This window comes from Acidovorax sp. GW821-FHT11A03 (assembly GCF_058809075.1).
Map to the genome: position 1 here is coordinate 562556 of NZ_JBXASG010000001.1, position 53947 is coordinate 616502.

56 protein-coding genes and 3 pseudogenes (2 of these 59 cut by a window edge) are annotated in these 53947 nt (G+C 63.6%); 15 read left to right on the forward strand and 44 right to left on the reverse strand.

Going from position 1 to position 53947, the window contains the following annotated elements; all coding sequences use genetic code 11:
• The 4 genes from AC1RVY_RS02545 to AC1RVY_RS02560 all read right to left on the reverse strand — a co-directional run.
• A protein-coding gene (locus AC1RVY_RS02545; RefSeq protein WP_492805161.1) for a DNA methyltransferase crosses the window boundary here: on the reverse strand, positions 1–84 show its start. It extends 2700 nt beyond the left edge of the window; the window shows 84 of its 2784 coding nt (coding positions 1–84); its start codon is at positions 82–84; its stop codon lies off the left edge, out of view.
• Positions 85–198: 114 nt separating this feature from the next.
• Positions 199–420, reverse strand: a complete 222-nt coding sequence (locus tag AC1RVY_RS02550; protein ID WP_492805163.1) for a hypothetical protein — start codon at positions 418–420, stop codon at positions 199–201.
• A 102-nt stretch (positions 421–522) separates the two neighbouring features.
• Positions 523–1422, reverse strand: coding sequence for a DUF72 domain-containing protein (locus tag AC1RVY_RS02555; RefSeq protein ID WP_492805164.1), 900 nt, complete (start codon positions 1420–1422; stop codon positions 523–525).
• Positions 1423–1586: 164 nt separating this feature from the next.
• On the reverse strand, positions 1587–2519 hold the full coding sequence (locus AC1RVY_RS02560; RefSeq protein WP_492805166.1) for a hypothetical protein: 933 nt from the start codon (positions 2517–2519) through the stop codon (positions 1587–1589).
• Between the two features lie 223 nt (positions 2520–2742).
• On the opposite strand from AC1RVY_RS02560, the gene AC1RVY_RS02565 reads away from it, so the two are divergent.
• Entirely contained in the window at positions 2743–3060 is a 318-nt protein-coding gene (locus AC1RVY_RS02565) for a helix-turn-helix domain-containing protein (RefSeq protein ID WP_492805168.1), read from the forward strand.
• Positions 3057–4403 (forward strand): HipA domain-containing protein, encoded by a 1347-nt coding sequence (locus AC1RVY_RS02570; RefSeq protein WP_492805169.1) that lies wholly within the window; start codon positions 3057–3059, stop codon positions 4401–4403. Before AC1RVY_RS02565 ends, AC1RVY_RS02570 begins: the two co-directional genes overlap by 4 nt.
• A gap of 556 nt (positions 4404–4959) precedes the next feature.
• On the opposite strand, the gene AC1RVY_RS02575 is transcribed toward AC1RVY_RS02570, so the two are convergent.
• The 6 genes and pseudogenes from AC1RVY_RS02575 to AC1RVY_RS02600 form a co-directional block, all read right to left on the reverse strand.
• A complete protein-coding gene (locus AC1RVY_RS02575; RefSeq protein WP_492805171.1) occupies positions 4960–5241 on the reverse strand; it encodes a hypothetical protein in 282 nt (93 codons plus the stop codon).
• 156 nt (positions 5242–5397) lie between these two features.
• Positions 5398–6294 (reverse strand): IS21-like element helper ATPase IstB, encoded by an 897-nt coding sequence (istB, locus tag AC1RVY_RS02580; protein ID WP_492805173.1) that lies wholly within the window; start codon positions 6292–6294, stop codon positions 5398–5400.
• Positions 6287–7819: pseudogene (gene istA, locus AC1RVY_RS02585) on the reverse strand (IS21 family transposase). The gene istB and the pseudogene istA overlap by 8 nt, the downstream one beginning before the upstream one ends.
• Before the next feature lie 206 nt (positions 7820–8025).
• Positions 8026–8247, reverse strand: a complete 222-nt coding sequence (locus tag AC1RVY_RS02590; RefSeq protein ID WP_492805174.1) for a hypothetical protein — start codon at positions 8245–8247, stop codon at positions 8026–8028.
• Positions 8248–8273: 26 nt separating this feature from the next.
• Positions 8274–8582, reverse strand: a complete 309-nt coding sequence (locus AC1RVY_RS02595) for a hypothetical protein (protein ID WP_492805176.1) — start codon at positions 8580–8582, stop codon at positions 8274–8276.
• 344 nt (positions 8583–8926) lie between these two features.
• A complete protein-coding gene (locus AC1RVY_RS02600; RefSeq protein ID WP_492805178.1) occupies positions 8927–9379 on the reverse strand; it encodes an HAD domain-containing protein in 453 nt (150 codons plus the stop codon).
• A 113-nt stretch (positions 9380–9492) separates the two neighbouring features.
• On the opposite strand from AC1RVY_RS02600, the gene AC1RVY_RS02605 reads away from it, so the two are divergent.
• Complete coding sequence (locus tag AC1RVY_RS02605) at positions 9493–9795, forward strand: helix-turn-helix domain-containing protein (protein WP_492805180.1); 303 nt, start codon at positions 9493–9495, stop codon at positions 9793–9795.
• On the opposite strand, the gene AC1RVY_RS02610 is transcribed toward AC1RVY_RS02605, so the two are convergent.
• Positions 9792–10232 (reverse strand): hypothetical protein, encoded by a 441-nt coding sequence (locus AC1RVY_RS02610; RefSeq protein ID WP_492805182.1) that lies wholly within the window; start codon positions 10230–10232, stop codon positions 9792–9794. The genes AC1RVY_RS02605 and AC1RVY_RS02610 overlap by 4 nt on opposite strands.
• 206 nt (positions 10233–10438) lie before the next feature.
• Here AC1RVY_RS02610 and AC1RVY_RS02615 point away from each other — a divergent pair, with 206 nt between their 5' ends.
• Positions 10439–10849 (forward strand): helix-turn-helix domain-containing protein, encoded by a 411-nt coding sequence (locus AC1RVY_RS02615; RefSeq protein ID WP_492805184.1) that lies wholly within the window; start codon positions 10439–10441, stop codon positions 10847–10849.
• A gap of 212 nt (positions 10850–11061) precedes the next feature.
• Here AC1RVY_RS02615 and AC1RVY_RS02620 read toward each other — a convergent pair.
• The 6 genes and pseudogenes from AC1RVY_RS02620 to AC1RVY_RS02645 form a co-directional block, all read right to left on the reverse strand.
• A pseudogene (locus AC1RVY_RS02620) lies at positions 11062–12212 on the reverse strand (IS3 family transposase).
• Positions 12213–12423: 211 nt separating this feature from the next.
• On the reverse strand, positions 12424–14196 hold the full coding sequence (locus tag AC1RVY_RS02625) for an alkaline phosphatase D family protein (protein ID WP_492805186.1): 1773 nt from the start codon (positions 14194–14196) through the stop codon (positions 12424–12426).
• Positions 14197–14232: 36 nt separating this feature from the next.
• Entirely contained in the window at positions 14233–14406 is a 174-nt protein-coding gene (locus tag AC1RVY_RS02630) for a hypothetical protein (protein ID WP_492805187.1), read from the reverse strand.
• A gap of 34 nt (positions 14407–14440) precedes the next feature.
• The gene (locus tag AC1RVY_RS02635) at positions 14441–14929 is read right to left on the reverse strand and encodes a Pycsar system effector family protein (RefSeq protein ID WP_492805188.1); all 489 of its coding nucleotides are present in this window, start codon (positions 14927–14929) and stop codon (positions 14441–14443) included.
• An 8-nt stretch (positions 14930–14937) separates the two neighbouring features.
• Positions 14938–15717, reverse strand: coding sequence for an E2 domain-associated cysteine-rich protein (locus AC1RVY_RS02640; RefSeq protein ID WP_492805189.1), 780 nt, complete (start codon positions 15715–15717; stop codon positions 14938–14940).
• A 2-nt stretch (positions 15718–15719) separates the two neighbouring features.
• A complete protein-coding gene (locus AC1RVY_RS02645) occupies positions 15720–17258 on the reverse strand; it encodes a nucleotidyl cyclase domain-containing protein (RefSeq protein ID WP_492805190.1) in 1539 nt (512 codons plus the stop codon).
• 100 nt (positions 17259–17358) lie between these two features.
• On the opposite strand from AC1RVY_RS02645, the gene AC1RVY_RS02650 reads away from it, so the two are divergent.
• On the forward strand, positions 17359–18228 hold the full coding sequence (locus tag AC1RVY_RS02650; protein ID WP_492805192.1) for a BrxR family helix-turn-helix transcriptional regulator: 870 nt from the start codon (positions 17359–17361) through the stop codon (positions 18226–18228).
• A gap of 19 nt (positions 18229–18247) precedes the next feature.
• Positions 18248–19159 carry a TIR domain-containing protein gene (locus AC1RVY_RS02655; protein WP_492805194.1) on the forward strand — a complete coding sequence of 304 codons (912 nt, stop codon included), beginning with the start codon at positions 18248–18250 and terminating at the stop codon, positions 19157–19159.
• A gap of 159 nt (positions 19160–19318) precedes the next feature.
• Here the strand turns inward: AC1RVY_RS02655 and AC1RVY_RS02660 are convergent, their stop codons facing one another.
• Positions 19319–20371: a site-specific integrase gene (locus tag AC1RVY_RS02660; protein WP_492805196.1), complete on the reverse strand. Its 1053-nt coding sequence runs from the start codon at positions 20369–20371 to the stop codon at positions 19319–19321.
• A gap of 46 nt (positions 20372–20417) precedes the next feature.
• Between AC1RVY_RS02660 and AC1RVY_RS02665 the strand changes: the two genes are divergently transcribed.
• Positions 20418–21512 carry a DNA-binding protein gene (locus AC1RVY_RS02665; RefSeq protein WP_492805198.1) on the forward strand — a complete coding sequence of 365 codons (1095 nt, stop codon included), beginning with the start codon at positions 20418–20420 and terminating at the stop codon, positions 21510–21512.
• An 82-nt stretch (positions 21513–21594) separates the two neighbouring features.
• Here AC1RVY_RS02665 and AC1RVY_RS02670 read toward each other — a convergent pair whose 3' ends face one another.
• Positions 21595–21945 carry a hypothetical protein gene (locus tag AC1RVY_RS02670; protein WP_492805200.1) on the reverse strand — a complete coding sequence of 117 codons (351 nt, stop codon included), beginning with the start codon at positions 21943–21945 and terminating at the stop codon, positions 21595–21597.
• 478 nt (positions 21946–22423) lie between these two features.
• Here AC1RVY_RS02670 and AC1RVY_RS02675 point away from each other — a divergent pair, with 478 nt between their 5' ends.
• Entirely contained in the window at positions 22424–23227 is an 804-nt protein-coding gene (locus AC1RVY_RS02675; RefSeq protein ID WP_492805201.1) for an SDR family NAD(P)-dependent oxidoreductase, read from the forward strand.
• A gap of 75 nt (positions 23228–23302) precedes the next feature.
• Here the strand turns inward: AC1RVY_RS02675 and AC1RVY_RS02680 are convergent, their stop codons facing one another.
• Genes AC1RVY_RS02680 through AC1RVY_RS02695 form a run of 4 tightly spaced genes read right to left on the reverse strand, consistent with a single transcriptional unit; the run spans position 23303 to position 27062 of the window.
• Complete coding sequence (locus tag AC1RVY_RS02680; protein ID WP_218338578.1) at positions 23303–24727, reverse strand: MATE family efflux transporter; 1425 nt, start codon at positions 24725–24727, stop codon at positions 23303–23305.
• A complete protein-coding gene (locus AC1RVY_RS02685) occupies positions 24711–25217 on the reverse strand; it encodes a MaoC family dehydratase (RefSeq protein WP_218338579.1) in 507 nt (168 codons plus the stop codon). Before AC1RVY_RS02685 ends, AC1RVY_RS02680 begins: the two co-directional genes overlap by 17 nt.
• A 47-nt stretch (positions 25218–25264) precedes the next feature.
• On the reverse strand, positions 25265–26581 hold the full coding sequence (locus AC1RVY_RS02690) for an MFS transporter (RefSeq protein ID WP_492805203.1): 1317 nt from the start codon (positions 26579–26581) through the stop codon (positions 25265–25267).
• Positions 26571–27062, reverse strand: a complete 492-nt coding sequence (locus tag AC1RVY_RS02695) for a MarR family winged helix-turn-helix transcriptional regulator (protein WP_218295013.1) — start codon at positions 27060–27062, stop codon at positions 26571–26573. Before AC1RVY_RS02695 ends, AC1RVY_RS02690 begins: the two co-directional genes overlap by 11 nt.
• A 79-nt stretch (positions 27063–27141) precedes the next feature.
• On the opposite strand from AC1RVY_RS02695, the gene AC1RVY_RS02700 reads away from it, so the two are divergent.
• Together AC1RVY_RS02700 and gloA are read left to right on the forward strand one after the other, a co-directional pair.
• Positions 27142–27693 (forward strand): PaaI family thioesterase, encoded by a 552-nt coding sequence (locus tag AC1RVY_RS02700; protein ID WP_218295014.1) that lies wholly within the window; start codon positions 27142–27144, stop codon positions 27691–27693.
• Positions 27690–28103, forward strand: a complete 414-nt coding sequence (gloA, locus tag AC1RVY_RS02705) for a lactoylglutathione lyase (protein ID WP_010458830.1) — start codon at positions 27690–27692, stop codon at positions 28101–28103. Before AC1RVY_RS02700 ends, gloA begins: the two co-directional genes overlap by 4 nt.
• A 131-nt stretch (positions 28104–28234) precedes the next feature.
• Here gloA and AC1RVY_RS02710 read toward each other — a convergent pair whose 3' ends face one another.
• Positions 28235–28753, reverse strand: a complete 519-nt coding sequence (locus tag AC1RVY_RS02710) for an OmpA family protein (protein WP_218338581.1) — start codon at positions 28751–28753, stop codon at positions 28235–28237.
• 105 nt (positions 28754–28858) lie between these two features.
• On the opposite strand from AC1RVY_RS02710, the gene AC1RVY_RS02715 reads away from it, so the two are divergent.
• Complete coding sequence (locus AC1RVY_RS02715; RefSeq protein WP_218295016.1) at positions 28859–29446, forward strand: gamma-glutamylcyclotransferase; 588 nt, start codon at positions 28859–28861, stop codon at positions 29444–29446.
• Between the two features lie 95 nt (positions 29447–29541).
• On the forward strand, positions 29542–30072 hold the full coding sequence (locus AC1RVY_RS02720; RefSeq protein ID WP_492805205.1) for a superoxide dismutase family protein: 531 nt from the start codon (positions 29542–29544) through the stop codon (positions 30070–30072).
• 100 nt (positions 30073–30172) lie between these two features.
• On the opposite strand, the gene AC1RVY_RS02725 is transcribed toward AC1RVY_RS02720, so the two are convergent.
• The 5 genes from AC1RVY_RS02725 to AC1RVY_RS02745 form a co-directional block, all read right to left on the reverse strand.
• A complete protein-coding gene (locus tag AC1RVY_RS02725; RefSeq protein WP_492805206.1) occupies positions 30173–30769 on the reverse strand; it encodes a nucleotidyltransferase family protein in 597 nt (198 codons plus the stop codon).
• A 36-nt stretch (positions 30770–30805) separates the two neighbouring features.
• Positions 30806–30964 carry a hypothetical protein gene (locus AC1RVY_RS02730; RefSeq protein WP_492805207.1) on the reverse strand — a complete coding sequence of 53 codons (159 nt, stop codon included), beginning with the start codon at positions 30962–30964 and terminating at the stop codon, positions 30806–30808.
• A gap of 38 nt (positions 30965–31002) precedes the next feature.
• Positions 31003–33297, reverse strand: a complete 2295-nt coding sequence (locus AC1RVY_RS02735; RefSeq protein WP_218338583.1) for a xanthine dehydrogenase family protein molybdopterin-binding subunit — start codon at positions 33295–33297, stop codon at positions 31003–31005.
• Between the two features lie 15 nt (positions 33298–33312).
• Positions 33313–33774 (reverse strand): (2Fe-2S)-binding protein, encoded by a 462-nt coding sequence (locus tag AC1RVY_RS02740; RefSeq protein ID WP_218338584.1) that lies wholly within the window; start codon positions 33772–33774, stop codon positions 33313–33315.
• Positions 33775–33956: 182 nt separating this feature from the next.
• The gene (locus AC1RVY_RS02745; RefSeq protein ID WP_192425053.1) at positions 33957–34529 is read right to left on the reverse strand and encodes a TetR/AcrR family transcriptional regulator; all 573 of its coding nucleotides are present in this window, start codon (positions 34527–34529) and stop codon (positions 33957–33959) included.
• 93 nt (positions 34530–34622) lie between these two features.
• On the opposite strand from AC1RVY_RS02745, the gene pdxH reads away from it, so the two are divergent.
• A complete protein-coding gene (gene pdxH / locus AC1RVY_RS02750) occupies positions 34623–35261 on the forward strand; it encodes a pyridoxamine 5'-phosphate oxidase (protein WP_218338585.1) in 639 nt (212 codons plus the stop codon).
• A 41-nt stretch (positions 35262–35302) separates the two neighbouring features.
• Positions 35303–35698: a VOC family protein gene (locus AC1RVY_RS02755; RefSeq protein ID WP_218295022.1), complete on the forward strand. Its 396-nt coding sequence runs from the start codon at positions 35303–35305 to the stop codon at positions 35696–35698.
• 33 nt (positions 35699–35731) lie between these two features.
• Here the strand turns inward: AC1RVY_RS02755 and AC1RVY_RS02760 are convergent, their stop codons facing one another.
• Positions 35732–36703, reverse strand: coding sequence for an AEC family transporter (locus AC1RVY_RS02760; RefSeq protein WP_218338586.1), 972 nt, complete (start codon positions 36701–36703; stop codon positions 35732–35734).
• A gap of 228 nt (positions 36704–36931) precedes the next feature.
• Between AC1RVY_RS02760 and AC1RVY_RS02765 the strand changes: the two genes are divergently transcribed.
• Positions 36932–37474 (forward strand): DUF1697 domain-containing protein, encoded by a 543-nt coding sequence (locus AC1RVY_RS02765; RefSeq protein ID WP_218295024.1) that lies wholly within the window; start codon positions 36932–36934, stop codon positions 37472–37474.
• 25 nt (positions 37475–37499) lie between these two features.
• Here AC1RVY_RS02765 and AC1RVY_RS02770 read toward each other — a convergent pair whose 3' ends face one another.
• From AC1RVY_RS02770 to AC1RVY_RS02835, 14 genes and pseudogenes are all read right to left on the reverse strand, one after another.
• Positions 37500–38192 (reverse strand): HAD family hydrolase, encoded by a 693-nt coding sequence (locus tag AC1RVY_RS02770; protein ID WP_218338587.1) that lies wholly within the window; start codon positions 38190–38192, stop codon positions 37500–37502.
• A gap of 7 nt (positions 38193–38199) precedes the next feature.
• On the reverse strand, positions 38200–39273 hold the full coding sequence (locus tag AC1RVY_RS02775; RefSeq protein ID WP_218338588.1) for an ABC transporter ATP-binding protein: 1074 nt from the start codon (positions 39271–39273) through the stop codon (positions 38200–38202).
• Between the two features lie 139 nt (positions 39274–39412).
• Positions 39413–40783 carry a sensor histidine kinase gene (locus AC1RVY_RS02780; protein ID WP_492805212.1) on the reverse strand — a complete coding sequence of 457 codons (1371 nt, stop codon included), beginning with the start codon at positions 40781–40783 and terminating at the stop codon, positions 39413–39415.
• A complete protein-coding gene (locus AC1RVY_RS02785; RefSeq protein WP_218295027.1) occupies positions 40780–41496 on the reverse strand; it encodes a response regulator transcription factor in 717 nt (238 codons plus the stop codon). Before AC1RVY_RS02785 ends, AC1RVY_RS02780 begins: the two co-directional genes overlap by 4 nt.
• Positions 41497–41667: 171 nt before the next feature.
• The gene (locus AC1RVY_RS02790) at positions 41668–42066 is read right to left on the reverse strand and encodes a hypothetical protein (protein ID WP_492805213.1); all 399 of its coding nucleotides are present in this window, start codon (positions 42064–42066) and stop codon (positions 41668–41670) included.
• 77 nt (positions 42067–42143) lie between these two features.
• On the reverse strand, positions 42144–42845 hold the full coding sequence (locus tag AC1RVY_RS02795) for an IPTL-CTERM sorting domain-containing protein (RefSeq protein ID WP_218338590.1): 702 nt from the start codon (positions 42843–42845) through the stop codon (positions 42144–42146).
• A gap of 585 nt (positions 42846–43430) precedes the next feature.
• Positions 43431–45053 (reverse strand): PAS domain-containing protein, encoded by a 1623-nt coding sequence (locus tag AC1RVY_RS02800; protein ID WP_369642450.1) that lies wholly within the window; start codon positions 45051–45053, stop codon positions 43431–43433.
• 340 nt (positions 45054–45393) lie between these two features.
• Positions 45394–45516: pseudogene (locus tag AC1RVY_RS02805) on the reverse strand (IS481 family transposase); the annotation flags it as partial.
• Positions 45517–45614: 98 nt separating this feature from the next.
• Positions 45615–46919 carry a DUF3526 domain-containing protein gene (locus AC1RVY_RS02810; RefSeq protein WP_369642449.1) on the reverse strand — a complete coding sequence of 435 codons (1305 nt, stop codon included), beginning with the start codon at positions 46917–46919 and terminating at the stop codon, positions 45615–45617.
• Between the two features lie 35 nt (positions 46920–46954).
• Positions 46955–48358 (reverse strand): DUF3526 domain-containing protein, encoded by a 1404-nt coding sequence (locus AC1RVY_RS02815; RefSeq protein ID WP_369642448.1) that lies wholly within the window; start codon positions 48356–48358, stop codon positions 46955–46957.
• Positions 48355–49092 (reverse strand): ABC transporter ATP-binding protein, encoded by a 738-nt coding sequence (locus tag AC1RVY_RS02820; RefSeq protein ID WP_218338594.1) that lies wholly within the window; start codon positions 49090–49092, stop codon positions 48355–48357. Before AC1RVY_RS02820 ends, AC1RVY_RS02815 begins: the two co-directional genes overlap by 4 nt.
• On the reverse strand, positions 49092–51275 hold the full coding sequence (locus AC1RVY_RS02825) for a TonB-dependent receptor (protein WP_369642447.1): 2184 nt from the start codon (positions 51273–51275) through the stop codon (positions 49092–49094). The genes AC1RVY_RS02820 and AC1RVY_RS02825 overlap by 1 nt, the downstream gene beginning before the upstream one ends.
• A gap of 160 nt (positions 51276–51435) precedes the next feature.
• On the reverse strand, positions 51436–53565 hold the full coding sequence (locus AC1RVY_RS02830) for a TonB-dependent receptor domain-containing protein (protein ID WP_492805214.1): 2130 nt from the start codon (positions 53563–53565) through the stop codon (positions 51436–51438).
• Positions 53566–53824: 259 nt separating this feature from the next.
• A protein-coding gene (locus AC1RVY_RS02835; protein WP_492805215.1) for a hypothetical protein crosses the window boundary here: on the reverse strand, positions 53825–53947 show its final stretch. The gene runs 387 nt beyond the window's last position; the window shows 123 of its 510 coding nt (coding positions 388–510); its start codon lies beyond the right edge, outside the window — the gene reads right to left on this strand; its stop codon occupies positions 53825–53827.

Below are 53947 nucleotides of genomic sequence, written 5' to 3' on the forward strand. Positions count from 1 at the left end.
GGCCTTTTCGCTGCTTGCTCCGGCCCATTGGTGCGCAAAGGCAGAAAGTCGCTTGCGTAGTTCGTTCGTCGTGATCTTCGCCATCAGTTTCCCTCGTGTCCGGTGAGACGTTCGTTAGTGCATCGAATCGTGCACCATTCTCGCCCACGGATGAGGGGTCAATGACTCCCAGCGACTTTGTAACTGCCTGCCGGTCAATCAAGAGGGAAGCATGGCTCGAATGTGCTCGGCGGGACTTTCCTCAGCGTCGTTCGCTGGGTAGGCATCGGCGATGGATGCGCACTGTTCGACTACGGCCTGGGTATAGGCAAGGAGCTGGGGGCTCATTGTCTGCCCGACTGCAAGGAGGCCCGTGGCGCGTGCCATCTCTTCGAGATCTTCAAACCCCACGGCTTCAGTCCTGTGTATCCAATCTTTCACGGGTGTCTCCTTGTTTCGACGGTGTTTCGCATTGTGCTTGGAGGGACCTTTGGCGGCTACCAGCACCTGGTAGGTCAACCCGCCGCTCTTCGGTCCAGTGGCTCAAGCCTCACTGAGTAGACGCATCAGAGTCAGTGCATTGCGTTGGCCCTGATCTTCATGGTTCACGTTGAACACCACATGCATCACATCAACCTTCTCTGCGATGCTGTGGATCTGGGGCACCAGAGCGCGCAATTCATCGTCGGAGTAGTCGTAGTTGAAGCGATCTGACGCAGCCTCGCTTTTGATGTTCCAGGTCTCTTCGTTGCGCCCGTGGAGGCGAAGCACCGCCAATCTGGTGCTGGTGACATCCCACACCGGTTCGACGCTGTTGGAGGTGTGCGTAGGGCTGTCCACGATGACATTGGCAACCCCCATCTCGCGTTCGAATTCCAGGGTCGCACTGCGGTGCTGCCCCTCGAACCAAGTCTTGTTGCGAAACTCGACCGCGAGCAGATGGTCCCCCATGCGATCTACACACTCCCGGACGTGGGCCTGGCCATCGCGGTTGTTGATCACCCATGGCGCGAACTGGAAGTGGACCGCCGCAAGCTTTCCTGCACCAGCCAGGGGCTCCAATGACTGTTTGAATCGGCGCCACAGCTCATCGAGCACCGGTATAGGCAAATCCTTGTAGTAGAGGTTCTTCTTGCCTGCCAGCGCCTCAGGCAGAGCCGTGCGTATGTCCGAGTGCAGGACCTTTGGCTGGGTGGCATGGCCGGTGAACAGGCGAAAGGACTTCACATTGAAAACGAAGTCTGCGGGCGTGCGTTCGGCCCAGAGCTGAGCCGTGGAAGCGCTGGGCATCGCGTAGTAGGAGGAATCGACCTCCACCATGGGGAAGAGGCTTGCGTAGTGCCGCAAGCGCGCCTCGGGCGACTTCGCTTCTGGGGGGTAGAACTTGCCGGAGTCGATCAGCGATTTATCTGTCCACGAAGCGGTGCCGACGAGGATTTTCACGGGGGCTCCTTTTCTGGCGACGGCCAAGGGTGCTTGGGCTGGCACAACCTCATGTCTGTGGTTGCGCCCGCATCATGCCCTTACGAGATGCCTCATCGTAGGTGACTGCCTGCCGCCAACGATGTAGGAGTTGAGCGCAGCCTACTCCGCCATCGTGCTTTATTTCAGGCGCCCGCGAACTTCACCCTTGAGGCAGCAAGCTCGGAAAGGAGATCGCTCCGCGTGCATGCCTTCGTTGCGGGGTCAACGAAAAACACCAGCGAATTGGGCTCCTCGGCCTCTCTGCATGGATTCGCAGTAATGAAGCTGGCGTGGAAGACCCCGAACAGTACAACGTGGCTGACCATCATCCCGGCGAGCGGTACACAGGCGAGGGTATGGCCATTGTGGTGAGGGTTAGCGAACTGGATTGGGTGCCTTGGCGGGTCCAGGAAGAGCCCCCCAATCCCGATTTCAATGAGGGTGTCGCGCGTCAGACCTACGGTGTTGATCGCGCGCCGGTACTGCTCCCCACTCTGCGAGGTGATGGCCGTGTCTCCCAGCGTGGCCACCGTCATCAGGTAGGCCGTGCGACACATGAACCGCAGCAAGAGGTTCAGATCCATTTCCAAGCTGATTTTCATGGCACTGTCTATCGGTTGGGGCTCCGAGGCCTGGACTTTCAAGCCTCGCTTCTCCATGCCCTTGAGCACCTTGTCTGCAAGCTCTTTCGCGTCGGGCCCGAAGCCTTTGACGCCTGTCACCAAGCCGCTGGTGGGGTCCTTCTCGACAGGGTAGGGAAGGGAGAACTCAGCGCTACCCGGCGCCAACCTCACTCGGGCAGTATCGCCAGTGGGCAGCGCGCCAGTAAGCACCACATGGTCTTTATCTGAGCGGGATACAACCCCAGCGGAAACGGCCAATAGCTGCAGCATTTCAGAGCGAAGCATGGGCACGTCCAACTCGATGTTTAGCCTCTGGTTCTCTGATGCGTCAGCGTCGATCTTGAAGGATTCGGGTGTGCCCAGTGCGCTTGCCAAGATGTGTTCGCCGTTGACCGATTTGCACTCGCTCAAGGGTATGGCCAAGTATGGGCAGAGGGTATGGGTGGATTCCATGCGCGAGATCATAGGCAGTACGGACGCTTGCCGATGAATCGCAACGCTCGCTTCGAAGACAAGCTTTATCGATGTGTTGAAGGTCAGAATCGAATCGTGCGCTTAGTTTTAAGCCTCAAACCCACTGGTGAGGGTCAAAAACGAATAGATCGTTGCGTTTGACTACTTCCAGGGTCCATAATGGCTTAAACCTAAGCGATCATTGAGATTCAGGAGCGTGTACATGCAGATACAGGTAACGTCAGTTGAGAGCGTCGGTGTGGCCATCCGCGCTATGCGCAAGGTCAACAGTATTCGTCAGGAGGATGTGCCTGGAGTAAGCCATGTGTTCCTGCGCGACCTGGAGAAGGGCAAGGACACCATTCAGTTCGGGCGCGTGCTCAAGGTGCTCGATGAGCTTGGTATCCGGGTGCTGTTGGAGGTGCCTGATTCGCAGGCATTGGCTATGGCACAGGCCTTTGATCATTTTTTGCCCAAAACAAACATGGTTCTCCTTTCCAGCACCGAGAACAAAATGATCATCAAAAAGGTGCGTGAATGACAACCCGCACGCTCCAAGTCCTCATCAACGGCGCCCTGGTGGGCACGCTGCGCGATGCCGACAACATCTGGGCGTTCCAGTATGCCGGCACCTGGTTGGAAAGCCCCGGCGCATTCCCTCTGGCCCCGTCTCTTCCGTTATCCACCGACTGGCAGGTGGACGGCTCATCGTCGCGGCCCGTGCAATGGTTCTTTGACAACCTGCTGCCCGAGGAGCTGATGCGCCAGGTGCTGGCAAAAGAGGTGAACGTGGAATCCGCGGATGCCTTCGGCATGCTGGAGCGCATGGGCATGGAGTCGGCTGGGGCCCTGGTGCTGCAGGCTGAGGGCGCACCGCAGCCCGAAAAAGGCATGCAGCCGCTCACTTGGGAAGACCTGTCTCAACGCATCCGCAACCTGCCGAGGGCGTCTCTGAACAAGGATGCCCCCAAGCGCATGTCGCTGGCCGGGGCTCAGCACAAGATGGTGGTTCTCTTTGATCCGAAGAGCCAGGAATTGAGCGAGCCCCTGAAAGGCACGCCATCCACCCACATCCTCAAGCCGAATTCGACGGCCGAGGGCTATCCGCACTCGGTGATCAACGAAACGTTCACCATGCTGCTGGCTGCTCGGTTGGGGCTCACCGTGCCCAGTGTCTGGCACTTGTACCTCCCGGAGCCTGTGTTCATCATCGAGCGTTTCGACCGAACGCCTGGGCATATCGAACCCGACCGCGTGCATGCGCTCGACGGCATCCAACTGCTCAATGAGCCTGCATTCAACAAGTACACGAGCGCCACCCTCCCCAAGCTCAATGAACTTATCGACCAGTGTCGCAACAAGGTGGTGGCGCGCTTGGAGGTGTACCGCTGGATCATCTTCAACACGATGGTGGGCAACTCGGACTCGCACCTGAAGAACATCTCGTTTTTGGTGGATCAGGAGGGTAAGCGAGTGGCCCCCTTCTACGACCTCCTGTGCACGGCGGTCTATCACACGCGGGTCTACAGCGACGGCGATGCTGTCTGGCCCAACGAAAAGCTGGCCACTCCCGTTGCTGGAGCGACCTTCTTTGCTGAAGTGACCTTCGAAAAGCTCCTTGCAACCGGGATGGAGCTGGGGCTCAACAAGGTCACTGCCGCGCGCGAGATCGCCAAAATCGTGACCAAGTTGGATAAGGCCGCAGAAGACATTGCCGACAAGCTGGAAGCCACTATGCTCGACGGCGCAGGGCCAAACGGCACGCCAACCCGCGAGACCATCGGCGCACAAAGCCATCTCCTGCGCTCCATCCGCATGATTGTGATTGCGGACATGCTCAGGCTGGTCCATTTGCCTGTTCCGGCATCAAAGGAGCCCCAATGATCAAAGGTCTCAGCAATAGCGTAGCCGTGCCGAAACCGAGTCGGCGCAATCCTTTTAAGGCAGGTGGTAAGGCTGCAAGCCAGTTCGATCACATGCTCAAACTCTATGCTGAAGGGCACCGCGACCTACTACGGACGGGGCCGGTACGGTGCATGGGGTCAACACTAGCCTCTCGCCATCGCGGCGGATGGACAGCTCACGGACGGAATCGGCAAACCTGAATCCGGGCGGCAACACTACCGTCTGGGAGCCATTGCTCCAGCCGATGCGGGCTGTCAGCAAAGGGTTGGTGGTGTGCTTTTTCGGCATGTCATCCTCCAGGAAAAAGACTCCTTCTGCGAACAACTGCCCCCTTAGGCAGATCTTCATCGGCCACTGCCTGAAGCACCGATATCTGCGCAGGAGACAGCGGCCCATCGTCGGGCTCGTAGCTCTGGGCCACTCTCGTTGCGGACCTGCGTCGTTGATCATCAACCCGCGTGGGCCCGGGTGCAATGTGGCGACTATCGGACCATGGGTTGGTCATGACGATCCGATCAATAACCAGTCCGGGTCATCAGGTCGCCAGAGCGCTATCACCCACAGTCCACTGCAGCTCATCCACCACCCTGCGCATGATCCACACGCACTGCGCATCGGTGCACCACCGCTTGGCCAGCAGCCCCTTCAACGCAGCCTTCACTGTCTCCTCCTGGTTGCCTTCGTAGGTGGCGAGTTTTCTCTGGCAGTACGCGACCATCTGCGAGACCAGATCGTCACACATCTGGAAGGCCGCCATGACCTCGCCTGGCGAAGTGCCAGGGGCATAGAACTTCCCACCTTCCTCAATCAGGTTCATCTTGGGCTGAGCACCCGCAACGGCAGACGGTACTGCGGTCACCGGAAAGTCTTCCGGCACCCCGGGTGTTAGTGCCAGTGCAATCGTGATCAGCAGTGCCAGTCGAACATTGACCAGGGGCTAGAGCTGGTTCCATTTGAAGCCAACTGTGGATAACTATAGGGTGGATGCTTCGGTAGGTCCTCCTTTTTTTGAACTCTTGGTTGGTATTGCCGAGCCGTCAGGCGAGGCCCCTTCCTCCGCGGTCTCGCTAACCTGGGCCGCTGCTGCCTTCCTGGTCTGCTCACGGGTCTTGATGCGCCCTTTGGCTTCGTGCGTGCTGTGGCGGAAGCGGTAGGACTCGTTGCCCGTCTCGATGATGTGGCAGTGATGGGTCAAGCGATCCAGCAACGCAGTGGTCATCTTGGCATCGCCGAACACCGTGGACCACTCCGCGAACGTCAGGTTGGTGGTGATCATCACGCTGGTGTGCTCGTACAGCTTGGACAGCAGGTGGAACAACAAGGCGCCACCGGCCTGGCTGAAGGGTAGGTAGCCCAACTCGTCGAGCACGACCAGGTCCATGCGCACCAGACTCATGGCGATGCGTCCGGCACGGCCCTGGCTCTTCTCATGCTCCAGGGCATTGACCAGATCAACCGTGGAGTAGAACCGCACTCGCTTGGCGTGCCGAGTGAGCCCAGCAATTCCCAGCGCCGTGGCCAAGTGGGTTTTGCCGGTGCCTGGGCCGCCGACTAGCACCACGTTCTGCGCATCCTGCGTGAACGAGAGGTCCGCCAGTTTCTGGATCAACGCGCGGTCGACCGGCGCGACGGTGAAGTCGAACCCAGCCAGGTCGCGGTGCATCGGGAAGCGTGCCGCCTTCATCTGGTGGGCGATGGAACGCATCGCCCGATCAGCATCTTCAGCCTGCAGCAGGTGCTCCACCAGCCAGCGTGATGCGGCCAGGGTCGTATCGCCGCCTTGCTCCGTCAGATCGGCCCAGGCCGTGGCCATGCCGTTGAGCCGCAGCGCCTTCAGTTGGGCCTGCACATCGATGGAGGTCTCACGCATGGCCCACCTCCTGCCCGTCTAGATGATCCTGGTGGGTGGGGCGCAGCCGGTCATAACGCGCGGTGTCGGCCTTGGGCGCCTGGGTGAGTTGCAAGGACGTCTGCGCCTGCGCCGGCGTGGCCGGGTTGTTCAAGCGGGCCAGCACGTTGCGCACGTGCTCCACGCTGATACTGCCGCTGGGGGCCCTGCCTTCGAGTACCAACTCGATGGCCACCAGCACCGCTTCCAGCCCGGCCTGCGGCACCACGGCCAGCACCTGTGCCATGACCCGGTCTCCTCCAGGGTGCCTGAGCAGAGACTGGCGCAAACGCAGCAACGGCGCCGGAAGGTCCAGGAACGGCGTGCCATTGCGCAATGCGCCCGGTTTGCGCTGCACCAGGTCGATGTAGTGCTGCCAGTCGTAGCTGGTCTGGCCACTGCCCGGCAGCCGGGCATGGCTGGCTACGACGGCATCTGCGGCCGCCACATCGATTCGTTCGGGATAGACGCGGGTGCTGACGATGTGGCCGGCCCACTCGCACGGCACGGAGTAACGGTTGCGCGCGGCGGCCACCAGGCAGGTGCTGCTGACCCGGGCCAGCCGCTCGACATAGCCGTTGAAGGGGGCCGGCATGGACATGAGGTGAGGCTTCTCCAACTCCCACATCTCGGCCACGGTGAACTGTCGGTGGATCGGATGCGTGGTGTCGCTCCACACCGAACGACACCGCTCGCTCAGCCAGGCATTGAGTTCGATGAACGAGCCGAAGCGACGGGTCGCGGCTTCGATCCAGATGCGCCTGCGGCTGTCCTGCACGTTCTTCTCCACCACCCCCTTCTCCCAGCCCGAGGCGACGTTGCAGAAGTCGGGGTCGAACGGGTAGTGGCTGCACATGGCTGCGAAGCGCGCGTTGACCGTGCGCTGCTTGCCGCGTTGCACCTTGTCCACGGCGGTGCGCATGTTGTCGTAGATGCCGCGCCGGGTGACGCCGCCAAGTGCCTGGAACGAGCGAGTGTGGGCATCGAACAGCATCTCATGGCCCTGGCTGGGGTAGGCCACCAGCCAGAAGGCACGGCTGGCGCACAGCTTCAGGTGCGCCACTTGCACGTTGTAGAACACGCCGCCGACGACCATGGCTTCGACGCTCCAGTCGAACTGGAAGGCCTCGCCCAGCTAGAAGCTCATCGGAACGAACGCCTTGGACGGACTGGCTGCCGACTCCACCCGCCAGCGACGGATGTAGTCGGTGACGGCGCTGTAGCCGCCGCGGTAGCCCTGGGCCTGTATCTGAGCAAACAAGGCACGGCCGCTGCGCCGTCCCTGCTTGGGGCGATGGCTGTCGGTTGTGAGCGCTTGATGCAGGATCGGCTCGAACGCAGTTAGCTTGCCATCGAGCTTCACCCGCTCGTACTTCGGGGCAACATCGCCGGGCGCCTTGAGCCACTTCTTGACCGTGTTGCGCGACAGGCCCGTGCGCCTTGCGATCTCGCTGAGGGAGAGTTGGTCGCGCAGCCTCATGCGCCTGACCTTGCCAATCATGTCCATGGTGATCACCTTGAATCCCTGCTGAAATTCTCAGCAGGTCAGTGGAACACCCTGGTCAATATTGGATTGGCACTTTGCGGTTTAGCTGGTCAAGTTTGCATCGGCACCAACACCCCGGGATAGTTGGCACGATCCATCGACATATCGACTCCTTGCTGGCTGATGCACCTTACAACCGCAAGCCGGTGCGGTGCAATCGAATTGCTTCAAAACGGCGCAGGCGACTCCACCAGCTCCACAGGCCCGGACCCCTCATACAGCACCTCTCCAGACTGCTTCACCGTCACCCGCCAGATCTCACCCTCCTGCGTGACCGCATACGCCTCAGCCTCCAGCGGCAATATGGTCTCTGCCGGGAACACACCACCGGCTGTGCCCGGTGGTGTGCACATCAGCGTTGGGTAGTTCCAGGGCGCGTTGATCGGCATGGCGTGTCCTCAGTGGATCACCACCCTCACACCAGCCGCACTTCAAAGTACGCCCCTTCCCCTTCGCCCAGGTCCCGGAACCCCGCCTGCTTGGCCGCCGCACTGGCCTTGCCCCAGGCCTTGAGCAAAGTGAGATCGCCAGGAGACACCACCTCGGGCTGCGACTCTTCCAGGCTGTGCATGGTGTCCAGGGCGGCGGCGACTTGCTCGGGACCACCGAGCTGCTTTTCCAGGGCTTGGGCATACCGGGTTTCTGCGGCAATCCGCTCCTTGGCAGGGATCTCTTCGGGGTAGTCGCGCAGGGTGACGACATAGGTGGATTCGATGACTTGCATGGCGCTGCTTCTCCTGTGGTTGAATACTGGATAAATATACAGCTTTTGCCGCAAAAGCGCATGTAGGATGAACCCAAGGAGGCCTCCCCATGGAGCACTCTTTTGCCCCCACAGTCCTGGCTTCAATCCCTTGGTCGGACAAGAGCCTGCTCAAAGCGCGCGAGTTTTTACAGGTCTTGAAGGCGAGCGGAAGGATGGGCAAAGGCGCGGAGAGGGTCGGCCGGGATTCCTTCGAAAGTAGGAGGGTGATCTCACCTTCGGTGTAGACCACCCGGCTAGGAGGTTTGGGTTAACTTTAGAATTCTTCGATCTAAGGTCATGCTGTCTACCCCCTGGCTGTCTTTTCAAAGAAGGCTCTGAAGACGCGCTGCAAGTTGCGAACCGGTAACCTGCGTAAGCCCCGTTCGGCCATCGACCAAAAACAACGACTTGCAAAACGGCCGATAGAGCCAAGAACGGTCATCCACGGCCACCCAGCTGCGATGCGGCACGTTGTTCGCCCAAAGCCAGGCATGGCACTCCGCCTCCCGCTCGTACCCTACCAGCGTATTCGGGACGTTCGTTAGATCGCGATATCTGGGGGTGACGCCCTCGACCATGGCGGCAATGTCCGGAGAGAACCTTTCCAATAGATCCTCATAGGCCTGTTCCAGGCGCCAGGTGCTGGTGATCACGATCTGGCACTCGGGCACCTGTCGTAACGCTTCTTCCAAGATAGGTAGGCAACAGAAGTGCCTCGACTCATGACAATGCTCTGGGTGTAGGACCCCATCAAAATCCAAAAAGAGTATGGGCACAGTGCTAATTCAGAAACAGATTTCCAACAGGGATGAAATTTCTACAGAGTTAGCCTGCCAATGAGACTAGTTGGTCGTGGTCTTTTTAGTCTCGTTGGACGGAAATCGGGTGGATGTCTTCCCGAAAGCGTGTCCCACCCCAAGCCGACTTTGGTCGGGCGCTGCAGCAATTGCGCGCGGCACGCGGCTTGGTGCAGGAAGACATGCTCTTGGCCACCAGTCGCCGGCACATCAGTCGTATCGAGCAAGGGCACCAAGTTCCCAGTGTCCGCACCATCGAGGTGTTGGCCGAGCAGATGCAGATCCACCCTTTGACGCTCGTTGCAGCAGCTTACTGCTCGGAGTTGGACGCGACTTCAGTCAGTGAGCTCCTTAAGGTTGTCAAAGCCGACTTCAAGAGCATCGTCTCAGATTAGGCGTGGCATTCCGAGTCAGCTTGTTCCTGGGCATGCTGAACCAGCATTTGAAGTCCTTGTATCAGTCCAGTACCAATCGGTGTGGCGTCCTGGCGTTGCAGCATCCGATTGACGATCTCCCGATCAACGGCGGTACTGAGCAAGCACAGTGCTTCCTGCAGAGTTTCGAGACCGACTTCCAAACTGTCGCCTGAACGTTTGGCCCCCGCCTTAGAAAGAAGCAACAGCGTGATTGGTAAGGCCGCACGTGCAGGGTCGTGGTCCCCATTGCAGCCAACGCCAGACAGAAGGTCTCGAAACTGGTCTGACACCAACAATAGGTGGTTGTCATCCAGCGCATCCGGCAAGATGGATTCCCATCCCCGTGATGTGATCAGACCCATCATGTCCTGTGCACCAAATTTTCCGAGAGTCGCTTTTTCCAAACGCAGCATCATTCGCCATTCAAGTTGATTAGAGACTATTTGGTCCCGTTCGAGACCGTGGTGTGCGAAGATATCCCAGTGGGAATGCCGTTTTTGAGTCCCAAGTGCGCCCGCCTCTCAATGGAAATAAACAGGTTGCCCGAATGTGTTTGGAGAGGCAACCAGCCTGTTGCCCAATCCTTTTTGCCCTCTTGAAAAACCGTCTGGATCTCACCCGTTTGACCGAACTTGACCGGCAGTTTTGCGACTACGCGAAGCTGCAGCGCAATGCCACGCCCAGATGCGGGTGGACGAAGACGATTCGGTTGGCACTGGGAATGAGTTCCAAAGCGCTTGGAGAGCGTTTGGGTATGACCGCCCAGGGCGCACGCAAACTGGAACAGGCCGAGGCGAACGGGACTATCACGCTGAACACTCTTGCGCGCCTGGCGCATGGCCTGGATTGCGAAGTGCACTACGTTTTCGTTCCGCGAACCAGTTTGGTGGAACAGGTGCTCAGGCGTACCCATGAAGTTGCAGGGTTTCCGATGCCACCAGCGCTCGCTGTGACCGATGTTCTGGCGGAGGCACAAAGACTGGCAGCCTTGTCCACCGTGCTTGCCCAAGTGAACAAGCGAGGTCTTTGGTGAGCCAGACGTACCTCGACGCGCGAGATTGAACTAACACGCGCATGTTATCGATCATGCGCGTGGTACGTTGACAGACCGCCCAGGCCACCTTGACACAGGAAACCCTCGAACAAACGCCTTGGGCGAAGGGGTTCAGGGAGGACGCCCCTGTCAGCTGTGCCAGTGTCATCCGCTATGCCGTGGAAGACAGACAGTGAATCGCCCCGGATTCCCTAGACACTTTTGAGCCGTTGGAAATGGTGTCTTTCGAACTCTACCGGTGAAGTATCTCCGGCAGTGCCGTGGCGTCGCTTAGGGTTGTAGAACATCTCGATGTAGTTAAAGACATCGGCTCTGGCTTGATCGCGGGTTGGGTAGATTTGGCGACGGATTCGCTCTCGTTTCAAAAGTTGAAAGAAGCTTTCGGCCACGGCGTTGTCATGGCAATTGCCCCGACGGCTCATGCTGCAAACCAGGTTGTGAGCGCGCAGGAAGTCTTGCCATGCATGCCCAGTGAACTGACTGCCCTGATCAGAGTGGACGGTGACAGCAGCTTTGGGTTGTCGGCGCCACAATGCCATCAGCAGAGCGTTGAGCACTAACTCAGTGTCGATGCGGTGCCCCATGGATCAGCCGATCACCTGCCTGGAGAACAGGTCGATGACGGCACTCAGGTACAACCAGCCTTCATGGGTGCGGATGTAGGTGATGTCGGTCACCCATGACTGATTGGGCTCGCTGACATTGAACTGGCGCTGCAGATGGTTTGGTGCCACCACCGCTGGCTTGGCGCCACGCGGGCCAGGTCGGCGTCGATAGCCAGTCTGTGAACGCAGGCCTTCAAGCTTGAGCAATCGGGCCACGCGGTGCTTGCCGCAGCGCTCTCCCAGGTCGCGCATGTCCATCGTGAGCTTGCGATAGCCATAGACGCCGCCACTCTCCAGTCACGCGTGCTTGAGCAGGTCCAACAAGCGTTGATCGTCCTTGCCACGAGAACTCACCGGATCACACTTCCAGGCGTAGTAGCCGCTGGGGTGCACGGTCATGAGCTTGCACATGCGGCGAACGCTGTGCTGGTGTTCATGCCGCTCGATGAATGCGTACCTCACCCGGACTGCTTGGCAAAGTACGCTGCGGCCTTTTTTAGGATGTCGCGCTCCTCGGTCACACGTTTGAGCTCGGCCTTCAGTTTGCGCAGCTCATCCGCCTGTGACCCCTGCGCTTGCCGTTGTGCCGCGGGCATTCGATGGGCCTTGATCCACTGATACAGGCTGTGCTGGCTAACACCAAGCCTGGCGGATACGTCGACCACCTTGTGGCCACGCTCGGTGATCTGTTTGACCGCTTCGGTCTTGAATTCTTCGGGGTATCTTTGCTTACTCATGGCACCTCCTATTGGGCCTCAGGTTTGAGGCTCAGAGGTGTCTAGAAAACCCGGGGCGATTCATTCCATGGATTGCCAGCAATAACTCAGTTAGGCGCATGAGAGAGATTCGATCGTTCCAGGGCTTCCGAGTAGATGGCTTGCTGTTTCGTCCTTATCGACCTTCCACGCGCGGACGTAATAATGGGATTCCCCTTGGGGCAATGCCGCCTCATTGCATCACCGTTGGTTCCACAGCCATCAGGTGATTCGACACCCCATCTTTCGTTTCGCACCGCCAGGTTGCCCAGAGCTTGGAGCCAGCGGCATTGGCCCCACCAATATCCAGCTCGAGAGCAAGCCAGTTTCGGGCAGCCAAGACCCTCCGGTTCGACTGCGGAAAGATCAGCATCTCTGCACTGGTGTTTACGTCCAAGTTCTGCGTGATCCTGCCCACGTTGTCCAGGACGTGAAAGAATAATCGCTCGGGAACAGATACCAGCGACGGGTGAACCACAGCTGTCGAAGTGAACTGCTGAATCTGCGCCCAGTTGTCTTGCGGACCTACGTCTTTGCGATAAGCAACCCCATGTGCCGCTACGTGCACGTCTCCTGAGACGATGGCCACTCTGAGTTGCTTTGCCTTTGCGGTCGCGAACAGGGTTTCGAGCAGGCGCAGACGTTCGCCCTCATGGTCGTCGTGGGTCCAGTGATCTTTTAGATCATCGGCACTGCTATCAAGAACATGGTCGGAGCCGAAGTTGTCCAGGAATGCCTCCGCCAGTGACAACTTCGGGTGTACGACCGGGACGGAGGACATAAATAGCAAGTGCTGGCAACCTTCTCCTGGGTGCTTGCGCCCGTTCTCTGGAATCTGCTTGAGCCAGTCTTTCAGAGCGCTCCATGTGTCCGGTCCCAGCACCTGCTCGTGAGAGCGTTCTGTTCGCAGGTCGGCTACCAGCAGCTGCACGGGGCCGATAGCGTGCGCGAAACTGAAACCGGGTTGTAAATCCAGTAGAGGCAACGCGAGGGCATCGCCTTTGAGTGCTTTTGACCACTCAATCTTCTTGAAGAGCGGGTCATTCGCTCTGACTTGCACGTCGTCTCTTCGCGTCAACTCAGGGAGGCTCTCAGCCGCATGCTGCATCTGGAACACCCAGAATGCTCGTCGTGCATGATGGAAGAGTCGTTGAAACAGCGGACTGTGCTGCATCTCGCAGCTGTAGGAACCCCAGCCATCGAAGATATCGTGGTCATCCCACATCATGACCGTGGGAGTTCGCGCCATGGCCTGCGCTGCATCAAGCGGCTTAGCCTTGGTATCCCAATCGCCTCGTTCTTTGGGTAGCCATCTGTCGGCGTACAGGTTGAGGTAGTAGTCCTCAATCCTCGCCTCCAGCTCGGGGCCGACGGGGAATACCAACTGCTGCTCTCTGGGTAGGCCAATCCACCCCTTGAGTTCCTTGACGTCTTCCCAGATAGAGTCAAAGTAGATCTGATCTCCTCCCATCAGCAGCAAGTGGAAACGCTGCAGATTCTTGTCTTGGGTCCTCGATTCATGCCAAAGCTGCTCCTTGTCGAGCATGTAGCCCGCAGGGCGCACCTGCTTGTCGTGGTTGCACAGCAGATCCGCCCAGACGGCGTTTTCACCCTTGATCAACTTGCGGATGCTGCTGGGGTCCGAAAAGCCATTGCATGACACATAGGCCATGCGAGGTGCATAGGCCTTCCCTGACACAGTGAAGTGCCATACCTCGTCGACCCCTCCAATCGTGTACTCAACCTTGCGCTCTTGATCACCTTGGTGTGTCGTCAGGTCGTAGCGAAGGTATTGGCGTCCGCCGTGCTTGAGCAACACCTTGCTTTTTGGCGCTGGCTTTCCATCAACGGTAAATTTAGGTGCTTTTTCGTCCTCATCAATGCCGATCAGCGCACTGACTTTCCACTTTCCTTTTGAGGCCCCCCGAAACGAAAGCACGGGCCCAAGCAGAATTTTTGTTGCCATTGAAGTGATCCCTCCGTGGTTATTGTTGAATTTCTTTCAAGCCTTCTTACACTGCCCTTGAGCAATGGCTTTGACGATCCGCGCTCGTGCCTGCGCACGCTCGGCCAGATACTTGCCTTCGCCTGACTGTTCCAGCCAATCCAGGAATCGCTGTACGGCGTGACGCGTCTGACTTGGATCCCGGCAGTTCGCCAAAAAGACGAACTGCATTTTCTGGATCTCGTCAGCTACATAGATATACGTACTAAGCTTTAACGAGAAGGCCAATAGTTGCAACCCAGGGAAGTACTGCAAAGAGTGACCAGCCCAGGCACTTCTTTACCCATGCATGCTTGGCGTTGGCAATCTCGGCGTTCCTATGGATTTGTTGGCTAAAGTCAGCTAACAGTTGATCATGAGTTGCCCGATGCAACTCATTGCAGTAGTCGACTGCAGTCATTGAGGCGATGGGGCAGAAAAACAGCAACGACGAGCTGGGGCCAGAAAGCCTTGGCGAAAGCACCATCGCGGTGCAGGTGAGTGCAATCAGCAATGCGCCTGCAGCGGAGACACCGAAAAGAATCGCCCAAGGTGACTTGGAAGGGTCAACGCTGAAGAATGCGCCTAAGGCAGCGAGCATCGCGATGTCAACGGCCGTGATTGCTCCAACCTTAATCTCGGCTGCCGCTACCCATCCGAGGTTGCGCTCCAAAATCCATTGCGCAGTGACTAATCGCTCATTCGGGGTGCTCATGATCTTTCCTACTCGGCTTTCGGGGTACTTGGGGATTTCAGAGGGCAGTCATCGCAACTATTGCAACAGGCTTTCCCTTCAAACGACTTCCAGAACGATGCCTCCTCAACTTCCCAACCAACCAACGCTATGGCCAGAGTCGAAGCTGCGGCTGCATGCTCGCCACAACGGCGAATCCTCTTCGGCCGCTTTCTCCCACTTGACCCGCAGAAGCAGCGTTGCTTTTGATTGACTACTTTCTTCGACGCACACCACACACTGAAGATGTGCACACCATCCATGTAGAGTTTGTAAATCTTCCTGCGCCGAACGACGTGGAGTCGCTTCTCTTTGAGCGCAGTTGCGAAGTCGACGCTCAATACAGCGGCGGAGGTCTCCGCGGCAAACTGATACTGGGCCGCGAGACCATGAGCCCACTCGCTATCGTTGGGCCACCGCCTGACCTTCTGAGCTCGCACCTGCAAAGTTAGGTATTTCCAAAGGGTGTCCCACCACTCAGCCGCAGTGGCTTCGTCGACGACGTCAAGTGTGGCAGCGCCCCGCCAGTACAGGCAGAACGAGCCATCGTAGTTAATGTGACGCTGAGGGCAAAACGACGGAAGATTGGTAGGCGTGAGCTCTCTGGCAGACACCACCAAACCATTCTCAATGGCTTTGATAACGTATGGAACAGTCCGGCCATCGCTCAGACTGAGTGAGAACCTGAGGATGACGCCGGCGGCAATGCGTTCAACCGCAGCGTTGTACTGGGGTGCCAGCGCCGCGATGAAGTCCACCGCCGAACTCATCATCAGGCCTCCGTTGTGCCGCAGTAAGGGCGCACGACCTTCTCTTGCGCCCTCGCGATTGCCGGTGTCCTCGCGGGCGTTCCGAGGGCGCGCGCACTGCTGGCAGACTTGTCGCCGCTGTCCGCAAGGGCTTCCGTGACTTCAAGGTAGTCAAGGTTTGCCGCCATGCGCTTGTTACCGAAAATCTTCTTCACGGGGTCAGACGCCTCGTCATATGCGCTCTGGCCAATGGCTGTTTCCGACCCATTACACCGGACCTGCTCATCTTCGGACGCCAGCACACCGCGGCTTACAGAGCACCGCACACGTGTGCCTTTGACTCCAAGACGCGTCACGGTCATCGGGCCGTACTCAAATCCAATAGCTAGGCCAAGCTCGCCGGAGAAGTACCCCTTTTCCTTCAACAGTTCGAGCGCAAGGTCGAAGCTGCTGCGAAAGCCCCCAGCCAGCCGCGTGGCTTCGGAGATGGTTTCTTGGATGTCGGTGATAGCCGCGGTTCCTTCGCAAATCAAGCCATGGACGCAATCGCCAATAAAGCGGACACGCCGGCCTTCAAACTCGGTCGTGAGCACGCGTTCAAGTTCGGCCCTGAGTACGTGCAGTACTCGGACCACATCTTCAGCATTCGACTCGATGTTGTCCGCCACGTAAGCAGTGAATCCATCGATGTCTGCGTAGATGCTCACGGCTTCCTGGCGACGAGAGTTTCCCGGCGTAAGTGACGCGATATCCATCGTCGAGAAGGGCGGCGTGTGGCGCTTGAACTCGAAGGAACCGAGAGGATTGTTCTTGAGGTCCTCGCGCCACTCCTTCACGATTGTCTCAGCGGTGACGTCAAGCGCTGCCGCGTCTTGGCATGCTTGAATTTCATCCTTCGTGAGTGCGACCTTCTCAGGTGCGTCCTCCTCATCTAAGCCAAGCACTTTGCGTGCTGCATTCGTGAGGTAGATGCCCTTGGTCGACAGGTTGCTGGCCAGCTTCGCAGCGTGGTTCGCAGCATCTCCCAGAAACAGCGGCTCACGATAGCCATTGCGCCCATTGTTCACAGCCAACGTCTCGCCAGTATCAATGCCCACGCGCACAACTGCGCCAGGCAGCTTCGCATCGTCGTCTTTCGTCTCCGCGAGAACGTCAATCATCAGTTGCGCCGTGGCTACGGCTCGCTGAACGCGCTTTTTTTCGGCACCTGTTTCAGAGTTATAGGGCTTCGTAAAGAGGCTGTGCAGTCGCTGATTGTGGAAGTCCACGCGGCGGGCATCCACGCGCTTGAAAATGCGGCTGACAGCCCGGTAGTGTTGGTCCAGGAAGCGCAAGGTGCGCTTGTGGCAGTCAGTGCCCTCGACCGCCGTTTCGTTCAGCATGGCTTTCAGATTCAGGATGTCGGCGTACATGTGCACCCCATCCACACGATATGCGGTGTTGGTCGGTATCGACTCCAAGGACATGTCGCGGCCGTACTTCTTGATGTTTACCGTCTCCACGTCGTCCATCTTTTTCTCGATGTGGGCTTTGGCTCGGTCACTGTTCCAGGTGTGGCTCATGGTCGTCTCCTCGTGTAACCCGCGTGGACAAAGGTGGGTCCGATGCGTATAGTTAGATTATGGGTCTACATTCCCAACCCGTCAAGTAACTATTCTCATCATGCCGTCTGCTGAAAAAATTCGCTGGGGTGCCGAGCGGCGCCTGGAGTTCATCGAGTTCCGTCTCTACTGGGAGGGAGGCATCCGCCGCGCGGACATCACTGAAAAATTCGGGGTGTCTGTCCCACAGGCCTCGGCGGACATCGGTGCATACCAGCTAACGGCTCCTTCAAACTTGGTGTACGACGCCAGTGAGAAGCGGTATGTGAGTACGCCGGATTTTCGCCCGGTGTTTTTGGATTTAAGCGCTGAGAGCTATTTGGTCCATCTGCGCGATGCAGCTGAAGACAGAGTGCGATTGGTCGATTCATGGCTGGGGAGCACGCCGAGTGTTGCAGTAATGCCCCTTCCCTCAAGGCGCGTCAAATCTGACGTTCTGCGAAGTCTCGTAACTGCTATACGTGAAACCCGCTCGGTGGAGGTTCTCTATCAATCCATGAATAAGGAAAACACAGAAAAAACTTGGCGGAGGTTATCGCCTCATTCGCTGGTTAATGATGGAGCAAGGTGGCACGTCAGGGCATACTGCAGCAAAGCCAGTGCATACCGAGATTTCTTACTATCCCGGTGTGAGGAAGCCAAAAACATTGGACCCGCCGAAGGCCTTGTCGTGGATGACAAGTCTTGGAATGAATTGTTTGAAGTCTTGATATGTCCGAACCCGAAATTGACAGAATTTCAGAAGAAGGGAATTGCAGAAGACTATGGAATGATTGACGGAAAAATGTCAATACGCGTACGGAAAGCGCTACTTTTCTACTTTGAGAAAATCCTAAGATTGGATGTACCTGAAATTGAAGGAAAGCCTGCGGCTACACCACTGCGCATGATAAATGGGGAGGAATTCAGGAAGGCATTGCAGGACGTATAGTTATATAGGAGAAGGAAATATGATTGAAAAATTAAAGGGTGAGCAAGGCCGCCGTCTTCGTGTCGAATTGCTTAAGCGACAGCGCATGGTCGCGGGCAATGAGCAGCTTGCAGAGAGACTTGCTGATATCGCCGTCCCAATGGAGTTCCAGGCCGGCGACACCATTATCGAGCAGGATGCGGAAGATAATGACTTGTACTTCATTCTGCATGGTGCTTGCGACATCATCATAAACCACAAAAAGATTCGTTCACGGGTCGCTGGTGATTCAGTGGGTGAAATGGCCGCGGTGGAGCCACTTCAAAAGCGCTCTGCAACCGTTAGGGCAACTGAGTCGACAGTTGTCGCCAAGCTGACCGAGCCGCAACTAACTGAGGTTGCCAAAGACTTCCCAGATATCTGGAGAACCATGGCGCAAGTGCTCTCCAAGCGTCTTTTGGAGCGCAACATGATGGTTGCAGACGCGCGCGATAAAATACGGTTGTTTGTTATATCGACATCCGAAAATATAAAAATTGTACGTGCTCTACAAGCGCAGTTCGAACATGATGATTTCAATACCATCCCATGGCACCAAGGCGTTTTCAAAATTGCAAACTACACCATTGACGACCTAGTTTCGGAACTCGATCAATGCGATTTTGCTGTTGCCATCGCTCACGGGGAGGACCGAGTGGAGAGTAGAGACCAAGATTGGCCAGCGCCGAGGGACAACGTGATATTCGAGCTCGGCTTATTTATGGGTCGTCTTGGGAGAAATCGGGCTATATTGATGGAGCCAAAGGGTGTCCGCATAAAGTTACCCAGCGATCTTGCTGGACTAACGACAATTCGATACGACTTCGACGAATCGTCACCACACAAGTTTGGACCTGCTTGCGATAAATTGCGAGAACACATTCAAAAGCTCGGCAGTATTGGGCGTGACTAATATTTTGAAAATTTGCCACTCAAGTAAAATTAAAAATCAAACTACTTAAGCCCGGCAATTAAAAAATAGATGCGTTTAAAGGACTTAGCAATGCGTCAGGGATCTGAGGGAGGCCGTGCTGCAACTGAACTTCGTTCGGGGAAAAATTCTGCCAACAAGCTAAAGTAATTTGGTTGCCGGATTGTCTTTCGACGGACGGTAGTACCCGACGACGCTAGCCACACTTCGATGTCCTGTCATTGCCATGGTGTCCGCCAACGGCACCTTCTGAACAGCAGCCTCGGTCACAAATCCAGACCGCAGCGAATGTGCAGAAAACACCTCCGGTAGCCCGGCTAGTTTTGCGCGCTCGCGAACAATATCTCGCACGGCGGCAGGGGAGAGGGGTTCTCCAAGGTGACCGCCTTTCCTGACCTGCCTGAATATTGCACCGTCCACGATGCCCGAAGCTGTCAACCAAGCTTGCAGAGCTTCGCCCGCAATGCCCTCCAGCGGTTTCACGTTCTCCGGACGATCCGCTGCAGTCTGGTTGCTTTTGGAATAGGCGAGGGTGTAGGTGAAGCTGCTCGGCCCCACGCGGTGAAGATTCTTCATCGTCGCTCCCGTCACTTCGGACCGGCGGCGCCCGCCCGATGCCCAGGCAAAGAGGAGGAGGGCGCGGTCACGGATCCCCTTGAGTGAATCATCACAGGTGTCCAGGATGGCCATCAATGGGTCCTTGGTCAGCGCGTCCTTCTTCTGAGGAAGGTCGCCGCGTTTACCGTAGGCCCGGCGAGTCTTGGCCAACAATTCGCGGACTTTGGGATCCTGGCAAGGGTTTTTCAGCTCTCGGAGCTGATGCGCCTTGGACAGCACGGCAATCCGATGGATCAAGGTATTGAGCGCCATTGGGCCTGGCTTGCCTTTGAATCCCGCATCCACCAGAGCTTGGTCAATTGCTGGCGGTAGCTCGTGAGCCAGGCCATCGGCGGTCGTCCGCTGTGCGTGATCCACGATGAACTGCAGGACGGCGTTCGCAGGCAGTGGCAGCGTGATGCCTTGCCCGTACCGAACGCCAAACCAGGCAGCCCAATAGCGCAACGCAGAGCGATAGCTGGCCAGCGTGTTCACTGACTCGCCCTCGCGCATCAATTCCTCAACAGCCTTTGCGGTCACTTGCGACAGTGAAGAGGGCTCCAGCGAGGGGCTATTTCTCAGGGACGGCAGGCGCATGGTTGAAACCGAGGTTGTAGACGCGAAATTTCCATAGACGCTACATATGATGTATTGTTTACAACAAATTTTGTTGATGGATCACGATAAGCATCGATTATCGTTGGTAAAAATTAGATGGAGTAGGGTGATGCAGTCAAAAATTGTTCGCGGCCCGCGCGGTGTGCAAATGGAAGAGGTTTGGGCTGCCGCCGACACCGTCCTAGGCCTGGGCGAGCGGCCTACGATTGAGCGCGTGCGACAACAACTCGGCCGTGGCTCCCCCAATACCGTGGGGCCGATGCTTGATGTTTGGTATGGCTCGCTGGCCAGGCGGCTGCAGTCGCCGGTGGATGCAGTGGAGCAAGATGGCGGCGCTGAAGTCCCCTTGCCCGCGCCGGTTGTCAGGGCTGCAAAAGCCATGTGGGGCAGGGCCCTTCAGCATGCGGACGAGCGTACAACGGCTCAATTCACCGAAGCTCGCAAAGAGCTGAGTGTGCAGGCCGAGACGTTACGCCAGGCGCAAGATCTTCTAGCGCAGGAAACACAGCGGCTAGCCGACCGCAGCGAAGCCTATGACATGGCTATGCAGGCCAAGGATGCGCAGATCGCCGAAATGGGCCGTCTGGTTCAGGAACTGCAGCAGCAGCTTGCGGGAAGCCAGGAAATGCTGGCCACATCACGGTCAGAGTGCACGCAACTTCGCTTGGCAGCGGATGCATTGCGACAGCGCCAGGAGGAAATGGAGGTTGACCGCCGTGGTGAACGCGCGCGTCTGGAGGAGCGAGCTCAGGCTCAGGAACGTAGACTCAATGCAGAAGTGGACCGAGCGCGCCAAGAGTCGAAGCGGCTGGCGCTCAAATTGGAGGGCGACACCCGGGAATTTGCAAAGTCCATGTCTGCCTCGCAGGAAAAAGTTCGGGCACTGGAGGCCCATGTAGGCGCACTGCAGGCGGAGAGAACAAGTTTGGTCAAAGGCTTGCAGGCCGCCAGACACGAGACGAAAGACTTGCAATCAACACTTGAGCAGCGCAGCACTGAAATGTTCGCCGTCCTCAACGAACTGCGCGATCGATTGCCGTCGATACCAACTAGCGATCCGGGGAGACCCACCGTGAAAACTCGCAAGGTAAATGCTAGAGCTAGCAGTCGCTCTAGTTAAGCTGTGCAATCCAGTGAGTACGTGGAATCTATCTACCGGCTGCCGGAATTGACTCGATGCAGTGACGAGGTAAGGGGATAGATCAATGAGCCTCAGCCGTTGCCAGTGCCAGGATGTGGTGCGCTTCCACACCTTGTTCAAGCGCAGCCCGCGGCGTCTGTCCACCTAAGACCAGCGCTCGTGTCTCTAAGAAGACCAGCAATTGCCAGCTATCAGTCGCGGAAAGAGCTGACGGCAGAGACTGCAGCACATTCCACACGCTAGGCTCAAATTGCCACCGAGGCAACTTGTACCGATGGCACCGATTGAATACAGCAATGCAGCGATGCGACTTGATCCAACTCTCAATCTCACTCGGAGTTGTGTGAGCTAGCTCGGCCGCTTCCTCAACCGAGATCATGTCGGCGGCGTCCATGCGGTCGTGGCGATACATGGCGCCAGCGCGCAGACGACCGGCCGACTGTTCCGCAGACGCGTAACAAGACGACGAGCGATTTCTATCGGTCAAGGAGTTATCTTGCGGAGACGTCATTCTGCTGACATTACACGACGGGCTAAACGTGGCTGCAACTTCTCCGGTAATTAGCATTAAGGGGCGAACTCTTTTACCGCGCCGCAAGATATCGCGACAAGATGTGGGTCCCAAGCCGCGTCCGAGAGTGACACGAAAGAGGTTCAACTACAGGAGAGCAGCCTCAAACCCAAATAGTGGCGTTCCGCAGAAGGAACAAAGTTTGTGAACAAATTTAAGATAAAAGTACGAACAACTTTAAGATACTCAACGACAGCTTCAAACTCAAGCGCGCTCAATGATATTTGTTATTTAACATAATATACATCGTATAAAGTCATAGGGGAACCACCAAACCCCGCCAGATCCGTGCCGCCATCAGCCGCTACCATCCCTCTCCATGACCCTCCCCACCACGACCCCATCCACTCCGTCTTCTTCCATCCACTTCGGCCACCAGGGCCGTGTCTGCATCGTCACTGGCGGCGCCCAGGGCATTGGCGAGGCCTGCGTGCGGCGGTTTGCCGCCGAGGGCGCCAAAACGGTCGTCGCGGATGTGGACGATGCGCGCGGCCAGGCGCTGGCGCAGGAACTGGACGCGCTGTATGTGCGCTGCGATGTGGGCGACAAGACGCAGGTGGATGCGCTCGTGGCCCGGACCCTGGCGGCCCACGGGCGCATCGACGTGCTGGTGAACAACGCGGGCATCTTTCGCGCGGCGGATTTTCTGGACGTGACCGAGGCCGATTTCGATGCCGTGCTGCGGGTCAACCTGAAAGGCTCGTTTCTTGTCGCACAGGCCGTCGCGCGCGCCATGGTGGTCTCGGGCGGCGGCGCCATCGTCAACATGAGCTCGGTCAACGGCGTGCTCACCATCCCCAATATCGCCAGCTACAACGTGAGCAAAGGCGGCGTGAACCAGCTCACGCGCGTGATGGCCCTGGCGCTGGCTGACAAGAACATTCGCGTGAACGCCGTCGCCCCCGGCACGATCGCCACCGAGTTGGCCGCCAAGGCCGTGCTGACCAGCGACGAGGCCAAGCAGAAGATCATGAGCCGCACCCCCATGAAGCGGCTGGGCGAGCCGTCGGAGATTGCCGATGTGGTGGCCTGGCTGGCCAGCGATGCCGCCAGCTATGTGACCGGCGAGATCGTGACCGTGGATGGCGGGCGCATGACGCTGAACTACACCGTTCCGGTCTGACGCGCCGAATTACTATTGAATTGATAGCTGTCAGCGCTTGACGTATATGCGCTGGTGGCAATTTTTATTCAATTTTCAAGCCTGCGGCATGCGCCGCAGCAGGCCCGCCATGCTGCGCGGCCAGCCGACCGGGCCGAACCAGGCGCCGCCTGCAATCGCCCAGGCGTTGACCACGCCATACAGCACCAGCGCCACGCCCTGTGCGGCAAACACCGCCGCCAAGCCGCCGCCCCAGCGCAGCGCCAGCCAGCCGCCCGTCACCGCCACCGCCAGGCGCGTGATGTTGCCGATGACGGGCCAGAGCAGGCGCCCTGCCCCTTGCGAGGCAAAGTACAGCACCAGGCCCAGGCCGAAAAAGCCGTACACCGGGCCGACGGTGCGCAGATACAGCGCGCCGGCCTCCAGCATGGCCTGATCGCTGTTGAACAAGGACAGCCACGCGTTGGGAAACGCAGCCGCCCACAAGCCAATCGCCTCGGCCATCACAAATGCCATGCCGGCACCGATCCAGGTGGCGCGCAAGGCCCGCTCACGCTGGCCCGCGCCAATGCAGGTGCCCACCATGGCCACCAGCGGCGCACCCAGGCCGAAGACCAAGGGCACCAGCAGGTATTCCAGGCGCGACGCGGTGCCGTAGCCCGCGATGGCCGCCGTGCCGAAGCCGCCCACCAGCGCCGTGGTGACGCCGATCGCCAGGTTGGTGGCGACGGTGGAGACGGTGCCCACCAGCCCGACCCGCAGGATGTCCTTGAACAGAGTCCAGCGGAACCGGATGTGCGCCAACGATGGCCGCAGCAGGCTGCGCGGCGACCACAGGTAGGCTGCCAGCACCGCGCTGCCAATCAGGTAGTACGCCATCAGCGCGATGGCCCCGCCAGCGATGCCCAGGCCGGGCATGGGGCCCCAGCCAAAGATGAACAGTGGCGACAACGGCACCAGCACGAAGGCGCCCAGCACCGTGACATAGGCCGGCACGGCCATGTTGCCGGTACCCCGGATCACGGCCGACAGGGTGTTGAACAGCCACACCAGAAACGCGCCCGCGAACACCCAGTTGGAATAGACCAGCGCGGCATCCAGCGCGCCGCCCGTGCCGCCCATGCGGGTGTAGAGCCAGCGCCCTCCTCCCACCACGCCCACGGTAAAGACCAGCGAAAACACCGCCGCAATGGCGAGCGCATGCAGCACCAGCGCATCGGCATCGTCCCGCCGCCGGGCGCCCAGGGCGCGGGCGATGGCCGACGCGATGCCGCCGCCCATGGCGCCGGCCGAGGTCATCTGCATCAGCATGACCACCGGGAACACCAGGGCCATGCCCGCCAGCGCATCGGTGCCCAGCTTGCCGACAAAGTAGGTCTCGATCAGCCCGACGCCCGCCTGCGCCAGCATGACCAGCACATTGGGCGCCGCCAGCCGCAGCAGCGTGGGCGCGATCGGCGCCTCCAGCAGCATGCGGGTGCGTGGGTTCAGGGGTTCGGTCACATCAGGCCCCTGCCCCATCGGCCGCAGGCCTGCGCGGCACCACGATGCGCACGGTGGACAGCTGCAGCACATCGCCGTGCTGGTTGCGGGTTTCGCTGCGCACGGTGACCATGCCACGGTCGGGCCTGGATTTGGAGGGCTGGATCTCCAGCACCTCGCTCACCACGTGTAGCACGTCGGTGGCGCGCGTGGGCCGGGGCCAGCTCACCTCGGCGCCCGCGCCGATGATGCCGCCCGCGATCGGCAGGCCGGTGGTGACCTGCAGGCGCATGGTCACGGACGCCGTATGCCAGCCGCTTGCGGCCAGACCGCCGAACAGCGTGGCGCGGGCGGCGGCATCGTCCATGTGAAAGGGCTGCGGGTCGAACTGGGCGGCAAAGGCCTTGATCTGCGCCTCGTCCATGGCGTGTTCGCCGCTTCTGAACTGGTCGCCCACGGCCAGATCGTCCAGGTACACGGGCTGCATTCCGGTGGGGGCGGATGCGGTGGAAACAGGGTGAGCGGTCATGGCAACAAATGGGGAGATGAGGGGATGGCGGGTGGATGTTGTCGTGGTCAGGCTGCGGCGGGCGCGGGGCGCACCAGGCGGGCTTCGCGGATCGGCAGGTTGACCAGGGCCGCGCCCACGGCCAGCACGATGTCGATGTACCAGACCCAGTCATAGCTGCCGGTGGCCTGGAAGACGGTACCGCCCAGATAGGCACCGAAGAATCCGCCAATCTGGTGCGCCAGCATCACGATGCCAAACAGCATGGCCATGTTGGCCGTGCCGAACATCTTGGCCACCAGCCCCACCGTGGGGGGCACGGTGGAGAGAAACGTCACACCCATCACGGCGGCAAAGACCAGCACCACGGCGGGCGTCTTGGGCGCCAGCAAAAAGATCAGCACCGCCAGGCCGCGCGTGGCATACAGCAGCGACAGCAACGACTTCATGCGCCAGCGCTCCACGGCCCAGCCCATGGCCAGGCTGCCGACAATGTTGAACAAGCCGATCATGGCCAGCGACCACCCGCCGATCTCAGGCGGCAGGCCACATGCGGCGATGACGCCCGGCAGGTGCGTGGCCAGGAACGCCACGTGAAAGCCGCACACCAGAAAGCCCGCCGCCAGATACCGGTAGCTCGGCGTGGCCAGCGCCTGGGCAATGGCCTGGCGCGCCGTCAGCGCCTTCTGGCCGGATGCGGCGGCGGCCTGTGCGGCCAATGCGTTCGAATTGCCCCGGAGCACCCACACCGCAGGCAGCGCCAGCAGCACCAGCACACCCAGCCACTGCATGGCACTGGCCCAGCCTACCGCGGCGGTCAGGCCAATGGCAATGGGCGCCATCACGAACTGCCCGAACGACCCGCCCGCGTTGACGATGCCGCTGGCCAGCCCGCGCTTGTGGGCGGGTACCAGCCGCGCGGTGGCCGCCATCAGCACCGACGGCCCGGCCATGCCCGCGCCGCCGGCGGCCAACACGCCAATCGCAAAAATCAACCCGGCCGTGGTGGTCATGTAGGGCGTGATGAAGGTGCCCAGCGCCACCAGCGCCACGCCCAGCAGGATCACGCGGCCCGTGCCGATGCGGTCGGCCACGGCGCCCGCAAACGGCTGGGTCAGGCCCCACCAGAGCTGGCCGAACGCAAAGGCCAGGCTGATGCTGCCAATGCCCAGCGCGGTGGACGTGTTGAGCGCCGACAGGAACAGGCCCATGGTCTGGCGCGTGCCCATGGTGAGGGCGAACGCGCCCGCAGCGGCCAGCAGCACGAGCCACAGCGCGATCGGTGTGCCCCGTGCGCCCGGTGAGCCCGGGGTGGCAGGAGCGGCGGGCGCCGCGAACACGTTGCCGCCGCCCAGGTTGCGGGAAGGTTGGGTGTCATTCGTCATCGCCGTGCTCCTGCTTTTCCTGCATGCTGGCCAGCAAAGCCAGGGAGTCGTCCACCAGCGCATGCAGGGCGTTCACGCGCTCCGCGCCCAGGGTGTCGTTGAGGGACAGCTGCGCCACTTTCCAGCAGCGCTGGGCCTGCGCACGCTTGTCGCGCCCCGCGTCGGTGATGTGCACCAGCCGGCTGCGCGCATCGGCCCCCGCCTCCAGCGTGACCCAGCCGGCATCCACCAGGGGCCGCAGGTTGCGGGTGAGCGTGGAGGCATCCATCTTCATTTCCACCGCGAGGTCGCCCGGACGGATGGGCCCGAGCTTGAGCACGTGCGACAGCAGCGAGTACTGCGTGGTCTTGAGCCCGCACCGGGCCATCTCGGTGTCATAGTGGTGCGCCACGCGCCGCATCAGCTGGCGCAGCTTGAAGTTGGTGCAGCCCTGGGGCGGCACGGCGGCAGGCGCGTTTGCGGGGGTGATTTCAGCTTGCATGCGATCAATTGTATCTGCAATAATTGCATATGCAACTAGACGGCTGGCCTATCAACCCCATTCCCTTCCGAGGTATCGCATGACCCAGAACAACCAACTCGAGCAATGGCTCGCGCAAGAGCGTGAAATCGCAGCCCGCCTGGAGGCCGGCGTGGGTGCGGGGGTCTCGCGCCCCGACCAGGTCGCCGGCCTGAACGGCCTGCAGATGATGCAGGCCATGCTGCGCGGTGAACTGCCCTACCCTCCCATCGCCCGCACGCTGGACTTCCAGCTGATGGAGGTGGGCGAAGGCCTGGCCATCTTCCAGGGAACCCCTGGCGCGGCCCACCTGAACCCCATGGGCACCGTACACGGGGGCTGGTTCGCCACCCTGCTCGACTCGGCCCTGGGCTGCGCCGTGCACACGCGCATGCAGCCGGGGCGCGGCTACACCACGGCCGAGCTGGGCGTGAACCTCGTCAAGGCGCTCACGCCCAAGGTGCAGCGCGTGCGCGCCGAAGGCCGCGTGATCCACTGCGGGCGCCAGCTGGCCACGGCCGAGGCCCGCCTGGTGGGGCCCGACGGCACGCTGTATGCCCACGCCACCACCACCTGCCTGGTTTTTGACATGCCTGCACAATCGAAGGGATGAAATTCCTCCACACGATGCTGCGCGTTGGCAACCTTCAACGCTCGATTGATTTCTATACCCAGGTGCTCGGCATGCAACTGCTGCGCCAGTCCGAGAACCCCGAGTACAAGTACTCGCTGGCCTTCCTGGGCTTTGACGGCGGCAACCCCGGCCAGGCCGAGATCGAGCTGACCTACAACTGGGGCACCGAGAGCTACGAGATGGGCACCGCCTATGGCCACATCGCGCTGGGCGTGCCCGATGCGTACGCCGCGTGCGAGAAGATCAAGGCCTCGGGCGGCAACGTCACGCGCGAAGCGGGTCCCGTCAAAGGCGGCACCACGGTCATCGCGTTTGTGACGGATCCCGATGGCTACAAGATTGAATTGATACAGCGCGCCGAGGGGACTGGTGGCGCAGGCTTGCGCTAATAATAACTATCAAATATATAGCTGCTGGCGCATGATGGATAAGCGCTAGAGGCAAATTTGAACCCATAAAAAAAACCCGGCACTGCCGGGTTTTTTCATGGGGCGACCTGCTGGAGGTCACTGCACAGGGACTAGGCGCCCAGGGCCACTTCCACGCGGCGCGCTTCGGCGTTGCTGCCGGTGGCGGTGGTTTCTTCGGGCTTCTTCAGCTCGATCTTGTCTTCCGCCACGCCCAGGCCCTTGAGCGCATCGCGCACTGCAAAGGCGCGTTGCTTGGCCAGCTCGGCATTCAGGGCGGCGTCGCCCGTGGCGTCGTGAAAGCCCGAGATCACGGCCTTCTTGCCTTCGGCCACGCCCTTGACCACGTCGGCCAGGGCTTCGTTGGCGCCTGCGGCAAGGTCGGCCTTGGCGCTGGCAAAGTAGAACTTCACCACGCCGTTTTCCACCCGGACGCTGGCCACGTCAGCGGCGGCGACCACGGCGGGCGCGCTGGCTGCAACGGCCGTGGCGGGCGCGGGCTTGACGGCGCCGGAAGCGCCGACACGCTTGACCACCACGGTGCCCACCACCACGGAGATCACCAGTGCGATCAGGGCGAACAGGAAACCCAGGGCGAAACGTTGTTGGCTATCGTCGTCAGAACTAGACATTGGAGATCCCCGAAGTGATGAAAAAAGAAGGTGTGGCGGCCCTGGAACCTCGCGGCGCAAGTCCCCAGGGCGCTGAAGCAAAGCTTTCGATTGTAGAGTGATCGCATGACGAATCTTCCCGCGCCCCTTCGCGACCCGGCCCCCATGCTGGAGCGCGCGCTCAAGGAATGGGGTGGCCACGACGACCTGTGGATCTTTGGCTACGGCTCGCTCATCTGGCGTCCGGATTTCGACTACGCCGAGCGCCGCGCCGCCAAGGTGCACGGCTGGCACCGGGCGCTCCGGATGTGGAGCCGCATCAACCGCGGCACGCCGGAATGCCCGGGCCTGGTGTTCGGCATGCTGTCGGGCGGCAGCTGCCGGGGCATGGTCTTCCGCGTGGACAAGGCGCATGCCCGGCAGGTGCTCATCAACCTGTGGCAGCGCGAGATGGTCACGGCCGTGTACGACCCGCGCTGGCTGCCCTGCCGCACGCCCCAGGGGACCGTGTCCGCGCTCGCTTTCACTTTGTCACGAAAAAGCCCCAACCACACGGGGGAGCTGCCCGACGACGAGTACCGCCGCATCTTCGCGCAGGCCTGCGGCCGTTTTGGCACCACGCGCGACTATGCCCAGGCCACGTACGAGGAACTGCGCAAACACGGCATCCACGACCGCGCGCTCGCCAGGCTGCTTGCGCTGACCCACAAATAGTGCACACTTTTGGCGGGCGAACCTGCTCCCTGTCTTGCACCAGCGCGCAGGGCGTCCGCATGATGCACCGTCTCTTAACGTTCAAGGAGTATTTGATGAAGCAAAGGAATCGTTGGGCCTTCGGGCTCTCGTCCATCGCCGTGCTGGCCCTGGCGGGCTGCGCCGCCTATTCGTCGGGCCCGTCTGCCACGGCCAAGCTGGAGCCCACGCGCGGCAGCACCACCTCGGGCACGGTGGCGTTTGCCCAGTCCGGCGACGTGGTGAAGGTGACGGGCGAGGTCCGCGGGCTCAAGCCGGGCGCCGAACACGGTTTCCATATCCATGAAAAGGGCGACTGCTCCAGCGGCGACGGCATGAGCGCCGGCGGCCACTTCAACCCGGGCGGCAAGCCGCACGGCCACCACGGCGCGGGCGAGCACCATACGGGTGACCTGCCCAGCCTGAAGGCGGATGCCAACGGCGTGGCCACCTTCAGCTTCGAGTCGCGCACGATCCGCGTGGGCAGCACGGCCAACGACATCGTGGGCAAGGGTCTGATCGTGCACCGCGACCCCGACGACTACAAGACCCAGCCCACGGGCAACGCCGGCCCGCGCCTGGCCTGCGCGGTCATCGCAGCGAAGTAGAGACCGCCGAAAAAGGAAAAGACGGCGCGCCGGCAGGGCGCGTCCGGCACACGACCCGCTCGCCGCGACCTCGGCCAGCGGGTCGTTTCCTTTGCGGGTGTCAGGCCCGGCGCGCGGCCAGGATGCGCTCGGCCCGCGCGAGGTCCTGCACCGTGTCGATGTCCGTCACCGTGCCTTCGTCCTGCACGTCCACGGTCCGGACCCCGCCCCGCAGCGCCTGCTGGCGCACCACGCCGGCAGCGCCCTGTTCGCCGGAGAGCGCCAGCAGATCCGGCAGGCACGGCGCGGCAAAAGCCACCGGATGGCCGCGCTCTCCGTGGAACAGCGGAATGGCCACCGCGCAGCGCCCCAGGGCCGCCGCCATGGTGCGCAGCGTCGCGGGCTGGACCAGCGGCAGGTCGCCGGGCAGCACCAGCCAGCCGCCCGCCCCCGCCGTGGCGCGCACGGCCGCCGCGATCGAATCGCCCATGCCTGGATGGCCCGCGTCCTCGAGGTGCCAGGCGAGCCCGCTGGCGCGCACGGCGTTCAGGGTGTGCTCCAGCACCGGCAGCCCGGCCAGCAGCGCGCGCAGCTTGTGCACCTGGCCGCCGGAGGCCGCGAAACGCGCGCCCCGGCCGGAGGCCAGCACCAGCACGACGGGCGCCGGCGGCCCGTCCGGCTTCATGGGGGGGGTATCGGCGAGGTACGGGGTGGACATCGCCAGCATGCTACGGCAACGCGGCCGCCGCGCGCCTCAGGCCAGCGTAGAGCCGCCGTCCACCACCAGGTGGTGGACGCGGATGAAGCTGGCGACGCCCGACTGCAGGAACAGCACTGGCGCCGCCATCTCGTGCGCCAGCGCGGGGCGGCCCGCCGGGGACGCCTGCAGCAGGGCGCGTGCCGGTGATGGCATGCCCCCTCCTTCCCTGCCCTCCCCGGGCGCCAACGCCGTCAGGCCAGCTTGAACGGCAGCTCGCGCGGGGTCTTGCCCGTGAGTTGCGCGATGGCGTTGGCGAACGCCGGTGCCAGCGGTGGCAGGCCGGGCTCGCCCATGCCCTTGGGTGGGTCGGCACTGGGCACGATGTGCACCGTCACCTGCGGCATGTCGGTGATGCGCGGCACGGCAAAGTCGCCAAAGTTGCTTTGTTCCACCACGCCGTCCTTGAGCGTGATGGCGCCGCCGGGCAGGCACATCGACAGGCCCATCAGCGCCGCGCCCTGCACCTGGGCTTCCACGCTCTTGGGGTTGACCACCAGGTTGCAGTGCACGCCGGCCGTGATGCTGTGCAGCTTGGGCGTGCCGTCCTTGACGGACGCCTCGACCACATAGGCCACCACCGACTCGAACGACTCATGCACCGCCACGCCCCAGGCGCGGCCAGCGGCCAGCTTCTTCCTGCCGTAGCCCGACTGGGCCACGGCCAGCTGCAGCGCGGCCTTGTGGCGCGGGTGCTTGTCGCCCATCAGGGCCATGCGGTAGGCCACGGGGTCTTGCTTCGTGGTGCGCGCTACTTCGTCGATGAGGGTTTCCATGGCGTAGGCCGTGTGGGTGGAGCCCACGCTGCGCCACCACAGCACGGGCACGTTCACGTCGGGGTGGTGCACCGACAGCTTCATGGGCACGTTGTACGGCTCGCCCATGCCTTCGGTGGTTGTGGCGTCGATACCGTTCTTGACCATGAAGGCCTCGAACGGCGAGCCCTTGGTGATGGACTGGCCCACGATGGTGTGGTCCCACGCCAGGATCTTGCCCTGTGCGTCGAACCCGATTTCGGCGCGGTGCACGTGCATGGGGCGGTAGTAGCCGCCCTTGATGTCGTCCTCGCGGCTCCACAGGGTGCGCACCGGGGCGGTGATGCCCGCCGTGCGCGCGGCCTTGGCCACGCCGCAGGCCTCCACCACGTAGTCGCTGGTGGGAATGGCGCGGCGGCCAAAGCCACCACCGGCCATCTGGGTGTGGACCTTGACGTTCTGCGGCTGCAGGCCCAGCGTCTTGGCGGCGGCCATCGCGTCCAGGCCGGGCATCTGCGTGCCCATCCATAGCTCGGCCTTATCGCCATCGAGCTTCACCGTGCAGTTGAGCGGTTCCATGGGCGCGTGCGCCAGATACGGGAAGACGAACTCGGCGCTGATCTTGTGGGCCGCACCCGCCAGCGGCGCCATGTCGGCCTGCATGGCCACGTTGCCGGGCTTGGCGGCCAGTTCGCGGTACTGCGCCAGCAGTGCCGTGGTGTCGGGCTTGCCCACCGCGCTGGTGTCCCATTCCACCTTGAGGGCGTCGCGCCCCTGCTTGGCGGGCCAGTAACCATCGGCCACGATGGCCACGCCCTCGCCGCCCCGGTCGGTGGGCACGCGCAGCACGGCCTTCACGCCCTTGATGGCCTTGGCGGCGCTGTCGTCCAGCGACTTCAGCTTGGCGCCAAACACGGGCGGGCGGGCCACCACGGCCGTCAGCATGCCGGGCAGGCGCACGTCGATGCCGTAGTCCTGCTGGCCGCTCGACTTGGCCTTGGCATCGAGCCGCCCGGTGGGCTTGCCGATGAGGCGGAACTGCTTGGGGTCCTTCAGGGTGACCTTTTCGGGCACGGGCTGCTTCATGGCCGCTTCGGCCAGCGCGCCGTAGCCCAGCTTCTTGCCGCCAGGGCCGACGACGAAGCCATTGCTGGCGCGCAGTGCCGAGGCATCCACGCCCCACTGCGCCGCGGCGGCCGAGACCAGCATGGCGCGGGTGCGGGCGCCCAGCTCGCGGTACTGGGTGTACGAGTTCTTGATGGAGTTGGAGCCGCCCGTGAGGTGCATGCCCATCATCGGGTCGGCATAGGCCTGGTTGGCATCGCCGTGCACGCTGCGCACCTTGCTCCAGTCGGCGTCCAGCTCCTCGGCCAGGATCATGGGCAGGCCTGTCTGCACGCCCTGGCCAAAGTCCAGGCGGTTGATGGTGACGGTGACCGTGCCATCGGCGTCGATGCGGACAAAGGCTGAAGGCTGCTCGAACGGCTTGAGGCCTGCGGGTGCGGCGGCGGCCCCGGCGCCCTGCGCTGTGGCCACCAGCGGAAACGCGCCCAGGGCAAAGCCCGAAGCCGCCGACACCTTGAGGAAGGTGCGCCGTGCGAGACCTCCGATGCCTTCCATTGCATCGTTTACTCCTGAATTGGTAGCTGCTTGCGCTTTATCCATAAGCGCCAGAAGGTGTTTTGGCATGAAAACATGGGCCTGGCCCTGCAGGGCCTGTGCGTCGAAGTGCATGGTGTTCTCCTTCAATCAAGCCAGGGTCTTGGCAGCGTCATGGATGGCCGCGCGAATGCGCACATAGGTGCCGCAGCGGCACACATTGCCCGACATGGCGGCGTCGATGTCGGCGTCGCTCGGCTTCTTCTTGCCCTTGAGCAAGGCGGTGGCGCTCATGATCTGGCCGCTCTGGCAGTAGCCGCATTGCGCCACGTCGTGTTTCACCCAGGCGGCGTGCACGGCCTTGCCCACCTTGTCGCTGGCCGTGACGGCCTCGATGGTGGTGATCTTCTGCCCCGCAGCGGCCGAGATCGGCGTGATGCACGAGCGCACCGGCGCGCCGTTCAGGTGCACCGTGCAGGCCCCGCACAAGGCCTGGCCGCAGCCGAACTTGGTGCCGGTCATGCCCAGCGTGTCGCGCAGGGCCCAGAGGATGGGGGTGGATTCATCGGCATCCACAGCCGTGTTTTTGCCATTGATGTTGAGGGTGGGCATCGCGGGGTTCTCCGTGGGGAAGGTGTTGTTGTGTTGCGGGCGCGGTCAAGGAGACAGGGGGCGGCGTCAGCGACGCCATCGGCCATGAAGGGGTTGGAGCGTGGTGCAAGGCATTTTTAAGAGAATATAAATTCGATTAAAAGATCAACCCCGGGCGGCAAAAAAGCATCGCTGTCTCCCGCTCAGGCCTTCAAGGCGTCCCAGCACAGCCCAAAAGCCATCTGGTGCACGGCGTCTTCGTCGGGCAGCACCTTGGTGCGGATCAGGTTGCCCGTCTCGCGCACCGACCCCACCAGGCTGGCGGTGAGCAGCGGTATCGGCACGGCCTTCAATATCTCCTGCTGCTGGCCCTCTTCCATGAGCGCAAAAAAACCGGCCATCAGGCGGGTCGAGAATTCGCGGTTGCCCTCGGTGAACCAGGGCGAGTTGTAGTACTGCTCCTGGAACACCACTTCGGCATATTGGTCCAGCCGGTGCCGCAGCAGGTTGCCCCAAGCACGCCGCACGCGGGCGCGGTAGGGCATGCCGGGCGCGATGCCTTCCATGATGCGGGCGGCCGTGACCGTCTTGGCATCCTGGTAGAGCTGGCTGATGAGTTCATCCTTGGACGGGTAATACACATACAGCGTGCTGGTGGCAATGCCCGCCGCGCGGGCGATGTCGGCCAGGGTCAGGCCGCTCAGGCCTGTCTGGGCCACCAGCTCGAAGGTGGCCTGGGCAATGGCGCGCTGTTTTTCGTCGTCTTTGGGTTTCATCGGTGTGCCAATATAAGCGAATATCCATTCGGCAACAACCGGGGCCACGGAAGGCCCCGCGACGTCACAAAACCGGCGTGCACAATCGTGCCCATGACCACCTCCATCGCCGACCTTCGCAAGAGCTACGAGCGCGCCGAACTCAACGAAGACGCCTCGCACGCCGCCCCCCTGCAGCAGTTTGACCAGTGGCTCCAGGAAGCCATCAGCGCCGAAGTGCCCGAGCCCAACGCCATGACCCTGGCCACCGTGGGCAGCGACATGCGCCCCAGCACCCGCATCGTGCTCATCAAGGGCTACGACGAGCGCGGCATCGTCTGGTTCACCAACTATGACAGCCGCAAGGGCCGCCAGATCGCGGGCAATCCCTATGCGGCCGTGCAGTTCCACTGGGTGGAGCTGGAACGCGTGGTGCGCATCGAAGGCATTGTGGAGAAAGTCAGCGACGAAGAAAGCGACGCGTATTTCAACAGCCGTCCGCTCGACTCGCGCATCGGGGCCTGGGCCAGCCCGCAAAGCCAGGTGATCTCCGGCCGGGGCGTGCTGGTGGCCAATGCCGCCAGGTACGGCGCGCAGTTCTTGCTGAAACCACCCCGCCCGCCGCACTGGGGCGGGTACCGCCTGAAGCCGGACCAGTGGGAGTTCTGGCAGGGGCGCAAGAGCCGCCTGCATGACCGGCTGCGGTATCGGATGGATGCGGGGGAGTGGGTGCGGGAGCGCCTGGCGCCCTGAACGTTTCCTGCCCGGCGGCACCAGCACCGACAAGGAGCAGCATGTTTTCGCACATCTTCGTGGGCGTGACGGATTTCGACCGCGCCCTGGCCTTCTACCAGCCGCTGATGGCCGCCCTGGGCGTCGCGCAGCGCTTTGTAGACCCATCCCGCCCCTGGGCCGGCTGGCAGAGCAGCCCCGACCCCCGCCCCCTCTTTCTCATCGGCATCGCCTTTGAAGGCGCGCACGCGCCGGGCAATGGCCAGATGACGGCTTTTGCCGCCCGCAGCCGCGCGCAGGTGGATGCCGTGCACGCCGCGGCCTTGGCCCACGGCGGCCATTGCGACGGCCCGCCGGGCCTGCGCCCGCAGTACCACGCCCACTACTACGGCGCGTATTTCCGGGATCCCGACGGCAACAAGCTCTGCGTGGCCTGCCACGTCCCCGGGGACGCCTGAGCCACCGCGCCCGATCGCCTTCGCAGGCCGCGTCTACGGCGCTGCCACCACCCAGCGCGTCACCGCCAGGATCACCACCGGCATCGTCACCAGGCCCAGCGCGGTGGACACCGCCACGCTCGCCGTCACCTCGTCCTCGGCCACGCCATAGCGCTGCGCGAACAGAAACACGTTGGCGCCCACGGGCAGCGAGGCCGCCACGATCATCACGGCCAGCGGCAGGCCCGACAGGCCCAGCGCCCAGCCCAGCGCGGCCAGCACGAGGGGGTGCGCCACGCACTTGACCAGGGCGATGCGCATCGCGGCCTTGAAATGGCGTCCCACCCTGGTGAAGGCGAGCGTCACGCCCACCAGCAGCAGCGCGATGGGCCCCAGGGCCTGGCCCAGCAGCAGCAGGGGCTTGTCCACCACCTGCGGCACCACCAGCCCGGTCTGCGCGAACAGCAGGCCCGCGATGATGGGCAGCGGCACGGGGTGCACGATGCCGTTGCGCATGGCCTGCAGCACCGTGCGCCACAGGGGCTGGTGCGCCCCGCCACCGCCGCCGTCCGCGGCCGCATGCTCGCGCGCCGCCGCGAGTTCGAACACCACGGTGGCGGCGGTCAGCAGGATCAGCGAGTGCACCGAGATCAGCGTGAACAGCGTGACCAGGCCCGCGTCGCCAAACACCAGGCCCACCAGCGGCACGCCGATCATGAGCGTGTTGCTGAAGGTGTTGGCCAGGGCCCGCGCCGCCGCCAGGGTGTTGAAGCCCTGCAGCGCCAGCGTGGCCGCATACACGATGCCAAACGCCACGAAGTAGATGCCCACGGGGCCGAAGTCGAGGTCCTGGATGCGCACCGTGCTCATGGTGCGGAACAGCAGCGCGGGCGTGAGCACCATGAACACCAGGTTGGCCAGGTCCTTCACCGCGGCCGCCCGTATCCAGCCGCGCTGCCCCACGTAGAAGCCGAGGGCGATGAACAGGATGACGGGGATCAGCGAGGTGAAGACGGCGGAGTTCAAGATCAGAAACCAACGGCGGACAGGTGGGCGCGTATTGTGCGCCTGGCCGGCGGGGCCCTGGCTCCGGGGTGCTATATTTTCGATAGCTGGCGGCGCAGGCGGATACAGCGCCAGATGGCATTTTGGCCTGATTCAATGCGCGTGCAAGGCAGCGTCCGTCTGCGCGGACCCGCCCGCCGGGCCTGGCGCCCTCCTGTATTCTGGAACACCGCCCTGCCCCCTGCGTCCATGAAGTTCGCCGCCTTCTTCCGCAACCTGAACCTCGGCCATGGCCATGCACCGTCGCGCATGGCACTGGAAAGCGCGTTCTTGCAAGCTGGCGCCGATGAGGCCGCCTCGTTCCAGACCAATGGCACGGTCGCCTTCAGCGCGCGCGGCGTGCGGCCCGCGCAGGGGATTGTCCGCACGGTGCAGCGGTCGCTGCGCGGCGGGCATGGATTCGATGAACCCGTGTTTCTGCGCAGCATGGCCTATCTGCACACGCTGCTGGCGCGCGATCCGTTCGAGGGCATGGCCAAGGCGCCGCCCATCTACGACTTCTACGTGACCTTCCTGCACGACGGCGCGAAGCTGCTGCCCCCGTTGCCCACCCGCAATGCCCGCGAGGACGTGCGCGTGCTGCTCTACACCGGCTCCGAGGCCCTGTCGTACAACCACCTTGTCGGCAAGACCATGGGAAACCCGAACGTCTTTGCCGAGCAGCAGCTCGGCCTGCCGGCCACCACGCGCACCTGGGGCACGGTGGCCCGGCTGGTGCGCAAGCACGGCTGACAAGGCCAGGGGCCCGCGCCCGCGCTCAGGCCCTTGCCGGCCCTTCGCCCGTGTGCGGCGGGCCGGGCGGCGACAGCAGCTGCAGCACGCCCTCCAGCCCCTGCACCTGGTGGTCGGCCAGCTCCCAGGGCCGCACGCCGTGCCGCACGGTCTGCACGGTGGTGGCCCCCAGCGCGCGCCCGGCCGCGAGTTCGGACAAGGGGTTGTCGCCGATCACCAGCGCGTGCCGGGGGGCGCAGCCTTCGCGCGCCAGGATCTGCTCGAAAATCGGCTGCTTGCCGTGCGGTGCGCCATCGCTCGCCGGGCGGTCGTCCACCGCGTCGATGAACACCTGTTCAAACCAGGGCCGGATGCCCAGGGCGTCGATCTTGCTGTCCTGCAGGCGCCGAAAGCCGCTGGTGACCAGGTAGCGCCGCAGGGGAATGCGCGGCAGCAGGCCGATGTCGGGGTAGCCGTGCAGCGGGGCGCGCACCTGCAATTGGCTGAACTGCCGCCAGCCCGCCGCGCGCATGGCCGGGGTGAAGCGGTAGCGCTCGGCCACCAGGTCAAACGCCGTGAACCAGCATTGGTACAGGGCCTGCTCCAGCATGGCGGGGGCCAGCGCGCCCTGGTTGGCCTGCCGGATGGCCTCGAACGCGGGCTCGAACAGCGGCCCCACGGCCCGTGCGTCGAGCAGGCAGTTGTCCAGATCGAAAATCGCTACGGCGCAGTGCTCCATCGTGCGCTCACCCCGCCACCACGGACACCCCGTGGTCCGCCAGCGTCAGGCTCACGGGGGCGCCCACGTCCAAGGGCGACTTCACCAGGGGCGAGACCACGAAAATCTCGCCCAGCGCGCTGGCGAAGGTGTACTCCATGATGCTGCCCAGGTAGGTGCGCTTGGTCAGCCGCGCGGCCACGCCGGTGGCGGTGGCGGGCCCGATGACCCAGGCCTCGGGCCGCACCGCGATCTTCACTGGGCCAGAGGCCAGCGAGGCGGGAGACGGCACGCGCAGCGGGCCGAACTCGGCATGGCTGGCGCCCGCCGGGCCGCCGGCGTGGTTGCAGCCCTCGAACAGCATGGCCTCGCCCATGAAGCCCGCCACGAACTCGGACGCGGGCTGCTCGTACAGCTCGCTGGGCGCGCCGCGCTGGGCGATGGCGCCCTTGTTCATCACCACGATCTGGTCGCTGACCGCCAGGGCCTCGCTCTGGTCGTGGGTGACGTAGGCCACCGTCAGCCGCAGGCGCTGCTGCAGCGTGCGGATTTCCTCGCGCATGGAGCGCCGCAGGCGTGCGTCCAGGTTGGACAGCGGCTCGTCGAACAGCAGCACCGCCGGCTCCAGCGCCAGCGCCCGGGCCAGCGCCACGCGCTGCTGCTGCCCGCCCGAGAGCTCGTGGGGCCTGCGCAGGTCCAGGCCGTGCAGGCCCACGGTGTCGAGCATGGCGCGCGCCTTCTCGCGGGCCGGCCCCTTCTTCATGTCCGACATGGCGAGGCCATAGCACACGTTGTCGATGACGTTCATGTGCGGAAACAGCGCATAGCTCTGGAACACCAGGCTCACATTGCGCTGCGCGGGGCCGAGGGCGGTCACATCCTGGCCTTCGATGAGGATGCGCCCCGAGGTCGGGGACTCGAGCCCGGCGATCATGCGCAGCGTGGTCGTCTTGCCGCAGCCCGAAGGGCCCAGGATGGTGGTGAGCGTGCCGCGCGGCACGGTGAAGCTGATGTGGTCCACGGCCAGCGGGTCATGGCTGCCGGGGCCATAGCGCTTGCTCACGCCCTGGAATTCAATGCCGTGGGAATCGGGGTTCGTCATGGTGGGCATGCGTGAAGGTGTCCGAAAGCCTGTTCAAAGTCCTGCTGGAGCCGCGCGAGCACTTTGCCGGGATGCGATGCCAGGTCCGGGACTGGTGGGTGAAAAAAACCGAAAGCCGGCATGGGGGGACGGCATGCGCTCAGCCCCAGGCCAGCAGGGCGTCCACGCCGATGACCTGGCCCTGGTCGAGGCGGTTGAACAGCGTGACCTCGGCGCCCATGGCCTCGGCGATCTGGCGGCAGATCGACAGCCCCAGGCCCACGCCGCCCTTGCCGGCGGAAAACGGCTGGAACAGCCGCTGGCGCACGGCGTCGTCGATGCCCGGGCCTTCGTCCCACACCAGCACCTCCTTGTGGCCAGTGCTGTCGCGCAGCAGCACGCCCAGCCGCCCGTGCGCGGGCGTGTGGTGGATGGCGTTGGCCAGCAGGTTGCGCATGAGCTCGCCCAGCAGGGCGGCGTCGCCGGGGGCCCACAGCGCCTCGGGGCCCTCGAGCGCGAAATCCAGGCGCTTGGCGGCGATCAGCGGCGCCAGCTCCATGACGGCCTCGCGCGCGATGGCGTTCAGGTCCACGCTGGGCAGCTCGCCCACACGCTTGAGCTGCTCCACCTTGCTCAGGCTCAGCAGCTGGTTGGCCAGGCCGGAGGCCCGGTCCACCGTGTGCAACATCTGGTGCAGCGCATCGGCGACCAGCACGTCGCCGGAAATGGCCGACTGCAGCTGCGTTCGCAGCACCGCCATGGGGGTGCGCAGCTGGTGCGTGGCATCGGCCAGAAAGCGCCGCTGCTCGTCGATCCAGCGGCTCTGGCTTTGCTGCAGCTCGCCAAAGTGCCGCACGGCGGGCGCCAGCTCCGAGGGGCCTTCGTCACCGTGGCCCGGGTTCCCGGCGCCCGGCCGGGTGAGCGACACATCGGCATGGAGCAGCCAGCCCGATGCCACGCGCGCCACCACCACCACCATGGCCGTCATGGCCAGCGCCAGCAGGTACATCCCGCCCACGCCCGCCCCGCCGACGGCCAGGCTGGGCAGCCGGGGCGCGCGTTCGCTCCAGGGGCGGGCCACCTGGCGCACCACCATGGGGGCGGCGCCCTGCCCTCCTTGCGCCACCGGGGGCGGGTGCAGCGTGACCCCCACGCGCACCAGCTGGTCCCCGGCCTGCGCCAGGTAGAAATGCACATTGCCCGGGCCCAGCGCGGCTTCGGCGGGGGGCACGCGCGGCAGGGCGGCGCTGCCGGCCAGGCGCTCGCCATCCAGGTTGCTTTCGCGATACCAGACCGGCGTGGAGCCATGCGCCGTGGGCAGTGTGTCGGGCGGCGCCACGGGCCAGTCCGCCAGCGCCGCGCGCAGTGCCTCGTCCTGCGCGGCGGCATCGTGCCGCACCTGCTGTGCCACCTGCACCAGGGTGATCAGCGCCACCAGCGCCCACAGTGGAACCAGCAGCCACACCAGCAGCAGCCGGTGCAGCGAACCGCCCCGGGGGCGCCACGGCCGCCACCACGTGCGCACACTCACCGGGGTACCCCGCCCTTGTCCGATTTGTCGCCCTTTTGCGCGGCCATGCTGTCGGCGTCGCACAGCAGGTAGCCCACGCCGCGCAGGGTCACGATCTCGGCATTGGTGCCCACCAATTTCTTGCGCAGGCGGTGCACCACCACCTCCACCGCGTCGGCCTGCACCTGCTCGCCCGTGTCGGCGAACACCTGCGTGCGCAGCTCTTCCTTGCTCACCACGCGGTCGATGCGCGACATCAGGAGCCGCAGCAGCTCGGCTTCGCGCTGCGACAGGTCCAGCGGCAGCGCCTCGTTGTAGAACACGCCGCTGGCCGGGTCGCGGTAGAGCGCCCCGCAGCGCAGCTGCCCGTCGCGCCCCACCCGCCGCGTCAGGGCCCGCAGGCGCGCCACCAGCTCGTCCAGGTCGAAGGGCTTGGCCAGGTAGTCGTCGGCCCCGGCCTCCAGCCCGGCCACGCGGTCGGTCACCGCGGCGCGGGCCGTCAGCGCCAGCACGGGCGTGGTGCTGCCGCCGTCGCGCAGGCGCCGCAGCACCTCCAGGCCGTCCAGGCCCGGCAGCGACAGGTCGAGCGTGATCACGTCGAAGGCCGTGCGCCGCGCCGCGGCCAGGGCCTCCTTGCCATCCGCGCAGCACAGCACCTCGAAGCCGCGCGCCACCAGGCTGCGGCTCAGGGCGCCGGCCAGGTCAAAATCGTCCTCCACCAACAGCAGTTTCATCCCGCGATCATGCCCTCCCGCCGGGGGGCCGGCCACTGTGCTTTTACGGAGGCCGGGTGAAAGCAAGTCGAAAGCGTGCGGAGCGCGGCGCGGGCGGGCGCGGCCCACGGTGGGTGAAACCCCGCCAGCCCGCACAAGGGCCTGTGCTGCCCGCCGCGCCCTGTCCCTTCTCTAGGCCGTCCGCGCCTCGATCCGCCTTATTTCCTGAACCGCCAGTTCCGTCAAAGCCCGGGCGCTGAACGGGCGGCCGATCAGCACCGTGTTGTTGCTGTCGGAGGACGCGCACAGCTGGATGCGGTCGGGCTCCCCGCCGGCATCGAAGAGGACGCGGAACACCCGGGTGCTGCGCGCCGGATGCCGTTCCACCTTCTGGTGAAAGTAGGTGCACGACACGGCGTTCGCCAACGGCTGGGGCACCAGCCCCAGCGTGTTCACCAGCAGCCCATGAAGTGCTTCGCGGTTCATCTGCGTTCCGAAAGAAAAGAAGGCCTGCCGGGCACCTTCGGCAGTGGCCTGAATCGGCCCGCAGGCCCGGACGAACGTGGGCAGCACGAAGATGAAATCCAGCAACCGGGCACCTCGCGCAAGGGGTTGGCGGAATGGTGCGGCGTGCGCGGGCGGCAGCTTGAGCTGGCAGGCCGGTGACGTCAGCGCTGCCCGTGGCGCTTGCCGTCACGGCGCTGCAGCCGCTGGAAGGCCACCATGGCCATCCACACCGCCATGGCCATCAACGCCCACTCGGAAAGGGTTGGTATGGAAGAAGCCGCCACCGCGGCAGACCACACCAGCGAAACAGGGATTGCAGAAGAGGTGCTGGTATCGCTGCCGGCGAAGCCGCATGAATCTGCCACGCCTGCGGTGGAAACGGCGATCCCGCTGCAGAACATGTTGTGCCTTGCTGATGTGGTGCTGGTCTCAAAGAAGGAAAACCGGTCACCGATGCCGTGGGGAGCCGTGCCAGAAATCCAGCGCTGGATCAGAATGTTCACACCCGTGATCGCGCCGCTCGCATCGGTCGTGACGCGGAAGTTCCAGACCCGGACGTTCGGGTCTGCATGGGTGTACGTGGTGAGGCCATCTGAAAAACTGAAGGCCGAGACCAAGGCGCCCAACTGTGCAGACGCCAGGTTGGCGGCCAGCGGCGCGGTGGTCGTGAACGAGCCAGACGTGTTCATCGCCGTGGTGAAGTTCTGGCACGGTGGCGTGCCGCACACCGTGAAGTTTGTGAAACCCGTGTAGTTGCCCGCCGCGGTGGCCACGTAGGTGGTGGACTGCGCTTGAGCCGCCCCCGCTGCGCCCAGCAAACAAGCAAGCGATCCCAGCCACTTCCAGACGATCTTTTTGAACATTTTGGTTTCCACGGTTGGTGAGCACGTTGCGCCGTCCCGGGCACTGGGTCCCCCTTGACTGCGCCAAGCGCCGCCCATGCCAGCCTCGGCGCCTCAGCATGTTACCCGTGCGGGCCGCGCGTTTGCGCCCTGGATCCGGGCCCGGCGTATCCCGCTTGACCCGCCTTTGCTCCAGGCACCGTGACCGGTCTTCTAACCGGCATCTTTGAATTCGTCGCTGACGTGCTGGTGTTCAGGTGCCAGCGCGCCAAGCTCTGGAGAGCCTGTTTTTCGTCCTGATCAAGGCAAGGCCCCTTGGGTTGGCTGGCGCCAAGCGTGCCCCATCCGTCAAGGCCTGCCACGGTCAACGCGAGGCCGGGATGTCATCGATTGCTATATTTACGATAGCTGCCAGCGCTTGATGAACAGGCGCAGAAGTCCAAAAACATGTTCGATTGCCGGCCTCCATCGGAGGCAGCACATCGACCAGCAGTAACCCCCCCTGGTTCCACACTGGAAGCACCCCAGCGAAACCACCGAAAACCAGAAGGGGATGAGGAAGGCAAGCCATGCGACAGCCTCGCAGGCAATTGTCCCCGACACGCTTTATGGAAACACGCACACGCCCAATGACTGACTTTTGGCCCGGTACATGGCGGTGTCTGCAGCGCGCAGGTAGTCGTCGACCGTCGCCAGCGTGGATGCGCTGCTGGCCAATCCGATACTCGCACCACTGATCACGGTGTGCCTGCCAATCACGTAAGGCACTTCCAGGGCGGCGGCAATCTGCTCCGCGCGTTGGCTGGCTTCAGCGGGATCAATGGACTCCAGCAGCACATTGAACTCGTCACCACCCATGCGGGCGACCAGATCCCCCGTCCGCACGCAGGATTCGAGCCGCCGTGCCACCTGTTGCAATAGCTGGTCGCCCACGTGGTGCCCGTAGCTGTCATTGACGGCCTTGAAACTGTTGAGATCCAGCAGCAGCACGGCGAACATCGTGGCTCCATCGCGTGTCGGCATGCCACCACCGTTCGCCACCTCGTTTTGGTGCAGCGCGATGAGATGAGCGAGGCGATCGCGGAACAATGGCCGGCCGGGCAAGTTGGTCAGCGCATCGTAGGAACTGCCACGTTCGGCCAGATCGCTCAAGGAGCCCGCCATGCGCACCGCAACGCCGTCTTCGAACTCGGCGAGCCCGCGCCAATTGACCCACACCAGCCGCCCCGCCCCGTGGAACGCGCGGAAATCCACCGAAAAGTTCGGGCTGTTCCCCGATAGGTGCCTGCGGTAGGCCTCCTGCACGCGCCCGCGATCCTCGGGATCGATGAGCTGCTCAAGAAAGCGCCAGCCTCCGCTATGCACAATATCGGCGCTACCCAGCCCGACGATCTGGAGAAAACGCCCGGACACATGCAGGGCATCCGTTCGCAAGTCCCAATACCAGATGCCGTCATTGGATCCGCGCGTCGCCAGCGAATAGCGGTTTTCGGAGCGCAACAACTCGAGTTCGGTGTTCTTCTGCTGGGTGACGTCGATCATCAGGCCGATCATGCGGTTCGGCCGCCCCGGCTCGACCACTGCACGGCACAGATCGCGCACCCATACCACCTTGCCAGACTTGGCAATCAGCCGGTAGCTCATCTCGTAGGCATGGCTGTGCGTGGCGTTGTAGGCGGCATCGTCGATCACCAAGGCCGCCTCCAGATCATCGGGATGCACATGCGCCCGCCAGAAGCCGGGGTCGGCCCGCCACTCCTCCACGGAGTAGCCGAACAACCGTTCGACCTGCGGGCTCAGAAAGGTATTGCCCACGCCGATTTCAGCTTCCCAAACCACGCCATCAATGGTTTCCAGCAAGCGCAGAAAGCGCTGGCGAATTTCCACCAGCACCTGCTCGGTGACCTCGGTGATCTCGATCAGGACACCCTGGCGGCTGATCACCCGATCCGCCGCATCCGTCTCCGGGTGGAGCTGCAGACGCACCCAGCGATAGTCCGCGTCGGCAAAGCGCAAGCGGAACACCGGCATGCCCGAGCGCATGGTGCCGATGTCGTCGGGATGCACGAATTCAAGCAAAGACCTGCCAAGCGCCACCGCCACCGAATGGCCGGTGAGCTTGTGCCACGCCGGATTCAGATAAGTGATCTCCCACAGCGCATCGGTTTGCACCACCGCCTCGGGTAACAGTTGCAGCAGCTTTGCGGACGGCGTGGGAGTGGTGGGCATGCAGGGCTGTTGCAAAAAGGGGGGCAAATACATCCAACGGATAGCAAAATCAACCACGTAAGATCAAGTATGGCACGGGTTTATGGCACTTGCGGCCCCGTTGTTTCGGTGGTTTGGTGCAGCGATAGGGTGCAAGCCAGCAACGCCCTCCCCCTGCGGGCGCTCGTGCACATCACGACGGCATCGCCCGTCAGAACGCCACGTTCACGCCCACCGTCAGATTGCGCCTTACCAACGGCACGGCAGTCTTGACAAAGGATGTAGGTGCGTAGGCCAGCCAACCCGTCCGGTTGTCGGCCTTGAGGGTGCGACTGCCACGGCGCACCGCTGCTGAACTGGCTGTGGGCGGTCGGACACCTTGTACAGCAGCGGCTTGTGCAGCGCTCAGGCCCTGCAGCGTCATCTGCTGGACCATCTCCAGGCGACGGGCAAACGTAGGTCGGGCGCGCTTATGGGTGTTCATTCGGTTGGGTGTCCTGAGTCGATTGGGTGTTTGGCGACTTCCAGTCTCTCAAACCCAATCCGGATGAACACCGGATACAACCTATTGAATCCTCACATCTAGCCAGGGCGGCCATGTGGTTCTTCAAACCGAGGCAGCTGCCGCAGTTCTTCGACCCGCATTCCCTGTTTGCTCATCACGCGCGGCACCAAGAACGCTCTCCACCGCTGCTCAAATGCGTCCACCTGCTGCTGGTAGCGCGTGTGGCTGTCCACATCTGTGCCGGCGAGCCGTTCGCCATATAGCGCCAGCGCCAGGCCGGGTGACAGCCATGACCATGCCGACACCTGTTGGGCTTGCCGTACACGGCTTTGGCGGAACTGTTCCACCAAGGGCTGCAGCGTTTCGTCCTGGTCCAGCACGCGCACTACAAAGCTGGCGGGCCATGCAGCGGGCTGTTGCGCGGGGATGTGCGGGTGTTCGTCGTACCAGGCTTCGGCCAGCGCCTGCTCGTTGTCCTCGGCCTGGTGCTGTGCGTCGCGCAGGGCCACCACGGCTGACAGGCGCGATGGCAGGGGCGCGGCTTTTTGCGCCAGCAACACCAGACCCGCGGGCACGGCAAACGTCAACGCCAGCCACAGCCCCAGCGCAGCCAGTATGCTGGTGGCGCCGCTGATGGGCAGGCACGACAAGATGCCGCCCAGTGCCACCCACAACGCGCAGAACGCGCCCAGCGCGGCAGCCCACTGCAAGGCGACCGCAGCGGTGGCGCCAGGGTCCAGCAGCAGCGCCGGCATGGTGGCTGCCACCGCAACCATCCACAGCGCCAGCAGCCTCCAGCCCAGAGCGGCGAGCAGGATGGGGCCGATGCCGTAGTGCGACTGCACCCGCAGCAGGCCCAGCCGGCCCTGCTCACGCTCTTCCTGCAGCAGCCCGGCGCACAGCACCAGGGCCACCAGCGGCAGCAGCAGCGCCACCATGGCTGGCAGGCCGGGCAAACCGGTGTCCGTGAGCAAAGGGTTGCGCAGCGGACCCGGGTCGCGCGAATCGACATGCCGGGTGTCCAGCGACGCCTTGGTGCGCGACGGCAAGACCTGCAGCCGCTGCACGCCCAGCGCCAGGCCTGCCTCTACCGGCATGCGGGTGACGCCCAGATCGCTGCGGCCCAGCTGGTAGGTGGCGGTGGCACTGGCCGCGCTGGGTGCGGGGCTGGCCTGCAGGCGCAGTTGCTGGGCGTGCAGTTTGTCGGCGAATGCGGTTTCGTCCTGCGCTGCGGCTTGGCGCCAGGCTCGGGCGTCCAGGCCCGCCACGGTGGCAGAGGCCAACAGCACCAGCAAAAGCGCAGCCAGCGCCCACCACGCCACGGGTTGGCGGTACAAGCGCAGGCCCTCGGCCTGCCAATGGATGAGGCGTGGATATGGCATGCGACGGGTTGTGGTTGTAGTGGTGACAAGGGCCGTCAAGGGTTCAGCCTCCTGGCGCCCAGGCAGAGTGCCGTCAGGGCCGCCAGCAGCCAGGCCGCCAGGGCAGCCCAGTCAGCGGCGCTGTGGCGCAGCGCAAAGCCGATGCCGGGTGGTGTGTAAGTCCATTCCGGAATCGCCTGCCACAGCGCGTTGCCTGCGTAGCGGCTCTCGAACGAAGTGACCCCCTGGGTAGCTTGCAGGTCCCATTCGTCCACCAGGGTGGTGAAGCGCTCGCGGTATTGCTCGGCGGCTTCTTCAAAGTGCTGCTGGTGGGCCAGGTCGGTGCCCGCCAGTGCGCTGGTCGCGGCCCGCATCGGGGCGTAGGGCGATACGGCGGTCAGCCATCGCAGCAGGTATTGCTGCTGTGCCTGCGTGTCCCACAACTGGCCGAAATGGAGTGCGTACACCTTGGTGGCATACGCATCCCTGAACAGGCGGCGCTTGGCATTGGCGCCAAAGGGCAGGTCTTCCAGGCGCGCCACGCCGTTGTCGGCCAGCAGTTGTGCGTCAAACGCCTTCATGCGCTGGGCGGCGCTGCCCTCCCCCGGCAGGCCCTGGTCAATGTCGCGCTGGATACCGGCCCAGAACGCCTCGCCCGTGGGCAGTGGCGCCAGCGCCTCGACCGTGGACGCCGCCAGGCGCGGCACGATGAACACCCAGCCCACCCACAGCGCCAGCAACACCAGCAGCGCGCCGCGCGAAGTGCGACACCTGGACGACACCCCGACCGTGACGGCCGCCCAGGTGGCGTAGTACGCACCGAGCGCCGCCAGCAGCATTGCGGCCTCAGCCGCACCCTGCCGTGCAGCCAGCAGCCAGCCTGCAACCAGCGCAGCGGGTGCCAGCACCAGGGCCACGCTGGCACACAGCCCCAGCCACTTGCCCAGTACCAGCGGCACGCCGCGCATTCCACACGCATGCAGCATGCGCAGGGTGCCCTGCTCCCGTTCTTGCGTGACAGAGCCATGGCCCAGCACGGCGAGCAGCAATGGCACCAGCGCCAGCAGCACAAACGCCGGGGTGAAGTCGCCCAGGCCCATGGACGGGGCGGCGTCAGCGGCGGGTGCGTGCAGCGCCATGTTGCGCTTGTGCGGCTCCAGCCACAGCGCCTGACCGGTGCGCGCATGGATGCCAGGGTCTACGCTGGCCAGTGGCAGTTGAGGCTTGAACGCATACAGCCCGAAGTGCGCTGCACGGTGGGGGTTGCGGTCGCCCTGGTGATCCCACTGCGCACGCGCGGCGGCCTCGACCTGATGGCGCTCCTGTTCTGCCACCTGGCGCTGGTGCACGGCCGACACCAGCACGGCCGCCAACAGCAGTACCAGCACCAGCCCGAGTCCCGACAAGCGCCCGTCGCGCAGCAACGCGCGCATCTCCTTGGCGGCGATGGATGCGATCATGGTGCGGTGTCCTCCACCACGCCGCGCGCATGCTGCAGGTAGATGCGCTCCAGCTCGTTGTGGGCGATGTCGTGCGCGGCAAACTCCGCCACCAGGCGCCCTTCGCGAAGGATGCCGATGCGGTCAGCCACCTGAATGGCATTGAACAGGTCGTGTGTGGCCATCAGCACGGCCATACCGCCCTGTTTGGCCTGGAGCACGCTTTGCGCAAACTCGTTGGCAGCAGCAGGGTCCAGCCCGGAGGTGGGCTCGTCCAGCAGCATGGCACGGGCACGGCGCGCTTTGGCAATCGCCAGGCCTACCTTTTGCCGCATGCCCTTGGAATACCCGCCAACCCGGCGGCCCTGTGCATCGGGTGCCAGGCCCGACGCTGTGAGCAGGTCGTGCGCTTGCGCGCTGTCGAGTGCAATGTCTGACAGCTTGCAGAAGTAGCGCAGGTTCTCCACCCCCGACAGGTAGGGGTACAGCGCCACGTTCTCGGGCAGATACGCCAGGTGAGCGCGTGCCTGCTGCGGCTGCAGCGAGGCGTCCACCCCGTTGACCAGTGCCTGGCCCGACGCGGCGGGAACAAAACCCAGCAGCGCGTTCAGCGTGGTGGTTTTGCCCGCGCCGTTGCCGCCCAGCAGCGCATACACGCTGCCCGCCGTGACCGCTAGGTTGAGCGCCTGCAGCGAGACCTGGTCGCCCCGTCGGATGGTGAGGGCGCGGGTCTCAAGAATGGCCGCCGCTTCCATCAGAAGAAGTAGCGCAGTGTGGCGCCAAACGTGCTGCGGGGAAGGGGCGACATCATCAGCCCTGCGGCACTGCCGTAGGCGATTTCGGTGCCGTAGCGGTGGGGCTGGAAAGTGGCGTACAGCGACAGCTGCGTCTGCTTCCAGTCGTACGTGGCGCGCAGGTCATAGCGCGTGTACAGAGGCATGGTGCGCTCTTGCGTGGCGGGCGTGCCCACGTAGTACGGCATGTCCGCGATCAGGTAGGCATCTGCATTGAGTGTGAGCTGGCCTTCGCCCAGCCGCAGCTTGTGCTGGGCCCCGGCCTTGAGTTGCGTGGCAGGCACCGTGAGCTTGGCACCGGTATTGGGTGCCGGGTTGTCCACCTTGGCCTCCAGGATCTTGCCGATGCTGGCGTACACGCTGGTGGCGCTGCTGGCGCGCCAGCGGGCTTCCAGCTCCAGCCCTTTGCGCGTGGTCTCGCCCACCGATTTGAAAGAGCCATCGGCCTGACCCACGATTTCGTCGGAATTCTGAATGGCGTACCCCACGCCCGACACTGTCCAGCCGCTGGCAGGCGATGCGGTAAAGCCCAAGTCGAACGAACGCACCTTGCTAAGCGCGATCTGGCTGATGACACCGCCTGTCGCACCCAGCGGGCCGGTGGCGCCGCTGCTGCTGATCTGCTCGGCCGAAGGTGACCGCATGCCTTCGGCCACGTTGGCAAACAACTCCACCTGCGGTGTGAGCGACCACGACGCGCCCAGCTTGGGCGTGAACACGCCCTTGTCGTAGCCGGTGCTGGCCGCGGGCAGCTTGAGGTTGGCGATGTCGTAGTCAAACCGGTCGTAGCGCGCACCGGCGCTCAGTTTGAGGGTATCGGTCACGCGCCACTGGCCCTGCGCAAACAGCCCGTAGGTCAGCAGGTCCAGGTCTTGCGCATTGACGTAGTTGGCCGATGGTGCGCGGTTGACGTAGATCTGGCGGTAGGCGTCGCCACGGTCCTTGCGCAGCTCGGCGCCGAAGGCAATGGCGGCATTGCCAAACGTGGTGTTGTGCAGCACGCGCGCGCCAAAGATGTCCCGGTCGTCCACGCCCACCGTATGGTTGGTGGCGTTGGCCGTGATGCCGCGTTTGCGATTAAGGCTTTCCGCATAGGCCGTGGCATACCATCCCGCCTCACCTTCGGCCGGGGCGCGGTTGAACACCAGGCTGGTGCGCCGCGCATTCCCGAAGCCGGCGTTGTTCGATTGGGTGGAGCGTGGGTCCAGCCCAGCTTCCAGCGCGGGCAGCAGCAGATACCCAGGCGCATCAAAGTCGGCCACGTAGCGCATCACGCGCAGGCTGTAGCGGGCGCCTTGGTGCTGGGTAGACAGCTTCCAGAACAACGTGTCGCGGCCGGTGCGGGACGCATAGCGGTAGCCATCGTTGTGGTACACATCGGCCATCCACAGCGAGTCGATGGTGGAAAAGCTGGTGGGAATGGTGCTGGACAGCACCAGGGTACTGCGGCGCAGGCCATGGCGCTCGGCGCTGATACTGACGCTAGACGGCGTGGCACTGCCGCCGTTGCGGGTACGGATGTCAACAGCGCCTGCGCGGTTCTGGTCGCCATACAAGGCAGAGATAGGACCTTTGATGAGGTCCACGCCGTCGATCAGGTCGGCGTGGAGCCATTCCAGAAACACCGGGCCGTGCCCTGCCCCACCCTGGCTGGACGGAATGTTCTGCGGCACACCGTCAACATACACGGCGGTATCGGCGCCGTGCGTGCCCTGGGTGGCAAACCCGCGCATGCGAAATCCGTTGCCGGTTTCGCCCTGGTCGATGTTGTTGGCCAGCACGCCGGGCACGCGGCGAAAGATGTTGGAAATATCGCGGCCAACATTGGTGTTGGCAATGTCGTCCTGGTTGAGTTGCTGCACCGTTGCGGGGAGTGCGCCTGGCTGGAGCGTGACGGCAGCGCGTTCGCCGGGCGTGCGCGTGGCGGGGGCGGTCGTGCCCAGCACGTCCACTGCCGCAAGAGCGCGTGCGGGCTGGGTGATTGCTTCTGATGCGGAAGCTGCGGCAGGTTCCTGTGATGTCTGTGCATGGGCCCACGGCACCAGTGCCGCCGCCAGTGCGGCAGCAGTGAGCTTGGCAACGGGCTTGCGGTTGAGCGCAGCACGGCTGCGCGATGGAGAAGGGGAAAAACGGGTTGGGTTCATGGCGGGTTTCGTCAACGGACGATTTGGGGTACGGGCACGAGTACGAGCGCGCGCACGCGCTGCCCAACCGCTGAGGGATCGGCGGCAGTCAGAGTGCGCTTGGAAGTACGTGAGCGAGTGAGTGAATGGGGCTGGGCAGGCCGCTCAATGCGGCCAGCTTTTAGAAAGCCACCTTCACCCCTACCGTCACGTTGCGCCCCATCAGCGGCGCTGCGTTTTTGATGAAGCTGGTGTGTGCATACGCCAGGCGGTCCGTCAGGTTGTTCGCCTTCAGATACACCTGCCACGGCGTGCCGCTGCTGAACTGGCCGTTGTAGCTCACCCCGAGGTTCAGCATGCCGTAGCCCGGCGTCGCGGTTTCGAACTCCGCCACGCGGTTCTGGCGGGCCACCTGCACCCATTCGACCTGACCTTCCCAGGCTTGCCAGTTGCCGTCCAGGCGGATGCCCGCGCGCGTGGCGGGGATGCGGGGCAGCAGGCCGCCGCCGTCGTTGAGCCGGGCGCGCACGGTGTCGCCGAACAGGGTGATACCCAGGTTGCGGTTCAGGCGCTGGCGCACCTGGCCTTCGATGCCGGTGAAGGTGGCGTCGGCCTGGCTGTACTGCAGCAGTTGCAGCCCGTCCACCGCATCGAGCGTGCGGCCGTAGATGTAGTTGTTGATGCGGTTGCGGAAGATGCTCACGCCAAAAGTGGTGTCGCCGCTGGTCTTCCTCAGGCTCACATCGATGTTCTGCGAGATCTCGGAGCGCAGGTCGGCGTTGCCGCGCTCATAGGTGCTGGTGGCCATGTGCAGGCCCTGGGCGTACAGCTCTTCGGCCGACGGCGCGCGGCTGGCGCGGGTGAACGAGGTGCCTACCTGGTAGCCGGGCGTGAATTTCCACACCGCGCCCAGCGATGCCGACGTGCCGTTGTGGCTGCGCTCGATGCCGCTGGCCTGGGCCTCGGCGGTCTGGCGGTCGTGGCGCAGGGCGGCTTCGAAGCGCCAGTCGCCCACGCGGTATTCCTCCAGCGCGAAGAAACCCAGCTTGCGGGTGACCGTGGGCTGCACATAGGCCTCTTCGCCCTCGGCGCTGAACTTGCGCTGCGAGGTCTGCAGGCCGATCAAACCTTTGAAGCCGGCGATGGGCTCGTGCTGCAGCTCGATGCGGGTGTCGTAGGCCTTGTTCTTGAAGGTGGTGCTGATGGCGCCGTCCTCGACCTCGTCGTGCACATAGTCGGTGACGCCGGCGCGCAGGCGCAGGGCCGAGAAGCCGGCGAAGGGGTTGCGCAGCTCGCCCCGGATGTCGAAGCGCTCGCTGCGCAGGTCCACCACGGGCACGTCGCCATGCTCTTCGGCGCCGTGGTCGTGGCCGTCTTCCCCTTCACCCGCGTGGGCGCCGCAGTGCAGGTGGTCGCCATGGGTGTGGCAGCCCTCGAAGCTGTGGTTGTGGCCCGGCAGGCCGTACTTGGCGCTCTGGCGCGTGTAGGCGGCGCCCAGGTAGCCCTGCTCACCCACCCACGACAGGCCGACGCTGCCGGTGTTCGTGCGGTTGAAGCTGCCCAGCACCTTGCGGGCGGGCTCGCCCTCGGGGGCCCAGCCCTTGCCCACGCGGTAGTCGCCCGCGTCGCGCGCCACGCCTTCCACGTGCACGGCCAGGTTGCCCGCGCCGCCGGTCAGCGAGAAGGCCCCCGCCCCTTCGCCCGCGCCGGTGTTGGCGCGCAGCTCGGCGCTGCCTTCGTAGCCCTTTGGCGGGATGGCGGTGGGGATCTTGCCGTCCAGCACGTTGACCACGCCGCCCACGGCGCCGTTGCCGTAGACCAGGGCCGAGGGGCCGCGCAGCACCTCGATCTGCGTGGCGAGCAAGGGCTCGGAGACCACGGCGTGGTCGGGGCTGATGGTGGAGGCGTCGTGCAGCTCGGCGCCGTCGCTCAGCACCTTGACGCGCGGGCCGTCCATGCCGCGGATGATGGGGCGGCTGGCACCGGCGCCGAAGTGGCTGCTGGTGATGCCGGGTTCGCTGTTGAGCGTCTCGCCCAGCGTGGCCTCGCGGCGGCGCACGAGCTCGTCGCCCTCCAGCACGGTGACGGGCGTGGTCATGTCGCTGGCGCCCAGTTGCAGGCCGCTGGCCGACACGGTGACGGACGGCAGGCTGGGCGCTGCCTCGGTGGCGGGGCCGGCGGCGGCGGGCGCGGCCTGCGCGTGGGCGCTGCCCGCGCTCGACAGCGCCAGCATGGCGGCCAGGGCCACGGGGTGGAGGGCTGGACGGGCGCGCCGCGCTGGCGCGCAAGGGGCAAAGGAGGTGTGGATCATGGTGATGCTTGCAACAGGGGGCGCGCCGCGCCGGCCAGGCCAGGCGTGCAGCGCGCGGCTTCACGCCACGGGGCGGGAAGCCATGAATAAAAAATGCCTCCAGCGCTTGATGGTCAAGCGCTGGCAGCTATGAAATCAGGAGTTTTGATGTAAACGAAGCACGGGGTGCGCCGTGGGGGAACCTGCTCCGGCGGCGTTCGCGGCCCTGCGGCAGAGGCGGGGGCGGCCGGCGCGTGGAAAAGGCCCGGGGCGTGGTGCTTCAGGCCCGGCCGGGCGGGCCGCGCGCCTGGAACAGCGCGACATGCGCGACGGCGACGCGCCCCGCGGGGTCGGCGGACGGTGCCTGCGCGGGCACCGCATGGGGCAGCGCCAGGGGGGCGCT

What these genes read in the sequence shown, in the direction of transcription:
- AC1RVY_RS02695 (WP_218295013.1), bottom strand. Translation starts at nt 27,062, where the DNA reads ATGCAAGCTGAAATCACCCCCGCAAACGCGCCTGCCGCCGTGCCGCCC.
- AC1RVY_RS02830 (WP_492805214.1), bottom strand. Translation starts at nt 53,565, where the DNA reads ATGATCCACACCTCCTTTGCCCCTTGCGCGCCAGCGCGGCGCGCCCGT.
- AC1RVY_RS02785 (WP_218295027.1), bottom strand. Translation starts at nt 41,496, where the DNA reads ATGAAACTGCTGTTGGTGGAGGACGATTTTGACCTGGCCGGCGCCCTG.
- AC1RVY_RS02675 (WP_492805201.1), top strand. Translation starts at nt 22,424, where the DNA reads ATGACCCTCCCCACCACGACCCCATCCACTCCGTCTTCTTCCATCCAC.
- AC1RVY_RS02730 (WP_492805207.1), bottom strand. Translation starts at nt 30,964, where the DNA reads ATGCCATCACCGGCACGCGCCCTGCTGCAGGCGTCCCCGGCGGGCCGC.
- AC1RVY_RS02605 (WP_492805180.1), top strand. Translation starts at nt 9,493, where the DNA reads ATGTCTTCCCGAAAGCGTGTCCCACCCCAAGCCGACTTTGGTCGGGCG.
- AC1RVY_RS02575 (WP_492805171.1), bottom strand. Translation starts at nt 5,241, where the DNA reads ATGAACCTGATTGAGGAAGGTGGGAAGTTCTATGCCCCTGGCACTTCG.
- AC1RVY_RS02720 (WP_492805205.1), top strand. Translation starts at nt 29,542, where the DNA reads ATGAAGCAAAGGAATCGTTGGGCCTTCGGGCTCTCGTCCATCGCCGTG.
- AC1RVY_RS02715 (WP_218295016.1), top strand. Translation starts at nt 28,859, where the DNA reads ATGACGAATCTTCCCGCGCCCCTTCGCGACCCGGCCCCCATGCTGGAG.
- AC1RVY_RS02590 (WP_492805174.1), bottom strand. Translation starts at nt 8,247, where the DNA reads ATGCCGATCAACGCGCCCTGGAACTACCCAACGCTGATGTGCACACCA.
- AC1RVY_RS02595 (WP_492805176.1), bottom strand. Translation starts at nt 8,582, where the DNA reads ATGCAAGTCATCGAATCCACCTATGTCGTCACCCTGCGCGACTACCCC.
- AC1RVY_RS02800 (WP_369642450.1), bottom strand. Translation starts at nt 45,053, where the DNA reads ATGCCCACCACTCCCACGCCGTCCGCAAAGCTGCTGCAACTGTTACCC.
- AC1RVY_RS02810 (WP_369642449.1), bottom strand. Translation starts at nt 46,919, where the DNA reads ATGCCATATCCACGCCTCATCCATTGGCAGGCCGAGGGCCTGCGCTTG.
- AC1RVY_RS02735 (WP_218338583.1), bottom strand. Translation starts at nt 33,297, where the DNA reads ATGCACTTCGACGCACAGGCCCTGCAGGGCCAGGCCCATGTTTTCATG.
- AC1RVY_RS02645 (WP_492805190.1), bottom strand. Translation starts at nt 17,258, where the DNA reads ATGAGCCACACCTGGAACAGTGACCGAGCCAAAGCCCACATCGAGAAA.
- AC1RVY_RS02775 (WP_218338588.1), bottom strand. Translation starts at nt 39,273, where the DNA reads ATGACGAACCCCGATTCCCACGGCATTGAATTCCAGGGCGTGAGCAAG.
- AC1RVY_RS02795 (WP_218338590.1), bottom strand. Translation starts at nt 42,845, where the DNA reads ATGTTCAAAAAGATCGTCTGGAAGTGGCTGGGATCGCTTGCTTGTTTG.
- AC1RVY_RS02745 (WP_192425053.1), bottom strand. Translation starts at nt 34,529, where the DNA reads ATGAAACCCAAAGACGACGAAAAACAGCGCGCCATTGCCCAGGCCACC.
- AC1RVY_RS02825 (WP_369642447.1), bottom strand. Translation starts at nt 51,275, where the DNA reads ATGAACCCAACCCGTTTTTCCCCTTCTCCATCGCGCAGCCGTGCTGCG.
- AC1RVY_RS02670 (WP_492805200.1), bottom strand. Translation starts at nt 21,945, where the DNA reads ATGTATCGCCACGACCGCATGGACGCCGCCGACATGATCTCGGTTGAG.
- AC1RVY_RS02740 (WP_218338584.1), bottom strand. Translation starts at nt 33,774, where the DNA reads ATGCCCACCCTCAACATCAATGGCAAAAACACGGCTGTGGATGCCGAT.
- gloA (WP_010458830.1), top strand. Translation starts at nt 27,690, where the DNA reads ATGAAATTCCTCCACACGATGCTGCGCGTTGGCAACCTTCAACGCTCG.
- AC1RVY_RS02765 (WP_218295024.1), top strand. Translation starts at nt 36,932, where the DNA reads ATGAAGTTCGCCGCCTTCTTCCGCAACCTGAACCTCGGCCATGGCCAT.
- AC1RVY_RS02680 (WP_218338578.1), bottom strand. Translation starts at nt 24,727, where the DNA reads ATGGGGCAGGGGCCTGATGTGACCGAACCCCTGAACCCACGCACCCGC.
- AC1RVY_RS02665 (WP_492805198.1), top strand. Translation starts at nt 20,418, where the DNA reads ATGATGTATTGTTTACAACAAATTTTGTTGATGGATCACGATAAGCAT.
- AC1RVY_RS02660 (WP_492805196.1), bottom strand. Translation starts at nt 20,371, where the DNA reads ATGCGCCTGCCGTCCCTGAGAAATAGCCCCTCGCTGGAGCCCTCTTCA.
- AC1RVY_RS02610 (WP_492805182.1), bottom strand. Translation starts at nt 10,232, where the DNA reads ATGATGCTGCGTTTGGAAAAAGCGACTCTCGGAAAATTTGGTGCACAG.
- AC1RVY_RS02635 (WP_492805188.1), bottom strand. Translation starts at nt 14,929, where the DNA reads ATGAGCACCCCGAATGAGCGATTAGTCACTGCGCAATGGATTTTGGAG.
- AC1RVY_RS02560 (WP_492805166.1), bottom strand. Translation starts at nt 2,519, where the DNA reads ATGGAATCCACCCATACCCTCTGCCCATACTTGGCCATACCCTTGAGC.
- istB (WP_492805173.1), bottom strand. Translation starts at nt 6,294, where the DNA reads ATGCGTGAGACCTCCATCGATGTGCAGGCCCAACTGAAGGCGCTGCGG.
- AC1RVY_RS02690 (WP_492805203.1), bottom strand. Translation starts at nt 26,581, where the DNA reads ATGACGAATGACACCCAACCTTCCCGCAACCTGGGCGGCGGCAACGTG.
- pdxH (WP_218338585.1), top strand. Translation starts at nt 34,623, where the DNA reads ATGACCACCTCCATCGCCGACCTTCGCAAGAGCTACGAGCGCGCCGAA.
- AC1RVY_RS02570 (WP_492805169.1), top strand. Translation starts at nt 3,057, where the DNA reads ATGACAACCCGCACGCTCCAAGTCCTCATCAACGGCGCCCTGGTGGGC.
- AC1RVY_RS02640 (WP_492805189.1), bottom strand. Translation starts at nt 15,717, where the DNA reads ATGAGTTCGGCGGTGGACTTCATCGCGGCGCTGGCACCCCAGTACAAC.
- AC1RVY_RS02565 (WP_492805168.1), top strand. Translation starts at nt 2,743, where the DNA reads ATGCAGATACAGGTAACGTCAGTTGAGAGCGTCGGTGTGGCCATCCGC.
- AC1RVY_RS02725 (WP_492805206.1), bottom strand. Translation starts at nt 30,769, where the DNA reads ATGTCCACCCCGTACCTCGCCGATACCCCCCCCATGAAGCCGGACGGG.
- AC1RVY_RS02700 (WP_218295014.1), top strand. Translation starts at nt 27,142, where the DNA reads ATGACCCAGAACAACCAACTCGAGCAATGGCTCGCGCAAGAGCGTGAA.
- AC1RVY_RS02650 (WP_492805192.1), top strand. Translation starts at nt 17,359, where the DNA reads ATGCCGTCTGCTGAAAAAATTCGCTGGGGTGCCGAGCGGCGCCTGGAG.
- AC1RVY_RS02770 (WP_218338587.1), bottom strand. Translation starts at nt 38,192, where the DNA reads ATGGAGCACTGCGCCGTAGCGATTTTCGATCTGGACAACTGCCTGCTC.
- AC1RVY_RS02820 (WP_218338594.1), bottom strand. Translation starts at nt 49,092, where the DNA reads ATGGAAGCGGCGGCCATTCTTGAGACCCGCGCCCTCACCATCCGACGG.
- AC1RVY_RS02655 (WP_492805194.1), top strand. Translation starts at nt 18,248, where the DNA reads ATGATTGAAAAATTAAAGGGTGAGCAAGGCCGCCGTCTTCGTGTCGAA.
- AC1RVY_RS02755 (WP_218295022.1), top strand. Translation starts at nt 35,303, where the DNA reads ATGTTTTCGCACATCTTCGTGGGCGTGACGGATTTCGACCGCGCCCTG.
- AC1RVY_RS02685 (WP_218338579.1), bottom strand. Translation starts at nt 25,217, where the DNA reads ATGACCGCTCACCCTGTTTCCACCGCATCCGCCCCCACCGGAATGCAG.
- AC1RVY_RS02630 (WP_492805187.1), bottom strand. Translation starts at nt 14,406, where the DNA reads ATGCAGTTCGTCTTTTTGGCGAACTGCCGGGATCCAAGTCAGACGCGT.
- AC1RVY_RS02710 (WP_218338581.1), bottom strand. Translation starts at nt 28,753, where the DNA reads ATGTCTAGTTCTGACGACGATAGCCAACAACGTTTCGCCCTGGGTTTC.
- AC1RVY_RS02625 (WP_492805186.1), bottom strand. Translation starts at nt 14,196, where the DNA reads ATGGCAACAAAAATTCTGCTTGGGCCCGTGCTTTCGTTTCGGGGGGCC.
- AC1RVY_RS02815 (WP_369642448.1), bottom strand. Translation starts at nt 48,358, where the DNA reads ATGATCGCATCCATCGCCGCCAAGGAGATGCGCGCGTTGCTGCGCGAC.